Origin of the sequence: Ancylobacter sp. SL191 (assembly GCF_026625645.1) — a bacterium.
GTDB lineage: Bacteria > Pseudomonadota > Alphaproteobacteria > Rhizobiales > Xanthobacteraceae > Ancylobacter.
Window position 1 is genome coordinate 4,332,380 of record NZ_CP113056.1, and the last position, 56,398, is coordinate 4,388,777.

The 56,398-nt window shown below is 69.0% G+C and carries 53 protein-coding genes (2 of these 53 cut by a window edge); 21 read left to right on the forward strand and 32 right to left on the reverse strand.

All coding sequences use genetic code 11. The features are described from left to right. The 3 genes in view from OU996_RS19800 to OU996_RS19810 are tightly spaced (at most 15 nt apart) and all read right to left on the reverse strand, a layout consistent with a single transcriptional unit that may run on beyond the window. Positions 1–478 carry the 5' portion of an FAD-binding oxidoreductase gene (locus OU996_RS19800; protein WP_267583299.1) on the reverse strand. 941 nt of this gene lie to the left of the window's left edge, so the window shows 478 of its 1,419 coding nt (coding positions 1–478); its start codon is at positions 476–478; the stop codon falls past the left edge of the window. Positions 479–493: 15 nt separating this feature from the next. Beyond that, positions 494–907 (reverse strand): type II toxin-antitoxin system VapC family toxin, encoded by a 414-nt coding sequence (locus OU996_RS19805; protein ID WP_267583300.1) that lies wholly within the window; start codon positions 905–907, stop codon positions 494–496. Beyond that, positions 904–1,146, reverse strand: a complete 243-nt coding sequence (locus OU996_RS19810; RefSeq protein ID WP_267583301.1) for a type II toxin-antitoxin system Phd/YefM family antitoxin — start codon at positions 1,144–1,146, stop codon at positions 904–906. Before OU996_RS19810 ends, OU996_RS19805 begins: the two co-directional genes overlap by 4 nt. 109 nt (positions 1,147–1,255) lie before the next feature. On the opposite strand from OU996_RS19810, the gene OU996_RS19815 reads away from it, so the two are divergent. Both OU996_RS19815 and OU996_RS19820 read left to right on the forward strand, forming a co-directional pair. Continuing rightward, entirely contained in the window at positions 1,256–1,660 is a 405-nt protein-coding gene (locus OU996_RS19815) for a VOC family protein (protein ID WP_267583302.1), read from the forward strand. An 84-nt stretch (positions 1,661–1,744) separates the two neighbouring features. Continuing rightward, positions 1,745–3,565: an ABC-F family ATP-binding cassette domain-containing protein gene (locus OU996_RS19820; protein ID WP_267583303.1), complete on the forward strand. Its 1,821-nt coding sequence runs from the start codon at positions 1,745–1,747 to the stop codon at positions 3,563–3,565. A gap of 172 nt (positions 3,566–3,737) precedes the next feature. On the opposite strand, the gene mqo is transcribed toward OU996_RS19820, so the two are convergent. After that, the gene (gene mqo, locus OU996_RS19825) at positions 3,738–5,447 is read right to left on the reverse strand and encodes a malate dehydrogenase (quinone) (protein ID WP_267585771.1); all 1,710 of its coding nucleotides are present in this window, start codon (positions 5,445–5,447) and stop codon (positions 3,738–3,740) included. Positions 5,448–5,733: 286 nt separating this feature from the next. Between mqo and OU996_RS19830 the strand changes: the two genes are divergently transcribed. The 6 genes from OU996_RS19830 (at position 5,734) to OU996_RS19855 (ending at position 10,778) form a co-directional block, all read left to right on the forward strand. After that, on the forward strand, positions 5,734–6,552 hold the full coding sequence (locus tag OU996_RS19830; RefSeq protein WP_267583304.1) for a TrmH family RNA methyltransferase: 819 nt from the start codon (positions 5,734–5,736) through the stop codon (positions 6,550–6,552). Positions 6,553–6,793: 241 nt separating this feature from the next. Further along, on the forward strand, positions 6,794–7,429 hold the full coding sequence (locus OU996_RS19835; protein ID WP_267583305.1) for an aspartate kinase: 636 nt from the start codon (positions 6,794–6,796) through the stop codon (positions 7,427–7,429). After that, the gene (locus OU996_RS19840; RefSeq protein ID WP_267583306.1) at positions 7,426–7,992 is read left to right on the forward strand and encodes a flavoprotein; all 567 of its coding nucleotides are present in this window, start codon (positions 7,426–7,428) and stop codon (positions 7,990–7,992) included. Before OU996_RS19835 ends, OU996_RS19840 begins: the two co-directional genes overlap by 4 nt. After that, complete coding sequence (locus OU996_RS19845; protein WP_267583307.1) at positions 7,985–9,490, forward strand: DUF6513 domain-containing protein; 1,506 nt, start codon at positions 7,985–7,987, stop codon at positions 9,488–9,490. Before OU996_RS19840 ends, OU996_RS19845 begins: the two co-directional genes overlap by 8 nt. After that, positions 9,487–10,065, forward strand: coding sequence for a DUF447 domain-containing protein (locus OU996_RS19850; protein WP_267583308.1), 579 nt, complete (start codon positions 9,487–9,489; stop codon positions 10,063–10,065). Before OU996_RS19845 ends, OU996_RS19850 begins: the two co-directional genes overlap by 4 nt. Continuing rightward, complete coding sequence (locus OU996_RS19855) at positions 10,062–10,778, forward strand: (5-formylfuran-3-yl)methyl phosphate synthase (RefSeq protein WP_267583309.1); 717 nt, start codon at positions 10,062–10,064, stop codon at positions 10,776–10,778. The genes OU996_RS19850 and OU996_RS19855 overlap by 4 nt, the downstream gene beginning before the upstream one ends. A 20-nt stretch (positions 10,779–10,798) precedes the next feature. On the opposite strand, the gene OU996_RS19860 is transcribed toward OU996_RS19855, so the two are convergent. Then, entirely contained in the window at positions 10,799–13,783 is a 2,985-nt protein-coding gene (locus OU996_RS19860; protein ID WP_267583310.1) for an autotransporter domain-containing protein, read from the reverse strand. Between the two features lie 456 nt (positions 13,784–14,239). Between OU996_RS19860 and mgtE the strand changes: the two genes are divergently transcribed. Next, positions 14,240–15,643: a magnesium transporter gene (mgtE, locus tag OU996_RS19865; protein ID WP_267583311.1), complete on the forward strand. Its 1,404-nt coding sequence runs from the start codon at positions 14,240–14,242 to the stop codon at positions 15,641–15,643. Positions 15,644–15,730: 87 nt separating this feature from the next. Here the strand turns inward: mgtE and OU996_RS19870 are convergent, their stop codons facing one another. The 5 genes from OU996_RS19870 to OU996_RS19890 form a co-directional block, all read right to left on the reverse strand. After that, positions 15,731–16,528 carry a formylmethanofuran dehydrogenase subunit C gene (locus OU996_RS19870; RefSeq protein WP_267583312.1) on the reverse strand — a complete coding sequence of 266 codons (798 nt, stop codon included), beginning with the start codon at positions 16,526–16,528 and terminating at the stop codon, positions 15,731–15,733. Further along, on the reverse strand, positions 16,525–17,451 hold the full coding sequence (gene fhcD, locus OU996_RS19875; RefSeq protein WP_267583313.1) for a formylmethanofuran--tetrahydromethanopterin N-formyltransferase: 927 nt from the start codon (positions 17,449–17,451) through the stop codon (positions 16,525–16,527). The genes OU996_RS19870 and fhcD overlap by 4 nt, the downstream gene beginning before the upstream one ends. Positions 17,452–17,677: 226 nt before the next feature. Further along, positions 17,678–19,345, reverse strand: coding sequence for a formylmethanofuran dehydrogenase subunit A (locus OU996_RS19880; protein ID WP_267583314.1), 1,668 nt, complete (start codon positions 19,343–19,345; stop codon positions 17,678–17,680). Then, positions 19,346–20,578, reverse strand: coding sequence for a formylmethanofuran dehydrogenase (locus OU996_RS19885; protein WP_267583315.1), 1,233 nt, complete (start codon positions 20,576–20,578; stop codon positions 19,346–19,348). It lies immediately after the preceding gene. A 17-nt stretch (positions 20,579–20,595) separates the two neighbouring features. Continuing rightward, on the reverse strand, positions 20,596–20,976 hold the full coding sequence (locus tag OU996_RS19890) for a 4a-hydroxytetrahydrobiopterin dehydratase (RefSeq protein ID WP_267583316.1): 381 nt from the start codon (positions 20,974–20,976) through the stop codon (positions 20,596–20,598). Between the two features lie 191 nt (positions 20,977–21,167). Here OU996_RS19890 and OU996_RS19895 point away from each other — a divergent pair, with 191 nt between their 5' ends. The 6 genes from OU996_RS19895 to OU996_RS19920 all read left to right on the forward strand — a co-directional run bounded on the left by OU996_RS19895 (position 21,168) and on the right by OU996_RS19920 (position 27,032). Then, positions 21,168–22,208, forward strand: a complete 1,041-nt coding sequence (locus tag OU996_RS19895; protein WP_267583317.1) for a beta-ribofuranosylaminobenzene 5'-phosphate synthase family protein — start codon at positions 21,168–21,170, stop codon at positions 22,206–22,208. An 84-nt stretch (positions 22,209–22,292) separates the two neighbouring features. After that, entirely contained in the window at positions 22,293–23,189 is an 897-nt protein-coding gene (locus tag OU996_RS19900) for an NAD(P)-dependent methylenetetrahydromethanopterin dehydrogenase (protein ID WP_267583318.1), read from the forward strand. Next, the gene (locus OU996_RS19905) at positions 23,155–24,318 is read left to right on the forward strand and encodes an ATP-grasp domain-containing protein (protein ID WP_267583319.1); all 1,164 of its coding nucleotides are present in this window, start codon (positions 23,155–23,157) and stop codon (positions 24,316–24,318) included. Before OU996_RS19900 ends, OU996_RS19905 begins: the two co-directional genes overlap by 35 nt. A 7-nt stretch (positions 24,319–24,325) precedes the next feature. Beyond that, the gene (gene mch, locus OU996_RS19910) at positions 24,326–25,294 is read left to right on the forward strand and encodes a methenyltetrahydromethanopterin cyclohydrolase (protein ID WP_267583320.1); all 969 of its coding nucleotides are present in this window, start codon (positions 24,326–24,328) and stop codon (positions 25,292–25,294) included. After that, positions 25,291–26,211, forward strand: a complete 921-nt coding sequence (locus tag OU996_RS19915; protein ID WP_267583321.1) for a RimK family alpha-L-glutamate ligase — start codon at positions 25,291–25,293, stop codon at positions 26,209–26,211. Before mch ends, OU996_RS19915 begins: the two co-directional genes overlap by 4 nt. Next, positions 26,211–27,032, forward strand: coding sequence for a triphosphoribosyl-dephospho-CoA synthase (locus tag OU996_RS19920; RefSeq protein WP_267583322.1), 822 nt, complete (start codon positions 26,211–26,213; stop codon positions 27,030–27,032). Before OU996_RS19915 ends, OU996_RS19920 begins: the two co-directional genes overlap by 1 nt. Here the strand turns inward: OU996_RS19920 and OU996_RS19925 are convergent. Continuing rightward, on the reverse strand, positions 27,022–27,720 hold the full coding sequence (locus OU996_RS19925) for a HisA/HisF-related TIM barrel protein (protein ID WP_267583323.1): 699 nt from the start codon (positions 27,718–27,720) through the stop codon (positions 27,022–27,024). The genes OU996_RS19920 and OU996_RS19925 overlap by 11 nt on opposite strands. Before the next feature lie 44 nt (positions 27,721–27,764). Between OU996_RS19925 and OU996_RS19930 the strand changes: the two genes are divergently transcribed. From OU996_RS19930 to folB, 3 genes are read left to right on the forward strand one after another with little or no spacing between them, the layout of a single operon-like run. Next, entirely contained in the window at positions 27,765–28,727 is a 963-nt protein-coding gene (locus OU996_RS19930; RefSeq protein ID WP_267583324.1) for an ATP-grasp domain-containing protein, read from the forward strand. Continuing rightward, positions 28,724–29,764 (forward strand): hydantoinase/oxoprolinase family protein, encoded by a 1,041-nt coding sequence (locus OU996_RS19935; protein WP_267583325.1) that lies wholly within the window; start codon positions 28,724–28,726, stop codon positions 29,762–29,764. Before OU996_RS19930 ends, OU996_RS19935 begins: the two co-directional genes overlap by 4 nt. 15 nt (positions 29,765–29,779) lie before the next feature. Further along, positions 29,780–30,142: a dihydroneopterin aldolase gene (gene folB, locus OU996_RS19940; RefSeq protein ID WP_267583326.1), complete on the forward strand. Its 363-nt coding sequence runs from the start codon at positions 29,780–29,782 to the stop codon at positions 30,140–30,142. A gap of 3 nt (positions 30,143–30,145) precedes the next feature. Here folB and OU996_RS19945 read toward each other — a convergent pair whose 3' ends face one another. After that, positions 30,146–31,399, reverse strand: a complete 1,254-nt coding sequence (locus OU996_RS19945; protein ID WP_267583327.1) for an acyltransferase family protein — start codon at positions 31,397–31,399, stop codon at positions 30,146–30,148. A 168-nt stretch (positions 31,400–31,567) separates the two neighbouring features. Between OU996_RS19945 and pepN the strand changes: the two genes are divergently transcribed. Further along, complete coding sequence (gene pepN, locus OU996_RS19950) at positions 31,568–34,216, forward strand: aminopeptidase N (protein WP_267583328.1); 2,649 nt, start codon at positions 31,568–31,570, stop codon at positions 34,214–34,216. Positions 34,217–34,266: 50 nt separating this feature from the next. Here the strand turns inward: pepN and fae are convergent, their stop codons facing one another. Continuing rightward, positions 34,267–34,806, reverse strand: coding sequence for a formaldehyde-activating enzyme (gene fae / locus OU996_RS19955; RefSeq protein ID WP_267583329.1), 540 nt, complete (start codon positions 34,804–34,806; stop codon positions 34,267–34,269). A 246-nt stretch (positions 34,807–35,052) separates the two neighbouring features. Here fae and OU996_RS19960 point away from each other — a divergent pair, with 246 nt between their 5' ends. Together OU996_RS19960 and OU996_RS19965 are read left to right on the forward strand one after the other, a co-directional pair. Next, entirely contained in the window at positions 35,053–37,386 is a 2,334-nt protein-coding gene (locus OU996_RS19960; RefSeq protein WP_267583330.1) for a PAS domain-containing sensor histidine kinase, read from the forward strand. 9 nt (positions 37,387–37,395) lie between these two features. Continuing rightward, positions 37,396–38,517, forward strand: a complete 1,122-nt coding sequence (locus OU996_RS19965) for an NAD(P)/FAD-dependent oxidoreductase (protein WP_267583331.1) — start codon at positions 37,396–37,398, stop codon at positions 38,515–38,517. A 3-nt stretch (positions 38,518–38,520) separates the two neighbouring features. Here OU996_RS19965 and OU996_RS19970 read toward each other — a convergent pair whose 3' ends face one another. The 19 genes from OU996_RS19970 to OU996_RS20060 all read right to left on the reverse strand — a co-directional run. Next, the gene (locus OU996_RS19970; RefSeq protein WP_267583332.1) at positions 38,521–41,553 is read right to left on the reverse strand and encodes a bifunctional [glutamine synthetase] adenylyltransferase/[glutamine synthetase]-adenylyl-L-tyrosine phosphorylase; all 3,033 of its coding nucleotides are present in this window, start codon (positions 41,551–41,553) and stop codon (positions 38,521–38,523) included. A gap of 97 nt (positions 41,554–41,650) precedes the next feature. After that, entirely contained in the window at positions 41,651–43,054 is a 1,404-nt protein-coding gene (locus OU996_RS19975) for a sensor histidine kinase (RefSeq protein ID WP_267583333.1), read from the reverse strand. Further along, positions 43,038–43,718, reverse strand: coding sequence for a response regulator transcription factor (locus OU996_RS19980; RefSeq protein WP_267583334.1), 681 nt, complete (start codon positions 43,716–43,718; stop codon positions 43,038–43,040). The genes OU996_RS19975 and OU996_RS19980 overlap by 17 nt, the downstream gene beginning before the upstream one ends. Positions 43,719–43,969: 251 nt before the next feature. Next, on the reverse strand, positions 43,970–45,514 hold the full coding sequence (locus tag OU996_RS19985; protein ID WP_267583335.1) for a Do family serine endopeptidase: 1,545 nt from the start codon (positions 45,512–45,514) through the stop codon (positions 43,970–43,972). Between the two features lie 93 nt (positions 45,515–45,607). After that, complete coding sequence (locus tag OU996_RS19990) at positions 45,608–46,102, reverse strand: cytochrome c-type biogenesis protein (protein WP_267583336.1); 495 nt, start codon at positions 46,100–46,102, stop codon at positions 45,608–45,610. A gap of 5 nt (positions 46,103–46,107) precedes the next feature. Beyond that, entirely contained in the window at positions 46,108–46,299 is a 192-nt protein-coding gene (locus OU996_RS19995) for a DUF2283 domain-containing protein (RefSeq protein ID WP_267583337.1), read from the reverse strand. Further along, positions 46,296–46,547, reverse strand: a complete 252-nt coding sequence (locus OU996_RS20000; RefSeq protein WP_267583338.1) for a DUF4258 domain-containing protein — start codon at positions 46,545–46,547, stop codon at positions 46,296–46,298. Before OU996_RS20000 ends, OU996_RS19995 begins: the two co-directional genes overlap by 4 nt. 3 nt (positions 46,548–46,550) lie before the next feature. Next, complete coding sequence (locus OU996_RS20005; protein WP_267583339.1) at positions 46,551–48,551, reverse strand: heme lyase CcmF/NrfE family subunit; 2,001 nt, start codon at positions 48,549–48,551, stop codon at positions 46,551–46,553. Continuing rightward, positions 48,548–48,994 (reverse strand): cytochrome c maturation protein CcmE, encoded by a 447-nt coding sequence (gene ccmE, locus OU996_RS20010; protein ID WP_213756804.1) that lies wholly within the window; start codon positions 48,992–48,994, stop codon positions 48,548–48,550. The genes OU996_RS20005 and ccmE overlap by 4 nt, the downstream gene beginning before the upstream one ends. 4 nt (positions 48,995–48,998) lie before the next feature. Then, on the reverse strand, positions 48,999–50,129 hold the full coding sequence (gene ccmI / locus OU996_RS20015; protein ID WP_267583340.1) for a c-type cytochrome biogenesis protein CcmI: 1,131 nt from the start codon (positions 50,127–50,129) through the stop codon (positions 48,999–49,001). 166 nt (positions 50,130–50,295) lie between these two features. After that, the gene (locus tag OU996_RS20020) at positions 50,296–50,763 is read right to left on the reverse strand and encodes a glycine zipper domain-containing protein (protein WP_267583341.1); all 468 of its coding nucleotides are present in this window, start codon (positions 50,761–50,763) and stop codon (positions 50,296–50,298) included. A gap of 104 nt (positions 50,764–50,867) precedes the next feature. After that, positions 50,868–52,253 (reverse strand): sensor histidine kinase, encoded by a 1,386-nt coding sequence (locus tag OU996_RS20025; RefSeq protein ID WP_267585773.1) that lies wholly within the window; start codon positions 52,251–52,253, stop codon positions 50,868–50,870. Continuing rightward, positions 52,253–52,924, reverse strand: coding sequence for a response regulator transcription factor (locus tag OU996_RS20030; RefSeq protein ID WP_267583342.1), 672 nt, complete (start codon positions 52,922–52,924; stop codon positions 52,253–52,255). Before OU996_RS20030 ends, OU996_RS20025 begins: the two co-directional genes overlap by 1 nt. Before the next feature lie 389 nt (positions 52,925–53,313). Beyond that, positions 53,314–53,562 carry a hypothetical protein gene (locus OU996_RS20035; protein ID WP_267583343.1) on the reverse strand — a complete coding sequence of 83 codons (249 nt, stop codon included), beginning with the start codon at positions 53,560–53,562 and terminating at the stop codon, positions 53,314–53,316. Further along, positions 53,559–54,344, reverse strand: a complete 786-nt coding sequence (locus tag OU996_RS20040) for a glycoside hydrolase family 108 protein (protein WP_267583344.1) — start codon at positions 54,342–54,344, stop codon at positions 53,559–53,561. Before OU996_RS20040 ends, OU996_RS20035 begins: the two co-directional genes overlap by 4 nt. 23 nt (positions 54,345–54,367) lie before the next feature. Continuing rightward, positions 54,368–55,279, reverse strand: coding sequence for an arabinofuranosidase catalytic domain-containing protein (locus OU996_RS20045; RefSeq protein ID WP_267583345.1), 912 nt, complete (start codon positions 55,277–55,279; stop codon positions 54,368–54,370). A gap of 1 nt (position 55,280) precedes the next feature. Then, positions 55,281–55,586: a spike base protein, RCAP_Rcc01079 family gene (locus tag OU996_RS20050; protein WP_267583346.1), complete on the reverse strand. Its 306-nt coding sequence runs from the start codon at positions 55,584–55,586 to the stop codon at positions 55,281–55,283. Positions 55,587–55,603: 17 nt separating this feature from the next. Next, positions 55,604–56,296 (reverse strand): DUF2793 domain-containing protein, encoded by a 693-nt coding sequence (locus tag OU996_RS20055; protein ID WP_267583347.1) that lies wholly within the window; start codon positions 56,294–56,296, stop codon positions 55,604–55,606. A gap of 12 nt (positions 56,297–56,308) precedes the next feature. Continuing rightward, on the reverse strand, positions 56,309–56,398 hold the 3' end of the coding sequence (locus OU996_RS20060) for a baseplate multidomain protein megatron (protein WP_267583348.1). It continues 3,819 nt past the right edge of the window; 90 of the gene's 3,909 nt are visible here — the last part of the coding sequence; its start codon lies beyond the right edge, outside the window; its stop codon occupies positions 56,309–56,311.

Consider the following 56,398-nt stretch of genomic DNA (forward strand, 5'->3'; position numbering starts at 1 on the left):
CATTGCCATAGCGCAGCACCGCGGTGCCGCCGGCATTGGAGGACAGGTTGCCGCCGATGCGGCAGGAGCCTTGCGAGGCGATGTGCAGGGGAAACAGGCAACCCACCTCCTCCGCCGCCTTGTGGACCGTGTCGAGAATGCAGCCGGCCTCCACCGTCATGGTCATGTCGACGGGATCGACCGCGCGCACGCGGTCAAGCCGCGCCAGCGAGACCAGCACCTCGCCAAACGGCATCTGCCCGCCCACCAGCCCGGTATTGCCGCCCTGCGGCACGATCGGCACCCCCGCCTGCGCGCAGGCTTCCACCACGAAGGCGACCTCCTCGGTCGAGCCCGGCCGGAGCACCGCCGGCGCCTGCCCGTGATAGAGCCCCCGCTCCTCGCGCAGATACGACGCCATGTCGGACGGATCGGTCAGCACATGAGCGGCGCCGATGCGCTGGGCGAGGGCGGCGAGAAGGGCGGCATCAGCGGGCATGGGAAATCCTGAAGGCTAGCGGGCGGCATCGAGGACGGCGACGTGGCCGGCCGCACCATAATCGAGAATCGCCCGGTCGGCAGTCAGCAGCGGCACGCGCAGATGCCGGGCCGTGGCGATGATGAGGCGGTCCGCCGGGTCGGGATGCAGCGCCTCGGGCAAGCGGACGCTGTCCACCGCGATGGCCGGTTCCAGCGGCGCGAGCCGGAGGGCCGGCAGAGCGAGCACCGCGTCGAGCCACGCGCCCACATCCTCGGTCAGCGCCAGCCGCCCCTTCTGGACCAGCAGGGCGATCTCCCAGGGAGTGATGGCGGCGATATGGACCGCGCCCGCCGCGCTCGCACGGTCGAGGGCGGCCCGCGCCATGGGGCCAAGGCGCGCATCATCCTCCAGCGCCCAGACCAGCACATGAGTGTCGAGCAGGATCACGTGGTCGCGGCCCAATCCTCAGCCCGCGTGGCGGGCGCGAAGGGATCGACATAGCGCGCCACCCGTCCACGCCGCGCGCCGATCAGCCCGGCGGGCGCCGCCTCGGGGATGGGGCTGAGCATCGCCACCGGCTTGCCATGCCGGGTGATGGTGAGACTCTCTCCGCTCGCGCCGATCTCGTCGATCAGCCGCAGGCACTCCGCCTTGAATTGCGTCGCGGCAACTTTGCGCGTGGTCATGGCGCGCCTCCTTTTCTGTACAGATTATATGTACACTCACGATCGTCGCGCAATGTTTACGCCGTGCGGCGGGTGGGACAGGATGCGCGTCCCAAATTGGACCCTGCCCATGTCGCTCATCCTCTACACCACGCTCGGCGTCGCTGATCTCAACCGCGCCACCGCCTTTTACGACGCGGTGCTGGCTCCGCTCGGCCATGTCCGCCGCGCTGACGCGAGCGAGGGTTGGGAAGGCTATGGGCCGGATTATGATGATGGCGTGAGCCTGTGGCTCTGCACGCCCTTCAACGGCGCCGCGCCGAGCGTCGGCAATGGCACCATGGTCGCCTTCCGCGCGCCCGATGCGGCGGCGGTCGACGCATTTCACGCGGCGGCGCTGGCGCAGGGCGGCACGGATGAGGGCGCCCCGGGCGTGCGCCCGCATTACGGGCCGCATTTCTACGTCGCCTATGTGCGCGATCCCGACGGCAACAAGCTCGCCTGCGTGTTCCACCGCTACGAGCTGAAGGGCTGACGCGGGACGCACCAACCGTTCTGTGACGCCCACAAGACGAGGCTGCCCCTTGCCCCGGCGCGGCTTTCCCCCTATCCCCGCGCCATGGCTCCTCCTCTTCTTCTGCTTCAGGACACGCGGCTCACCTTTGGCGGCACGCCGCTGCTCGATGGCGCCGAACTCTCCGTCTCCGCCGGCGAGCGCGTCGGCCTTGTCGGGCGCAACGGCTCGGGCAAGTCGACGCTGCTCAAGATCGCCGCCGGCCTCGTGCAGGCCGATGGCGGCAACCGCTTCGCCCAGCCCGGCGCGACCATTCGCTATCTGCCGCAGGAGCCAGACCTTTCCGGCTTCAAGACCACGCTCGCCTACGTCGAGGCCGGCATGGGGCCGGGCGACCAGGAATACCGCGCGCAGTACCTCTTGAACGAGCTTGGCCTCACCGGCGAGGAGAACCCGGCCAACCTCTCCGGCGGCGAAGCGCGCCGCGCCGCGCTCGCCCGCGTGCTGGCGCCCGAGCCGGACATCCTGCTGCTCGACGAGCCGACCAACCATCTCGACCTGCCGGCCATCGAATGGCTGGAATCCGAGCTGTCCTCGCTACGCTCGGCGCTGGTACTCATCAGCCATGACCGCCGCTTCCTGCAGGATCTGACCCGCGCCACCGTCTGGCTCGACCGCGGCACGACGCGGCGCATGGAGCGCGGCTTCGCCTTCTTTGAGGAATGGCGCGACCAGGTGCTGGAAGAAGAAGAGCGCGACCAGCAGAAGCTCGCCCGCAAGATCGTCGCGGAAGAGCACTGGATGCGCTACGGCGTCACCGCCCGGCGCAAGCGCAATGTGCGGCGCGTCGGCGAGCTGGCCGATCTGCGCGCCAAGTTCCGCGACCATCGCGGCGCGGTCGGCACCATCACCATGGCCGCCACCGAGGCGGAGGTCTCCGGCAAGCTGGTGATGGAAGCCGAGCACATCTCCAAGGCATATGGCGATCGCGTCATCGTGCGCGACCTGTCCATCCGCATCCAGCGCGGCGACCGCATCGGCATTGTCGGGCCGAACGGCGCGGGCAAGACCACGCTGCTCAAGATGCTCACCGGCGAACTGGCCCCCGACAGCGGCAAGGCCAAGATGGGCACCAATATCGAGATGGCGACGCTCGACCAGCGCCGCGCCGCGCTCGATCCCAACCGCTCGGTGCGCGAGACGCTCACCGACGGGCGGGGCGACCAGGTGTTCGTCGGCGGCAATCCGCGCCATGTCATCGGCTATATGAAGGACTTCCTGTTCACGCCGGAGCAGGCGGGCACCGCCGTGTCGCGCCTCTCCGGCGGCGAGCGTGGGCGGCTGCTGCTCGCCTGCGCGCTGGCGCAGGCCTCCAACCTCATGGTGCTGGACGAGCCGACCAACGATCTCGACCTCGAGACGCTCGACCTGCTCGAAGAGATGATCGACGACTATGCCGGCACGGTGCTGCTGGTCAGCCATGACCGCGACTTCCTCGACCGCACCGTCACCGCCACCATCGCCTATGAGGGCGACGGCAATTGGGAAGTCTATGCCGGCGGCTATTCCGACATGGTGGCGCAGCGCGGCCATGGCGTGAAGGCGCGCGCGGCGGCGCAGGCGGCCGCGACGAGCCCCGCCAAATCCTCCGCCAGCGCGCCGGCCAGCGCCGCTTCCAGCGGCAGCAAGCGCAAGCTCTCCTTCAAGGAGAAGCACGCGCTGGAGCAGCTGCCCAAGCGCATCGCCCAGCTCGAATCCGACATCAAGCGGCTAAACAACACGCTGGCGACGGCGAATTTCTACACGCGCGACCCGGCCGGCTTCCAGAAGGCCACCGCCGAGCTCACCCGGACCCAGGCGGAACTCGCCAAGGCCGAGGAGGAGTGGCTGAATCTGGAAATGCTGCGCGAGGAAGTCGGCGGCTGAGGCGGCGAGCGGCGCGCCTGCCCAGCAAGACGCCCCCCGTTCCCCGGACGAGCTGCACGGCGCGCAGCGATGATCCGGGGCCAGGAGAGACTCGTCAGCCAAAGACTCTTGCGCTGGATCCCGGCGCGCCTTCCGCTGAAGCGTCAGGCGTCCGGGACACGGGTAAGTCCGCTCAGGGCGCCATGTCCGGCACGGGCTTGACCACGCCGGTCGGGGCGGAGGTGCCGCCGAAGGACGACACGTCGAGCGCGGGGGCGGCGCTGGCGAGCTGGAGCTTTTCGCCGGTGAAGGCCCAGGCCTGCTGCACCATCGCCGGGTTGTCGTTCAGCTTGGTGCCATAGCTCGGCACGATCTGGCGGATCTTGCCCTGCCATTCGGGCGTGGCGACCTTGGCCTTGAACACTTTTTCCAGCACGCCCAGCATGATCGGCGCCGCCGTCGAGGCGCCAGGCGAGGCGCCGAGCAGCGCGGCGATGGAGCCGTCCTTGGCCGCGACGATCTCGGTGCCAAGCTTCAGCGTGCCGCCGCCATCCTTGTCGCGCTTGATGATCTGCACGCGCTGGCCGGCCTGCCACAGGCGCCAGTCCTCGGCCTTGGCCTGCGGGAAATATTCGCGCAGCGCCGCCAGCCGGTCGGCGTCGGAAAGCATGAGCTGGCCGGCGAGATACTTCACCAGCGCGAACTGCTCGGTGCCGACATCAAGCATCGGCCAGATGTTCTCCAGCGTCACCGAGGCCGGCAGGTCGAGATAGGAGCCGTCCTTGAGGAACTTGGTGGAGAAGGTCGCGAAGGGCCCGAACAGCAGTACCTGCTTGCCGTCGAGATAGCGCGTGTCGAGATGCGGCACCGACATGGGCGGCGCGCCGACCGAGGCCTTGCCATAGGCCTTGGCGAGGTGGCGCAGCGCCGTATCCGGGTTGTCATTGACGAGGAAGGAGCCGCCGACGGGGAAGCCGGCAAAGTCCTCGCCCTCGGGGATGCCGGACTTCTGCAGGAGGTGCAGCGCGCCGCCGCCGCCGCCGATGAACACCATATTGGCGTCCACCGTGCGCGTCTCGCCGGTGCCGGTATAGCCATAGGTCACGCGCCAGCTGCCATCGGCGTTGCGGGCGATGTCGGCGACCTCGCTGGACAGCTCCAGATCGAAATTCGGCTGGGTGCGCAGATAGCTCACATATTGCCGGGTGACCTCACCCCAATCGACGTCGGTGCCGAGCGGCGACCAGGTGGCGGCGATGGTCTGGGAGGGGTCGCGGCCCTCCATCATCAGCGGCACCCATTCGGCGATCTTGGCGCGGTCGGTGGAGAATTCCATGCCGGCGAAAAGCGGGCTCGCCTTCAGCGCCTCATGGCGCTTGCGCAGGAATTCGATGTTCTCGTCACCCCAGACGAAGCTCATATGCGGGGTGGAATTGATGAAGGAGCGCGGGTTGCGCAGCACGCCGCGCTCGACCTGCCGGGCGAGGAACTGGCGGGTGACCTGGAAGGCCTCGTTGATCTCGACCGCCTTGTCGATATGGACCTGGCCCTTGTCGTCTTCCGGCGTGTAATTCAGCTCGGCCAGCGCGGAATGGCCGGTGCCGGCATTGTTCCAGCCATTGGAGCTTTCCAGCGCCACGCCGTCGAGCCGCTCGATCATGGCGAGCTTCCAGTCCGGCTCCAGCTCGTTGAGCCACACGCCGAGCGTCGCGCTCATGATGCCGCCGCCGATCAGCAGCACATCGACCTTGCGCGCGCCCGCCTGCGCCAGCGCCGCGCCGATGCCGCCCGAGAGGCCGGCCGCCGCCACGCCGCCGACCGCGCCGCCGAGCACCTGACGGCGGTTCACCGACGGTCCCGCGACGGGGGCGGAGGGGGTCCGGAGAGTGTCCTTGCTACGCATCACCATGGCTTTTTCCTGTTCCAGAGCGGTCCCCGACGCCGGCTCGTTATCGGGCGCTCTGCGGCAAAACAACCCGGCCATCCGTAGAAGTACGGGCGCGCGAACGAAAGCGACCCGAAAGCGACCCGCGCTTTCGGGAGCCGCGCGCTTGCTGACAATCCATTGTTTTAACTTATATTTTATCAGAGCGGCGCGGGGCGGCTGGCGCGGTTGCGCTTTCGCTTCTTGTCCGCGCGGTGCATAGGTGCCCCGCGACAAGCGCCGGTCTGGCGGCTATGAAGCGGCCATGGCTCTGCTCATTTCCCTCACCGCGCCGGACGACCCGCGCATCGACGCCTATCGCGTCATCAAGGAACGCGATCTCGTCGGGCGCGGCGGCCGCTTCATCGTCGAGGGGCGCACCGTGCTCGACGTGGCGCTCTCCCCGCGCAACCGGTTCAAACTGGAATCGCTGCTGCTGGCGGAGAGCCGGCTGGAGGCGCTCGCTCCGCTGCTGGCGCAGGCGCCGGAGGGGCTGCCGATCTACACGGCGAGCCAGGCGATCCTTGACGGCATCACCGGCTTTCACATTCATCGCGGCCTGCTCGGCATCGGCCTGCGCGGGAGCGAACCCAGCATGGCGGAGCTGGTGGCCTCGCTGCCGGAGACGGCGCTGGTGGTCGTGCCGCTCGGCATCACCAACCATGACAATGTCGGCGGCATCATGCGCAACGCCGCCGCCTTCGGGGCGGATGCGGCGCTGTTCGATTTCGCCTCCTGCGACCCGCTCTACCGCAAGGCGATCCGCGTCTCGGTCGGCGGTAGCCTCATGGTGCCCTTCGCCCGCGAGGGATCGGCCGAGGCGCTCCTCGATCTCCTCGCCGCTCACGATTTCACCCTGCTGGCCCTCAGCCCGGCCGGGAAATACGAGATCGGCGCCCTGCCCCGCCCGCGCCGGGCCGCGCTGCTGCTGGGCGCGGAGGGGCCGGGATTGCCCGCTCCTATCCTCGCGCGCACCCGCACCGTGCGCATCGACATGGCCGGGAACTTCGATTCCCTCAATGTCGCGACCACCAGCGGTATCGCGCTCCATGCCATGCGCCGGACGCAGATAAACGCGGCGTGATCAGCCGAATCAAGCCTCGACAAGGCCCCGGAGTCGGCTCATGCTTTGGCTTGACTATCAGACGGGCCGCCGTCTGAATGACCGTCGACTTCATCAAGGCTCGGGCTCACCCCCGAGCCTTTTTTTCATTGCCGCCGGGCCTGCGGCGCCGTTTCCATTGATCGCGCCGCGCCTTGAGCTAGGTTGCCGCAAACGGCGTCGCCCGACCTCCCCTTGGCGGCGCCCTTTCAGGAACCGTCCCATGCCCGGATCGCGCGCGCCCCGCCCGTCCGATGCTGCTGCCTCCCGCGCTGCCGCGCCGCATATCGTCAAGCTTGGCGGCAGCCTGCTCGCCGCCCCCTCCCTGCCAGCGCTGCTCGCCACGCTCGCCCGGCGCGGCGCGCCGCTCGTGCTGGTCGCCGGTGGCGGGCCGCTGGCCGATACGGTGCGTGATCTCCAGCCGCGGCTTGGCCTGTCGGATGCCGTCTGCCACCGCATGGCGATCCTCGCCATGGAGCAGACGGCGCTGGCCCTGGCGGACCTCTCGGGTCTTCCCACCGCCGCCGATCCCGCCGGCATTGCCCGCCTGCACGCCAGCGGGCACGCCGCGCTGTGGTTGCCGGCGGCGATGACCCTTGAGGCTTCCGACCTGCCGGAAAGCTGGGACATCACCTCCGACAGTATCGCCGCCTGGCTCGCCGCGCGCCTCAAGGCGGGGCGGCTGACGCTGGTGAAGTCCGCCCCCGCCGCCGCGCGCACCGGCCCCGCCGACTGGGCGACCGCCGGGCTGGTCGATCCGCTGTTTCCGCGCTACGCCACCGCCTTTGGCGGGCCGGTCGAGCTTCTCACTCTGGAGGCGGCCGGGGCCGCCCTCACCGACGGGAGTCTGGCCGCATGAGCGCCGACAAGGGCACCTATCCGCGCTGGGCCTGGGCGCTCACCGGCTCCGGGCATTTCTTCACCGAGTCGATCGCGCTCATCCAGTCGCTGGACGCCGTGGACCTGTTCGTCTCGCGCGCGGCGGACGAGGTGCTGCGCATGTACAAGCAGGATCTGCCCAAACACACCCGCATCTTCCGCGAGACCACGGCCAGCTCGGCCCCGGTCGGGCGCTTCTATGAGCAGCTCTATCATACGCTGGTGGTCTCGCCCGCCTCGTCCAACACGGTGGCGAAAGCGGTGTACGGCATCTCCGACACGCTGGTGACCAACTGCTTCGCGCAGGCCGGCAAGTGCCGCGTTCATGCGATCGTCTTCGCCTGCGATACCGCGCCGGAAATGATCACCATGGCGCCGGGCGGCGAATACCCGGTCTATCCGCGCCGCATCGACCTGGAAAACACCGCGCGGCTCAAGGAATTCGACGACACGACGGTGGTGGAATCCCTCGCCGATCTCGACGCCGCCATCAGCGCCCGGCGCCGTCTGCTGGCGGAACGGACCGCCCCGGCCGATGGCTGACGCCCCCGAAACGCCGCGCCGCCCGGAAAAAATCGCCCTCGTCACCGGCTCGCTGGCCGAGCCGCGCCTCACCCGCATCGCCGGCGAGATCGCCGACCCGACGCTGGAGCCGGTCGTGGTCAATGTAGGCGTCAAGGTCGCCGCGCTGATGACGGCGGAGATCGTCGAGCGCCGGCTGAAGCTGCCGGAAGGCACCGACCGCGTGCTGATGCCCGGCCGCTTCCGGGGCGATCTTGAACGGCTGGAGCGGTTCTTCGGCGTGCCCTTCGCGCGCGGGCCGGACGAGGTGGCGGACCTGCCGGACTATTTCGGCCAGAAGCGCCGCGCCGCAGACCTCACCCGGCAGGATGTCACCATCTTCGCCGAGATCGTCGACGCCACCGTGATGAGCGTTGATGGCATCGTCGCCCGCGCCCGCGCCCTGCGGGCGGAAGGGGCGGATGTCATCGACCTCGGCTGCCTGCCGGACACCGCCTTTCCCCATCTGGAAGAGGCCATCGCCGCGCTCCACGCCGAGGGGCTGAAGGTCAGCGTCGATTCCTTCGATCTGACCGAGCTCGCCCGCGCCACCCGCGCCGGGGCGGATTTCCTGCTCAGCCTCAACGAGACCAATCTGCACATCGCCAAAGAAGGCCCGGCGGTGCCGGTGCTGGTGCCGGCCAAACAGGGCGATCTCGATTCGCTCATCCGTGCCGTGGAGACCTGCCTCGCCAGCGGCCAGCCCTTCTATGCCGACCCGATCCTCGATCCCGTTCATTACGGCTTCACCGCCTCGATCCTGCGCTATGCCGAGCTGCGCCGGCGCTTCCCGGACATTCCCGTTCTCATGGGCATCGGCAATGTCACCGAGCTGACGGATGCCGACACTACCGGCATCAACGCCATTCTCATGGGGCTGATCTCGGAAATGCGGCTCAACGCGGTGCTGGCGGTGCAGGTCAGCCCGCATTGCCGCACGGCGGTGCGCGAGTTCGACCGGGCGCGGCGCGAATACTACGCCGCCCGCGAAGCCGGCGCGCTGCCGCAAGGTTTCGGCGGCGGGCTGATGGCGCTGCGTGACCGCAAGCCCTATGCCGCCAGCCCCGCGGAGATCGACGGCCTCGCGCGCGAGGTGCGCGACCGCAATTTCCGCATTGATGTCAGCGAGGACGGCATCCACATCTATAACCGCGACGGCCACCACGTGGCGCCCGATCCCTTCGCGCTGTTCCCGCACCTCAAGGTGGAGGAGGATGGCGCGCATGCCTTCTATCTCGGGGTGGAAACCGCGCGGGCGGAGATCGCCTACAAGCTCGGCAAGCGTTACGCGCAGGATGAAGGGCTGAAATGGGGTGTCGCGGCTGTAATCGAAGAAAGCCCCGAGCAAGCACACCGTTTGACATTCAAGGAAACCGGCACGACGCTGCAGGCCAAGAAGGAAGTAAATAAGCACGCAAAGGCCGAGGAGGCGCCCGCCAGCGCGACCGAGGCCGAAGCCGGAAAGGCGACCGAGACGTGATCCGTGAGGCCATTGTCACCACCCGCTCGGCGAGCGGCGAACCGCATCTGGCGCCGATGGGCGCCACGGTGATCGAGGGCGGCTATCTGCTGCAGCCCTTCCGTCCGTCCCGCACGCTGGAAAACCTCGCCAGCACCAGCATCGCCGTGGTGAACTTCACCGACGATGTGCGCATCTTCGCCGGCAGCATCGTCGGCAAGCGCATGTCGGTCGATGTGTGCAAGGCGACCTATCTCGACTGCCCGCGCCTCGCCGAGGCGCTGTCGCATGACGAGATCACGGTGGAGCGGATGGAGGACCACCCGGAGCGGCCGAAATTCTTCTGCCGCACCCATCACAGCGAGGCGCATCGCCGCTTCGAGGGACTGAACCGCGCCAAGGCCGCGGTGCTGGAAGCCGCGGTTCTGGTGAGCCGCCTGCGCCTGCTCAGCCCGGAGAAGGTCGACGAGGAGATGGCCTATCTCGCCATCGCCATCGAGAAGACCGCCGGGCCGGACGAGCGCGACGCCTGGAGCTGGCTGGTCGAGGCCATCGCCGAGCACCGACAGGCTCGCGTGCTGCCGAGCCGCCTATGAGCACCCGTGCGCCGGGACTGCTCGCCAGCGTCGCTGACCTCAGCGAGATGGACCAGGCCGCGCGCGGCGGGGCCGATATCGTCGATCTCAAGCAGCCGGCCTATGGGGCGCTCGGCGCGTGGAGTCCGGCATCGCTGGCGGCGGCGGTCATGCTGTGGAACGGCTGGGGCGAGCGGCGCCCGGCGCTCTCCGCCACCGCCGGCGACCAGCCGATGGTGCCGGCCATTCTGCGGAGCGCGGCGGAAAGCATCGCCGCCAGCGGCGTGCCCTGGGTCAAGGTCGGGCTGTTCGCCTCCGAACATATGGGCGCCTGCATCGACGCACTGGCCCCGCTCGCCACGCGCTGCCGGCTGATCGGCGTGCTGTTCGCCGATCAGGATCCCGATTTCGACGTGCTGCCGCGCCTCGGCGCGGCGGGCTTTGCCGGCGCCATGATCGATACCGCCGACAAGCATGCCGGGCCGCTCACCCGCCATCTCGACCTGCTGACCCTCAGCCAGTTCACCAGCGAGGCGCGGGCGCAGGGGCTGATGACCGGCCTTGCCGGCTCGCTGACGCTGGACGACATCCCCGCGCTCGCCGGCGCCGGAGCGGATTATCTCGGCTTTCGCGGCGCGCTCTGCACCGGCGGGCGCACCGGCCGGCTCGACCCCACCCGCCTCGCCCAGGCCCGCGAGCGCCTGACCACCGCCGCCGGCACGCTGCGGGACTAGGCGTTCTCAGAACCTCATGCTCAGAACCGCACGCTCAGCCGCGCATTGACGCCGTTCTCGCTGACCCCGTCGCCATACTGGCCGGTATAGGCGATGCCGAGCGTCGCGGTGGCGCTGATCAGCATGTCGAGCCCGGCCTCGATCACCGCCGCGTCTTCCGCGATCGGCGCGCCGGTGACGGTGAAGGCGTCGGAGCCGGCAAAGGCCTGCGTCACCGTCGGGTCGATGTCGCCGAAGGCGTGGCGCCAGCCCAGCGCGCCGCGCAGCGTCGCCGCCGTCGAGCCGAAGGCGATCTCCTTGGCGAGGCGCAGGCCCAGCGTGGTGAAGGTCGTGTCCATGGTCTGGGAATCGCCCGTCAAGGCCGCCGCGCCGCCCTCTTCCGTGTAGCCGTCCTGATGCAGGCTGACATAAGAGAGGTTGGCGAAGGGCTCGAAGGCGATGCCGGCGGCGTCGATGCGGTAGCCGAGTTCGCCGAAGGCCTGCACCGTGCCGGCGTCGTAATCCGCAGACAGGCTGTCGGAATAGCCGGTGAAGGCGACCGAGCGGTTGGTCGAGATGTCCTGCCACGTATAGGCAAGGCCGGTGCGCAGCGCGAGCGGACCCCAGGCGTTGCCGCCATAGACGCCGATGTGCCAGTTGTCGCTCGAGCCGGACGAGTTGCGGCCCGAGATCGAGAAGTCGGTGTAGCTGTAGCCACCGGCGACGCCGAGCCGCCAGCCGTCACCGACCAGCGTATCCGCGCCGATCAGGAAGCCGCCGGTGGAATCGGAGACGCCGGCGGCGTTGGAATTGCCGTCCATCTCTCCCCAATTGCCGAAGGCGGTCGACCACAGCGCGAAGCGCTCCACCGGCGCCAGAGCGGGCGCCGCTTTCATCGGCATGCTCATATCGGCGGCGACCTTCACGGGCGAGGGCGCCGCATAGGCCAGCGCGCCGCTAGAGGTCTCGACCACATTGACCACCGTGCCAGCCGACGCCCCGACGCCGCCCTGCGCCGCCCGCAGCCGGTCATTCAGCGCGCCGCGAATGAGCGAGGACTGTTCCATGAACAGGCTCTGGGTCGAGGCATGCACCTCGCCGGAGAGCTGGTCATAGGCCCATTGCGCCTCGCTGGCCGAGGTGAGGAACAGGAGCGAATTGTACAGCGCCAGCGAGGCCCCCGTCTGCGGCAGCGTGCCCAGCGCCGCCGAGGTGGCGATCTGGTTCGGGGTCACCGCGACGCTGGTGAAAGTCTCCTGCGGGATGCTGAGCACGACGGAAAGCGCCACCGCCGTGGAATCCTCCTCCACATTCAGGAAGATCGAGGATGACGTCACCTGGCTGAAGGAGCCGGTGACGCCGCCCGCCGCTTCCAGAATGGTGTAGGTGACGCCCGAGGCGTAGCTCACCAGCGGGTCGAGCGCGACGAGGTTCAGCGTTGCGCCATTGACGGTGATGCGCCCGGTCGTGCTGATGCCGTCGCTATTGCCGGCATTGTCGAGCTCCACCGTGTAGATCGAGCCAGGTTCAAAGGTGATGTCGCCATTGATGGTGAGCGTGCCGATGGAGTTGCCCGGCGCCAGCGCGCCGCCGGCCAGCACCGTGACCGCGCCCGTGGTGCCGCTGCCGCCGAGCGTGCCGCCCTCCGCGACGGTGATGGTGCCGCCGAGCGTGCCGTTCACCGACAGAAGGCCCTCACTCACCGTAGTGAGGCCGGTGAAGTCGGAATTGTCGCCGGTGAGTTCCAACTCGCCGGCCCCGGCCTTCACCAGCGTGCCGGTGCCGGAGATCGCGTAGCCGAAGCTGACCTCGTCCGCCCGGTTGAAGGCCAGCGTCGCCCCGCTCGCCACCAAGATGTCGGTGGCCAGACTCCCCGAGGTGCCGCCATCGCCGATCTGCAGCGTGCCAGCGGTGACGCTGGCGCCGCCGGTGAAGGTGCTGGCGCCGGTGAGGATCAGCGTGCCCGTGCCCGCCTGCACCAGTGCGCCCGTGCCGGAGATGACGCCGGCATAGGTCACCTCATCCGAGCGGTTGAAGGCCAGCGTGCCATTATCGGTGATGTCGCCAAGCACCGAGCCGCTGGTGCCGCCATTGCCGAGCTGCAGCGTCGCGCCGTCATTGATCGTCGTGCCGCCGGTGTAGAGCTGGTCGAGCGCGAACAGGATCGTCCCGTTGCCCTCCCCGGGATCGGCCGAGTTGGTGATGATGACGCTGCCGGGGGTAGTTGCGTCCGCGTCGTACAGGACGGCGGGGATCTCGAGCGAGCCTTCGCCCGCTATCGCATTGCCGTTGATGGCGTAATCAAAAGTGAACCCCTGAGCGATGGGCTGTTCGCTGAGGATGACAAGGGCGGTCTCCTTGCCGGTGATGACGACATCGCTGAACCGAACCGCGAAGCTCGTGCTGACAGCCCCCAACGACTCGGCGCTAGGCGCGGCCAGAACCCCCGATATCGTCGAGGTTATCTCTGCGCCGTCCGCGGTCGTTCCGTACAGGGTGGTGCTGAATTTCACCGAGTTGTCGGTCGTCGTGATCTTCAAGACGCCGATCTTGTCCACCTCGTAGGTGGCGAACCCCGCGACACCATCGACAAGAGAGGGGAGCACGAAGCTGTAGGCGAGAGGCGATACGCCGGTGTGACTCGTATCCTCAGCAATCTGGTTGCCGGGGATTATAGCACCGAACCAGCTCAGCTGCCCCGTGAGCGTCGTCGACGTCGGCAGAGTGAAGGTCTGATCCTTGAAGATGGCATAGTCGTTCAGCGTGGTGAAGCCGCCCTGTGAAACCGAATTCACCGCGACGGCGCCGCGCGTCACCGCGCCGAACGACACGACCGACGCCTCGGCGTGGACCCTTTCTGGGAGCAGAAGGGCGCTCGCCATCAGGCTGAGCGCGGCTAGCTCGCCCAGCCGGCGCGCCGATGTGGACCGCAGGGCCGATGCGCGGTGCCGCGCCACGATCCGGGACGGGAGCGAGGGCATTGCCGCGCGCAGCGGTGCCCGCCCGTTCAGAACCAAATGCATCATGCGCATGTGCCCCCCAGCACCTACGTTTCGCGAGAACAACAGCTATGAGCGAGGTGTGTGCGGCATTCGCGCTGCGGCTCCGGGACACGGAAGCTGACACCGGGAGGTATTATAAGGCACCTTCGCCGCCATAACGACTCACTCGCGATGACATCGTGTTTCTTGCCGAGAAAAAAATCGGCGGGTTGCACGCGCGCCACAGCCCCTGCGCGCCCTCCTCGCGGCGCTCAGCGGCTCCGCCGCACCCGCCCGCGCTTGACTTCCCGCCCACGCGGGTCCATCTGCCCCGCGCCGCCCGTCACGGCGGCGCAATCGGAACCCCTTACCCATGCCCAGCGACAGTCCCAGTCGATTGTCCGGCCGCCGGCGGCCGGCGCTCTGAGCCGACCGCGGCCCTGAGGGGCATCGGCTCTCTGCGTCCGCCTCCGGTGACCGGACGTCGGAAAGAGAGCCAAGATGGACGATACCCGTACCCCGGCGGATGACCGCCGCGACGATGCCCGCCGCGATGATGAGTTCGTGGACGCCGCCGCCCTCGCTGCCGAGCTCGCCGAGGAGCACCCCGCCGACATCGCCGAGGCGCTGGACGAGGAAGAACGTCACACCGCCTCCGCCGTGCTGGCGAGCCTGCCGCGCGAGAAACAGGTCGAGATCCTCGACCTGCCGGATTTCGACCTCTCCAGCGAGCTGATCGAGGCGCTGCCGGTCGAGGAGGCGGTGCGCCTGCTCACCGACATGTCTGCCGACCGCGCCGCCGACCTCTTCCGCTGGATGGAGGAGCCGGGGCGCTCGCATCTGTTCGCCCATCTGCCCGCCGAGACGCAGGCCGAGCTGACCCGGCTGCTCGCCTATCCCGAGCACAGCGCCGGCGGGCTGATGACCACCGAATTCGTCACCGTGCCGGCCGACTGGACGGTGGGGCGCACGCTGGCCCATCTGCGCGAGATCGAGCGCACGCGCGAAACCATCTACGCCATCTATGTGCTCGATCCCGACAGCCAGGCCTTGCTCAAGGCGGTGACGCTGCGCCGCCTCATCACCGGCGCGCCGGACGACCCGATCCTCTCGGTCGCCCCGCGCCATGACCCGATCACCACCTCCCCGCTGACCGATCGCGAGGAAGTGGCCAAGCTGATCTCGAAATACGATCTGCTCGCCGTGCCGGTGGTGGACGACAACGACCATGTGCTGGGGATCGTCACCGTCGACGACATGATCGACGCGATCATCGAGGAGAACACCGAGGACGTGCAGAAATTCGGCGGCATGGAGGCGCTGGACGAGCCCTATATGGAGATGGGGTTCCTGGCGATGCTGAAGAAGCGTGCCGGCTGGCTCTCCATCCTGTTCCTCGGCGAGATGCTGACCGCCAACGCCATGCAGCATTTCGAGGACGAGCTGGAGCGCGCCATCGTGCTCACGCTGTTCATCCCGCTCATCATGAGCTCGGGCGGCAATTCCGGCTCGCAGGCGACCTCGCTGATCATCCGCGCGCTGGCGCTGGGGGAGATCAAGGTGAAGGACTGGTGGCGCGTCGCCCTGCGCGAGCTGCCCTCCGGCCTCGTGCTCGGCGCGATCCTCGCCACGCTCGGCATGACCCGCATCGCCATCTGGCAGCTCGCGGGCTTCCATGATTATGGCGAGCACTGGGTGCTGGTGGCGGCGACGGTCGGCGCGGCGCTGGTGGCGATCGTCACCTTCGGCTCGCTGACCGGTTCGATGCTGCCCTTCGTCCTGCGCCGCCTCGGCTTCGACCCGGCAAGCGCCTCCGCGCCCTTCGTGGCGACCTTCGTCGATGTGACCGGGCTGGTGATCTACTTCACCGTCGCCCTGGTCATCCTGCACGGAACGTTGCTCTAGAAAGAACAACGTCGAGCCGGGATCGTCAGCCGTCTTGGCACGCGATCCCGGATCGGCCTTCGGGCCGTCCGGGATGACGATAGGCGGCTAGACCACCAGGACCTCGCCCTGCCCGCCCATCAGCGTGTCGCCGACGAGGCGGCGCGCCTGGGTGACATCCTTGAGCACGCCCGCAAGGTCCGGCACGCGCCGGGCCAGCAGGCGCAGCGCGACGAGGTCGTGCGTGCCGGTGTCGGCAAAGCCGGCCGGCAGGTCCGGCAGCGCGCCCACCAGCAGCGTGCCGCGCTTCATACCGCGCCCGGCGCGCGCGCCGACCGATCCGGCGACGCTGACCGTGCCGGCGATCATGCCGGTGGCCAGCCCCTCGCCGGCATCGCCGCCGATGAGGATCAGCCCGCCGCGCTGACGGGCCCCCGCGCGCGGCCCCACGGAGCCGGCGATCTTCAACACGCCGTCCGACATGCCACGCCGCGAGCCGGAGGAGGCGCTGCCGGCATAAGCCCCGGCATTGCCGGCCAGCTCGATCCGCCCGCCGGACATTTCCGCGCCGAGAAAGTCCCCGGCCTCGCCGGAGATACGCAGCATGCCGCCGGACATGCCGAAACCGGCCCAGGCGCCGACGCGGCCGTCGACGATCAGTTCGCCCCCGCTCATGCCGGCGCCGACGCCGTCGAGGCGCTCATCGCCGATCTCGATCAGCAGCACGCCCTCGGGCGCACCCTCGATGAAGAACAGCTCGCCCATCGGCACGGCCTTCGCGCCATAGGGGATCGAATGGTGCTCCAGCTCGCGCAGCGAGGTGGCGCAGGCCAGCGCCGGCGTCAGCCCCGACAGGTCCACCCGCACCTCGAAGGCCGCGCGCGGCTTCAATGATACGCCGCTCATGCCACGCCTCCCGCGCTGCCCGCTCCCGCGCTCATGATCTCGCGCAGCTTGAAGTGGAACGGCCCGAGATTGCCGCCATAATTGCCGGCGTCGACCGCCAGCACGCCGCCCTCGGCGCCGACCGCGCAGACCGCCTCGATGCCGACGCGCGTCGCTTCCGCCACCGCCTCGAAGCTCACCCCGTCAATGACGATCTCCATCACCGAGCCGACCTCCGGGGGAAGCTGGCTCGGCACGGCGCCGCGCAGCGTCGGGCAATAGGCATCGTTGGTCGAGGCGAACATGCCCTTATATTTCGAGCCGACCTTGGAGCCCGAGCGCACCACCCCGCCCGGGAAGGGCAGGATGATGCCGGGCACCGTCCCCATCGCCGCCACCGCCTGCTCGGCGGCGTGCAGCGCCTGCCCGCGCGAGCGGGCGAGGATGAGGAAATTGCCGCCGCCGACGCCTTCCACGGAGCCCGTATCCTCGTCGCAGACGAACTCGCCCTCCATCACCGGCACGCGCCAGAAGCGCTTGCCCGCAAGCTTCTTGGAGATCTGGTGGCCGTCGCCGAAATAGCGGATCGTCTTGGCCAGCGGCACGCGCTTGCCGCCCTCGACGCCGGCATAGCAGGCGGTCGTCGGGCAGGTCAGCACGCACTGGCCGAGGCGCAGCGGCACGACCTTCTTCAGCGAGCCGAAATCCATCGCGAAGATGAGGAGCGCCACGCCCGGCCGCCCGTCCGGCGTCTCCTCGGGCGCCAGCACGCGCTCGATCCCGGCCTCGCAGCCGCAGCCGATGACCGAGGTGGCAAAGCCGGTGGTGACTCGCCCGGCCGTCAGAGCCCAGTCCGGCGTGTCGGCGGTGACGATGAGCCGCGTGCCCACCATCGGAAAGGCCTCCGCGAAGGTATCGCGGATCTCGACGCCATTGAGGATCATCGCGCGCCCTCCCGAAAAGCTCCCTCTCCCCGACGGGGAGAGGTGAAGAGGGGCTGCGTGTCTCCAGCCAGGATCATCGCTCCGTACACCGTCATCCCCGGACTTGATCCGGGGATCCACGTCTTGGCCGCCGCGGGGCGCACCGGAGAAAGGCGTGGATGGCCGGGCCAAGCCCGGCCATGACGGCCAGCAGGCTGCGAGGATTGCACCAAACGGATCGGTTTCATCACCCCTCCCCCCGCTCGCAGGTGAGGATGGTCGGGCCCGCACCGCCCCGCAGCTCGCCGTCGCTGATGCGGAAATGCTGCGCTTTCAGCCCGACCGACTCGTCGAACCAGCGCTTCATGTCGGTCTCGATGGCGCGGTCGAAGGTGGGGCGGGCGACATGGGTGGTGCCTTGCGCGAGTTCCACCACCACGCCGTCCTTCACGATCAGCCGGCCATTCTTGAACACCATGCGGGTGGTCGAGAACATCGCCTCGCGGTCGCTGTCCTCGCGATGGACGGCGATGTCGGCCACCGCGCCGGGGCCGAGATGGCCCTTGTCGGTGAGGCCGAGAATGCGCGCGGGGGCGGCGCGGGTGAGGATGGCGATCTCCTCCAGCGAATATTCCCGCGTGATCTCGGCCAGCATCGTGTGCTTCTGCGCCGCCTTGTTCAGCGTCGCCAGCTGGGCGTTGCGGAAATCGCAGTCCATCAGCAGGCGGATCAGATGCGGGTAGGTGGTGAACGGCCCGCCATTGGGGTGATCGGTGGTGAGGAAGATCCGCCAGGGGTCTTCCACCAGAAGGAACAGCTCCAGCCCGATCGCCCATTGCAGCGCGTTGACGAAGGACTTGTCCTTGTACTCGAACGGCACCACGCCGCAGGCGGCGTCCAGCTCGATGTCCATGCCGATGGACTTGTTCGGTGAGGCAATCGCGCGGTTGCGGTATTGCGACATGTAGTCGGCCGAGGCCGTCACCGTCTGGCCGAACATCACCTGCCCGACATCGACCGAGATGTTCGGGTTGGCGTTGACCAGCTCGGCGATGCGCGCCGCCGAGGAGGAAAAGCGCTTGTCGCCCTCCGTGCCATAGGAATGGAACTGGAGATGGGTCAGGTGCAGCCGCCGCCCCTCCGCCGCGCGGATGGTGGCGAGCGTCGTCTCGTCATTGCCGGGCACGCCGAGATTGCAGCCATGCAGATGGATCGGGTGCGGCAGGCCGAGCTCGGTGACGGCGCGGATCAGCGTCGTCAGCACCTTGCGCGGCGTGACGCCATAATGCGGGTTCGCCTCGTCCAGCTCCATCTTGCGGGCGTTGAACTTGAAGGCGTTGATGCCGCCGGGATTGACGATCTTGATGGCGAAGGCCTGCGTCGCCTCGATCATCCAGCCGACATAGGCGTTGACGGTTTCCTGATGCGCGCCGGCGGCGAGCAGGCGCAGGAAGAAATCGTCATTGCCGAGCACCAGATAGGCGCCGGTGTCGAGATTGGGGATATCAGCCATTTCCAGATGCGCGCCGCGCGCATTGGCGCCGACCATGGCCGGCTCGAACACCGTGGTGTAGCCCAGCTCCGCGTAGCGGCAGCCGGTGGCATGGGCGGTGGGGGCCGCCCGTCCGCCGCCGCAGCCGCAGAAATTGCCGGGCATTTCGGGGAAGGCCTTGCGGTCTTCCTGCATCAGCAGGCGGGCAAGGTTCATCTTGCCGCCGGCAATGTGGCTGTGCAGGTCGATGCCGCCCGCCATCACCACGTCGCCGGCGAGGTCGTATTCGGCATCCGCCTTCTGATCGGTGGCGGCAATGATGCGGCCGTCCTCGATCTCGATATCGCGCACGGCTCCGCTGGCGACGCCGTTCTCGCCATTGGCCGGGTCGAGCACACGCCCGCCCTTCAGCCTCAGTCTCATCTACCCCTCCGCTAGGCGACGCACAGCCTCGGCAACGCTGGGGAGCGTCGCGACGCGCAAGGCGCCGAGCGGCAGGCTTACGATGGAATCCATGCGGAACACGGTGCCGGCATGGTCGATGCCGGGGGTGCCCACAGGGATGACAACATCAGGTTCTGTCTGAAAAATCGTATCGGGATGGGCAAGGGCGATCACCTTGCCGGAAAAATCGGGCGGCGGCTCCGGCCGGAAGGCGGAGACCCAGAGCAGCACGTCGGCATCCCGAAGGGCGGCCTCGGTCGAATAGAGCGTGCCGTCATGGGTGCTGCCCTGCCCGCGCACCAGCGTGCGCAGCGGGTAGCCGAGCCGCCACAGCAGGAGCTGGTTCACGCCCATGATGTTGTCGACGCCGCCCAGCGGGAACACGCCGGCGCGGGTGGTCACATTCAGCGCGTCGACCAGCGCGGTGGCGCGCTCGGCAACAAGGTCGCCATCATCGAGCGCCGCCGCGTTCCACGTCACCACGGCGTATTTCGACGCGCGCAGCGCCTCGGCGAGGCTCGCCAGCTCGGCGAGCGGCAGGCCCCCGCTGGCGGCCACCGGCGGGGTGCGCCCGGAGACCAGAAGGGCGAGCGCCTCCAGCACCTCGACCGCGTCGCCGGACAGTTCGGAAATCGTGATGCCGGCGAGCTGCCGGCGGGCCTTCTCCGACGGAGTACCACCGAGGAACACCACCCGCCGCTCGCCGGTCGCGAAGAGCGGGGTGGCCGGGTAGAACTTCTCGAACAGCCGGCTCCAGTTCGCGGTCGGGTCGTCGCCCACCACGACCAGCAGGTCGCAATGGTTGCGGACCTCGGCGAGCGTGGTGGAGAGCCAGCCGGTGCGCTGGGCGGCGGCGTAGTTGCGGAACAGGCCCGGCGAGGCGTGATGGTCGAGCACCCCGCCGAAGCGGATGGCGAGATCGACCAGCGCGCCGGCGCCCGCCATGTCGGTGCCGAAGCCGGCGATCACCGGGGCGGTGGCGCCGGCGAGAATGCGGTGCGCCTCTTTGTACACATCGGCCTGACTGGTCACCTCACCGGCCACACGCGCCACCGGTTCAGCGGTATCCAGACGCCGGAACAGCCGGGCCGCTTCGGGGCAGACCGGGGCCTTGGCGCGGACGGCGCGGCCCTCCACTTCGAGGGTCAGATCATCGCAGCCGAGCCCGCAAAAGCCGCAGGCCACATTCTCGAACGTCTGCACCTGCGCCATGGTAACTACCTGATCTGTCAATCGTATTTGATGTAGGAGAAGCGCTGGTCGCCGCGCGGCGTGCCTTCCAGCGCGCTGCCGGGCTCGAGGGCGGGCTGCCAGGAGACCACCTCCTCGATCTTCTTGGCGAGCTGGAAATCGCGCTCGGTGATGCCCTTGGCATCGTGCGACATCAGCCGTACCTCCACCCAGGCATAGGACGCCGTGATATCCGGATGGTGCCAAGCCGCCTCCGCCAGATGGCCGACAGCGTTGATGACCATCAGCGTCCCCTTCCAGCTGGAGGTGCGATAGGTACGCCGGATCCACCCGTCCTGGAGCTTCCAGTGCGGCAGATCGATCGCGAGGCGATCCTCTACCTCTTTGGAGGTAAAGGTCTTTTTGGGATCAACGGCCATTTACTGGCGTCCTCCTGGCAGGTCCGCCCGTTCTGTCGCGGGCAGCTTTTAACGATTCGGTAGCACGTGGCGGGGGCGCCCGGCAAACCCCAACTCGCGGACAATTGTCGCCAGATCGGCAGCAAATCCGCGCGGCCGGCGTTCAACAGGGTCACAGTGGCGCTTGTCCTGCGTGCCACGGGAGCCTTACGATGCAGCACGAGGAAACGCCGGTGAACAAAACAACACGCCAATCGCCGACGGCGCGCCAGGAGGACGGTCTGAACGTGGTGCGCATCACCGCGCCCGGACGTCTGCACCTTGGCTTCATCGACCTCGCCGGCACCCTCGGCCGCCGCTTCGGCAGCCTCGGCATCACCCTCGACCGCCCCTCGACCATCGTGCGGATGCGCAAAAGCGACGCGCTGACCGCTTCCGGCCCCGATGCGGGACGCGCTTTGGCGGCAGCGGAGAGGGCGGCGCAGCGTTTTCAGATCGACAAAGCCGTTGAAATCACGGTGGAATCGGCGTTGCCGCCGCATTCAGGCCTCGGCTCGGGCACCCAGCTTGGCATCGCCGTGGCGACCGGTCTGTGCCTGCTGAACGACCTGACGCTCTCCCCCCGCGAGATCGGCGCGGCTTTGGGTCGCGGGGCCCGCTCGGCCATCGGCATCGGCGCCTTCACCGAGGGCGGGGTGATCCTGGACGGCGGCAAGAAGCGCGGCTCCGACGCGCCGCCGCCCATCCTCTCGCGCCTGCCCTTCCCCGATCACTGGCGCATTCTGCTGGTATATGACAACGCCCATCAGGGGCTTAGCGGCGCCGCCGAAGTCTCGGCGATGGACAATCTCCCGCCCTTCGCCGACACGCTGGCGAGCCATATGGCGCGCCTTGCCGTGATGGTGGCGCTGCCGGCGCTGGCGGAAGCGGATGTGGATTACTTCGCCGCCGCGATCGGCGAAATGCAACGACTCCTCGGCGACCACTATGCGGACGCCCAAGGTGGCCGCTATACAAGCACGGCCGTCGCCGAGGTGATGGACTGGCTGGAGACGCGCGGCTTGCGCGGGCTCGGCCAGAGTTCCTGGGGCCCCACCGGTTTTGCCATTCTCGGCAGCCCGGAAGAGGCGGACCAGGTGATCAGCGAGGCCCGCGCGCTTTTCGGCGACCGGCCCGCTCTGGCTTTCGACTGTGTACGCGGCAGCAACGCCGGCGCACGGATCGAATGGCTTGCCTGCGTCGAGCAGTGCTAGCGACGGCTTTGGCTTAGGGCCCGCGTCGCTCCTTCCCCATCATCAGAGGCCGCAAGGCCCGTTTTTGCCTAGGGATCGAAACCAATGGCGGACATCGCCCCGATTCTCCACATCGTCTCCCCACTGCGTCACGTCTCGCCTTTCGACGTGAACATGGCCGTCGACGCCGGCTACACGACCATCCTGCCCTATTCGGGCGTCACCCTCGACGAGATGGGTGACCTGACGCAGGACATGATGTTCTCGCGCGCGCCTCAGGCGGCGCCGCGCACCGGCCTGTTTATCGGCGGCAAGGATGCGAGCCTCGCCCTCGACATGGCGGCCAAGGCGAAGAGCGTGCTGTTTCCGCCCTTCGAGATTTCCGTGTTCGTCGACCCGGCCGGCTCCTTCACCACCGCCGCCGCCATGGTGGCCGAAGTCGAGCGCAAGCTGCGCCCGACGCATCCCGATGGCGTCAAGGGCCTGAAGGTTCAGGTCTATGGCGCGACCGGCGTGGTCGGCGGCATTGCCGGAGTCATCGCCGCGCAGGCTGGCGCCCACGTCACCTTCGTCAGCCACCGCGATGTCGAGGCGGTGGCGGTGAAGGCGCGCGACTTCAAGCGCCGCTTCGATGTCGACATCGCCAGCGCCAGCGCCGCCAGCGAGGATGAGAAGCGCGCTTTGGTGCCGGAAGCCCATGTCGTGCTCGCCTGCGGCAAGGCGGGCGTCGAAATCCTGTCGGCCGACGCCCTCGCCTCCGCTCGCAATCTCATCGCCGCCGCCGATGTGAACGCCGTGCCGCCTGCTGGTATCGCGGGGATCGACGCCCATGCGGATGGCAAGGTGCTGGCGAACGGCACGCTTGGCATCGGCGCGCTCACCATCGGGCACCTGAAGTACCGCGTGCAGCATGAATTGCTGAAGCGGATGAAGGTCACGACGGAAGCCCTCACCTTCGGTTTCGAGGATGCCTTTGCGCTCGCACGCTCCCTCGCCGCCTGAGACGGACGCCGACATCGCGGTTGTCGCGCTCAGCGGGCGGGCGCTCGCCGCCTCCGCGCGCCGGGCGGGACTGCGCCCTCTCGTCTTCGACCTGTTCGGGGACGAGGACACGCGTGCGCTCGCCGCGACATATGTGCGGCTGCGCTCGGCTAGCGGGCTGAGCTTCGATGCGGACGATCTCATCGCGCAGCTCGGCGCGCATGTGCCGGGGGGCGTGCCCGTCGTGCTCGGCAGCGGCTTCGAGGATCGACCGGAATTGGTAGAGACGCTGGCGACGCACTTCCCAGTGCTCGCCAATGGCCGGCGCACGCTGACCTGGCTCAAGACGCCGGAGGCCTTTGCCGGCCTGCTCGCCGATCTTCACGTGCCGCACCCGCGCGTGTTCGCGCAAACGGCACCCGCCGGTGTACGCACGGTTGAAAAGCAGGCGGGGGGCGCGGGCGGCGGGCATGTGCGTTTTGCGGACACCGCCGGGGGAGCCGGTCGCTACCTGCAGGAGTTCGTGGCGGGCCATGCCGCCTCGGCGCTGTTTCTGGGCAATGGCCGGCAGGCGCGGCTGATCGGTTTTTCCGAGCAATGGTGCGCACCCGCTGCCGGCGCGCCCTTCCGCTATGGCGGCGCGGCGGGGCCGATCCGCCTCGCGACGCTCCTCGAAGCCGAGGTCAGCCATGCGCTCGACGCCATAACCGGCGCCAGCGGGCTGGTCGGACTGGCCAGTGCCGATCTCATCGTCGACGGCGGACGCTGGTGGCTCATCGAGATCAACCCGCGCCCCGGCGCAACGCTCGACCTTTTCGACCGCGCGCCGCTGCCCCCGCTGCTGCGCCTTCACATCGAGGCCTGTGCCGGGCGCCTTCCAGAGCTGGCAATCGCTGATACTGAGACGTTCGGTGGCGCCCGGGCCGCCGCCATCCACTATGCCGATCGGCCGGTCGAGACCGGCACCGATCCTCTCCCCGACTGGACCGCCGATCGACCGGCGCCCGGCACCCCAATCGGCCCCGGCGAACCGGTCTGCACCGTGTTCGCCGGCGGCTCCACCGTCTCGGAAGCCCGTGCCGTACTCGCCGGGCGCCTCGATCACATCTGGCATGGGCTGAACGCAGCCAGCCGCCAAGCTGCGGAGTAACACTCTGATGGATACCCTTTCCCGCCCCTCGCGCCCGAGCGTCTCCGCCCTCGCCGCGCCGCTCGTCGATGCGTTGGTCGCGCGCGCCGAAACCTTGCGCCTTTCCGTCACCCACAGCGCCAAGGGCGCGCGGATCGTCGATGCGGGCATTGTGGCACGCGGCGGCATCGAGGCGGGCCGGCTGATCGCCGAGATCTGCCTCGGCGGCCTCGGTAGCGTCGAGATCGTTCCCGCCCCGCGCTTTGCCCGCTGGGGCACGCTGGTCAGCGTGCGTTCGCCCGATCCGGTGATGGGCTGCCTCGCCAGCCAATATGCCGGCTGGAGCCTTGCCGAGGGCGACTTCTTCGCGCTGGGCTCCGGTCCCGGCCGGGCGCTCCATGCCAAGGAGAAGCTGTTTGAGGAACTCGGCTACCGCGACAGCGCCGCCAGTGCCACGCTGGTGCTGGAGGTCGACCAGTTCCCGCCCGAACCGCTGATCGACCGCATCGCCCTCGACTGCGGCGTGGCGGTGGACCGGCTGACCCTCATCCTCACGCCTACGCGCAGCCTCGCCGGCACGGTGCAGATCGTCGCGCGGGTGATGGAAGTGGCGCTGCACAAGGCGCACGCATTGCATTTCCCGCTGGACCGCATCATCGACGGGCTGGCCAGCGCGCCGCTGCCGCCGCCCGCGCCGGATTTCGTCGCCGCCATGGGCCGCACCAACGACGCCACCCTCTATGGCGGCGATGTGCATCTCTTCGTCGATGGTCCCGAAGAGGAAGCCGCGGTGCTGGCCTCCGGCCTGCCAAGCGCCAGTTCTCGCGACTATGGCCGACCGTTCGGGGAGATCTTCGCGGCCTATAATGGCGATTTCTACGCCATGGACCCGATGCTGTTCAGCCCCGCGCGCGTCACCGTCACGGCGCTCGAAACCGGCCGCAGCTTCAGCCACGGCGCGTATAATGAAGCGGTACTCGACCGCTCCTTCGCATGAGCGCGCCGCGCAGCGACCGCGTCGTCATCTTCACCGAGGATGCCGACTGGCACACCCGCACGCTGAAGGCGGCGCTGGAGCGCGAGGGGCTCGGCGTCAGCGTGCTCTCGCTCAATGATTGCGGTTTCGCCATCGGCGAGACCACCCATGGGCTGGTGCTGCCCGGCTTCGGCGACAAGCTGCCCGCCGCCGCCTTTGTGCGGCTCATCGCCAAGGGCTCGACCGAACAGATCACCGCGCGGCTCGGCCTGCTGCACGCGTTGCGCGAACTCGGCGTTCTCGTCATGAACGATGCGCGGGCGGTCGAACGCTGCGTCGACAAGAGCATGACCAGCTTCCTCATCGCCCGCGCTGGCCTGCCGACACCGCGCACTTTCGTCGGTGAGGATCGCACCGCGATGCAGGCGCTGGTAGACGAGGCGCCGGGCGATCTGGTGCTGAAGCCGCTCTTCGGAGCGCAGGGCAAGGGCATACGGCGCGTGCCGGCACGGACCGAACTGCCGGAGCCCGAGAAGGTCGGCGGCGTCTATTATCTTCAGGACTTCGTCGCGCAGCCGGCGCGGACCGATTTCTGCGACTGGCGGGTCTTCGTCATCGGCGACAACGTCGCCGCCGCCATGATCCGCCGCTCGCCGCGCTGGATCACCAACATCCACCAAGGCGGGGTGGGCGAGCCAGCCCCCTTCCACGAACAGGCGTTCGATTTCGCCATACGCGCCACCGCCGCCGTCGGGGCGGACTATGCCGGGGTGGACCTGATCGAGGATGCGGAGGGCCGTTTCCAGGTGCTGGAGGTAAACTCCATGCCAGCCTGGAAGGGGTTGCAGAAGGCAACCGAGGTCGACGTCGTCGCCGCCCTCGCCGCGCATGTGGCGCGCAGCATCGCGCAGCGTGCCGACACCCGGATCGACGCCTGATGCCGCCCGACGCCATCGCCCTGGCTTTTCAGCATGCCTGCGCGGCCGAGCTTGCCGCGCTGAAAGCGGGCAATGTTCATCGCTTCAGCCCCGGTCACGGCATGGAAGTGGGTCATTTCGAGCGTGCGGCCGATGCCGCAGCGCCGTTCATCGCCGCTGCCGGCGAACGGATGGGGGCGCGGATCGAGGGGGCGGTGGCGGCCTCGCTGGCGGCCACCGGGCTCAACACCAATCTCGGCATCGTCCTGCTGTGCGCGCCGCTTGCCGTGGCGGCCGAACGGGGCGGCCCGCTGCGCGACCGCCTTCACGCGGCGCTGGCCGAGCTTGATGCGTCCGACGCGCAGGCGACCTTTCGAGCCATCGCGCAGGCCAATCCCGGCGGGCTCGGCCGGCATGAATCGCATGATGTCGCGGCACCCCCGCGCATCGGCCTGATCCAGGCCATGACGCTGGCGGCAGGGCGCGACCGTATCGCCCGGCAATATGTCAGCGGCTTTACCGATGTGTTCGAGCGCGGCCTGCCACGCCTCGACAGTCTGGCCCATGCCGAGCCCGAAGCTCGCGCGGAGGCGGTGCATCTCGGCTTTCTCGCCGCCTTCCCGGACAGCCATATCGCCCGCAAATTCGGCCCGGAGGTCGCGGAGGCGGTGCGCCGGGAAGCGGCGGAGGTCGCCTTGGTGGTGGACTTCACCGCACCGGCGGCCGAGCGGCATCCGCCGCTGCTCGCCTTCGACCAGGCGTTGAAGCAGCGCGGCCTCAACCCGGGCACGACTGCCGATCTGACGGTCGCCACCCTGTTCGCGGCGGCGCTCAGCCCATGAAGCGGGCAATGGCATCGGGTGAAAGTCGCCCGTCATGAAGCGCGCTCGCCAGCAGCACGCCTGCCGCGCCGGCGTCGGCCAGGCGCGCGAGATCATCGAGATCACGTACCCCGCCGGCCGCATAGACGCGCCGGTTGCCGGCGCGGCGGATGATGTCACCCAGCCGCTCCAGATCCGGCCCCTCGCCGGCGCCGACGCGCGCGAGCGTCATGACGATCACCGCCTCCGGCCACAGCGCCGCGTCTTCATGGAGCAGCGCCGGCCCGCGCGGTCCTTCCGGGCCGTAATCGAGCGAGAAGATCGCCCCGCCGACCGCCAGCGCCGCGCTCCCGGTGGCGAAATCGACCATCGCCTCGCTGCCAACCACCGGCCGACCGGGCCCCTGCGCGGCGCGGCGCGCGACCGCCGGAGGCGCGGCCTCGCCCGCGTCGACCCACATGTCCACATCCGGATGGCTCTCCATCAGCCCGCGCATCGTCGCGTCATGCCCCTGCTTACCGGCAATGGCGTCGAGATCGGCGATGTAGAGCGTGCGGAACGGCGCAAGAGCGAGGAGCGACGCGGCGACCTCCGCTGGTTCGGCGCTCGCGCAAAGCGGGGTGGCGATCGGCCGGTACTGGGCGCGCATGCCGCGCCGGGCATGCACGACCACACCTCCCATCAGGTCGAGGACAGGTATAAGTTCCAAGGTGCGATCCTTCCGGGACGTGTCTATCCGGGCTTGAACGTCTGATGCGGGTCTTCGTCTGCGAAACAGTCTCCGGCGGCGACTATGCCGGCGTCGATCTTCCCGAAACGCTGATAGCCGAAGGCGCGATGATGCGCGACGCGCTCATCGCCGATCTCGTGGATCTGCCGGGGGTCCATGTCCTCACCACGCACGACGCCCGCCTGCCCGCCCCGCCGCGCGGGGAGAGCCGAGCCATAAGCGCCCAGGACGACACCCGCGCCATCTGGAGCGACCTGGCGGCGCGTGCCGATTGCTGCTGGCCGATCGCGCCGGAATGCGAGGGCATCTTGCACACCCTCGTGGAACAGTTGGAGGCCCGCAACGGCCGGGTGATCGCCTGCGATGTCGAGACGTTGCAGATCTGCAGCTCCAAGCTGCGGACCGCCACCCATCTTGCCGCCGCAGGAATCGCGGTCGTGCCGAGCTGGTCGCCCAGCACCGTACCGCCGGGCCTTTCCGGACCGCTGGTCATCAAACCGGATGATGGCGCCGGCGCCATGGACGTGCACGTGTTCCGCCGGCTGCCTCCCGGCCCCTATCCCGCCGGGGTGGTGATCCAGCCCTTCATCGTCGGTGCGGCAGCGAGCCTGACCCTGCTTTGCCAGTCGGGGCGAACCCAGGTGCTCACCGCCAACCGCCAGCATGTGGTCGAATTCGATGGCCAACTGATCTTAAAGGGCCTGACGGTCGGCGCTTTTCCGGTCGATGACAGCCTGCGGGCACTGGCGGATGCCATTGGCGCCGCCCTGCCCGGCCTGCACGGGATGCTCGGCATCGACTATATCGCGACGCAGGCCGGGCCCGTCGTCCTCGAGATCAATCCACGGCTGACCACCTCCTATGTCGGCCTTCGACGCGCACTCGGCATCAACCCGCTGGCCTTCGTCGCCGAGCTCGTGCAGGACGGGGCGGTGCCGGACATGAGACGTCTTCCCCCCACACTCCCAGTCGAGATCAGCCTTTGACCCGTATTGCCCGCCTTGGTTGGGATGTTGGCGGCGCCCATGTGAAGCTTGCCGCCTTCGGATTCGAGGGAGGCCTGAAGGCCGTGCGCATCGTGCCCTGCCCGGTGTGGAAGGGCGCCGATCATCTGCGTGAGGCAATCCGCAGCCTGCGCGCCGAATTCGCCGCGGACGTGCCTTCCGCCGTGACCATGACGGCCGAGGTCGCCGATCTATGGCCGGACCGGCGCAGCGGCGTCATCGGCACGGCGGCGATCCTTATGGAGGAGCTCGGCGGCGCCCCGCTGGCCCTGTTCGCGGGACCGGAAGGCTTCGTGCCGGCGGAGCAGGCGGTCGCCCATGCCGACAGCATCGGCTCGGCCAACTGGTACGCCACCGCCGCCGTTCTGGCGCATCTGCTGCCGGGCGGCCTGCTCATCGATATCGGCTCCACCACCGCCGACATCATCCCCTTTTCCTCCGGCCGGGTGACCGCGCGCGGCTTCACCGATGCCGAGCGCCTCGCCAGCAATGAGCTGATCTATACCGGCGCGGCGCGCACGCCCGTCATGGCGCTCGCCGCCGAAGCCCCCTTGGGCGGGCGCTGGCTGCCGCTCATGGCCGAGCATTACGCGACCACGGCAGATATCTACCGCCTCACCGGCGACCTACCGGAAGGGGCGGACCTGCATCCCAGCGCCGATGGCGGGCCGAAGACCGAGGACGCCAGCGCGCGCCGTCTGCTGCGCATGGTCGGGCAGGATCTCGCCCCCGGCAGCCTCGCATCGGCGAAGGCGCTGGCGCGGCATCTATCGGAGGCGCAGGTGCATCGGCTCAGCCGTGCCATCGATTGCGTCGCCTCGGCGCAGGAGAACGGCACTGAGCTGATCGTCGGCGCCGGCGTCGGACGTTTTCTGGCCGCCCGCCTCGCCGAACGGCGGGATGTGACCTATCTCGACCTTGCCAATGTGCTCACCGACGACGAGAGCCTCGCCGCCGCCGCCGCGGATTGCGCGCCCGCCGTCGCCGTCGGCCTCCTCGCCGCCGCCCTCACCGCCTGAAGCTCAGGAACACCCATGTCCGACCGCATCTTCCTCCGGGGCATCGAACTGCACGCTCATCATGGGCTGCATGAGGAGGAGGCGCGGCTCGGCCAGCGCTTCATCGTCGACATCGATTGGTGGCTCGACGCGGCGCCCGCCGCAATTGCCGACGATTACGGAGCGACGGTCGGCTATGAGAAGGTCTTCGCGCTGGTGCACGAGGTGTCCTCGGGTCATCGCTTCCACATTCTGGAGGCGCTGGCACAGGCGATCTGCCAGACGGTGCTGGAGCGGTACCCGGCGGTGACAAAAGTGCGGGTCGAGTTGCACAAGCCCTCGGCCCCCATCGCCGGCATCTTCCGCGACGCCGGCGTGGAGATTACCCGGGCCCGCTGAGCGTCAGCGGCGGCGCTGGGCGCGCACGGGGACGGTCACGCCGACCACCGAGCGAGAGGGGAACGGGGCATAGCTGCGCCCGCGCGTCTCGTAATTGCGGGCGACGCGGGCGAAACGGTCACGCCACGGCTCCTCGATCCGCGCATAGGTGAACGACGCCAGCGCGATCACCAGCGCGACGAAGCCCGCGAGCAGCACCGTGGTGAGCAGCGGATTGCCGAGATCGTACAGCGTCTTGGCGTGGCCGAGCACATCCACCTGCTGGCGCACCGCGACACCCGCCACGTCGCCATAAAGCCAGATGCCATAGGCGAGCAGGATCAGCAGCGGCATGTGGATCAGGTAGATCGAGTAGGACCAGCCGCCGAGCGCGCGCAGCGGGCGGGTGCGCAGCGCCGCCGAGACCAGGCCGCCCTCGCGGGCGAAGACGAGGATCGCCGCGCCGAAGGCGACGGGGGCAAGAACGCTCCACGGCCGCACCTCGTCCGGTCCGATGCCGACCAAGGCGATGAACAGGCCCGCGAGCACGACCGCCGTCACCTCCCAGAGCGTCGCCATCGGCAAGGCCCGGTGGCGCAGCCGCTGGTGGAGATGATAGGTCAGCACCCCACCGAAGAAGCCGGCGATGCAGCGGATGAAGCCGTAGTCCGCAGTGGAGTTCATATAGGTCGGTGCCGCCAGCAGGATGGCCCCCATCGCCAGCAGCATGACGGCGATCGCCGCCGGCACAAGCCGCGGGGCTCCCGCCAGCAGGGTGACCGCCGCGAACAGGGCGTAAGTGTAGAACTCCGCCCCGATGCTCCAGGCCGGGCCGTTCCAGGCTACGCCGTGAAAGCCCATGGAGTTGAGCAGCGCCACGTTCAGCAGCAGCGCCCGCAGGGAGTAGTTGCCGGTGCCGGCTTCGATCATCAGATTGTCGGGATGCCGGCCGTAGAGATTGATGGCCATGACCGCCAGCATGAAGGCGAACAGCACCGCCAGATGCAGCGGCCAGAGCCGGCCGACACGCCGCAGCAGGAACCCGCCGACATGGCGCCCGCTGCGCAGGCGGTCGCGATAAGCGTGGCAGACCACGAAGCCCGACAGCACGAAGAAGAAATCGACGAACAGATACGCGTTGGAGATCACGCTCCAATGCAAATAATCCAGTCGGATAATGTAAATGAAATGGTAGATGATGACCATGACGGCACAGATACCGCGCCAGGAATCGAGAGCTTCGAACCGTTCGTTCGTCGCCGTCATCTTCATGCTCATGTGTCCTCTGCAGGCGCAGTCGTCACCGCACCGGGCCCCCACCCAGCGATCCATTAACCGGGAGGGTTGGATCAGGTTCCCTGATGCATGAAAGGCGACGGCGCGCGGGGGCTTTCAGATCGCGGCGCAAGGCTCTACTTGTTGGGCACCCCTGTACGGAGCCTTCCCATGTTGCGTGATGCCGAGCCTCAGCCTGTCCGCCTCAGCGACTACCGGCCGCCGGACTGGCTCGTGGATACCGTGCATCTCGATGTGCGCCTGCACCCCACCGCCACGCGGGTGATTGCACGCCTTGCAATGCGTCCCAACCCGGAGGGGCGCGCCGGCTCACCCATCGTGCTCGACGGCGACGGGCTGGTGCTGAAGGCGGTCGCACTGGATGGCGAGCCACTGGCCGGCACGTCCTATGCCGCAAGCCCCGAGTCTCTCACCATTCTGGTCCCGCCGCAGCAGCCGCTCGAACTGACCATCGAGACGCTGATCGACCCCTCCGCCAATACCAAGCTGATGGGCCTCTACCGCTCGAGCGGCACCTACTGCACGCAATGCGAGGCGGAGGGCTTCCGCCGCATCACCTATTTCCCGGACAGGCCCGACGTTCTCGCCGTCTACACCACACGCATCGAGGCGGAGCGCGACGAAGCATCCGTGCTGCTCGGCAATGGCAACCGGGTGGAAGCCGGCGACATCGAGGGCACGAGCCGCCATTATGCCGTCTGGCATGATCCCTGGCCGAAGCCCTGCTACCTCTTCGCCCTGGTGGGTGGAAATCTGGAGCGCATCGGCGATCATTTCACCACGGCCACCGGCAAGCAGGTCGAACTCGGCATCTATGTCGAGCCGGGCAAGACGGGCCGAGCCGGCTACGCCATGGACGCGCTCAAGCGCTCCATGCGCTGGGACGAGGAGGTCTTTGGCTGCGAGTACGACCTCGACGTGTTCAACATCGTCGCCGTGGCCGACTTCAACATGGGGGCGATGGAGAACAAGGGTCTCAACGTCTTCAACGACAAATACGTGCTGGCGACGCCGGAGACGGCGACCGACGCGGACTATGCCAATATCGAGGCGATCATCGCCCACGAATATTTCCACAATTGGACCGGCAACCGCATCACCTGCCGGGACTGGTTCCAGCTCTGTCTCAAGGAAGGGCTGACCGTCTTCCGCGATCAGGAGTTTTCCTCCGACATGCGCTCGCGGCCAGTGAAGCGCATCGCCGATGTGCGCCTGCTGAAAGCCCACCAATTCGCCGAGGATGCCGGCCCGCTGGCCCATCCGGTGCGGCCGAACACCTATCGCGAGATCAACAACTTCTACACGGCGACGGTCTATGAGAAGGGCGCCGAGGTCGTGCGGATGCTCAAGACCGTGCTGGGCGTGGAGGGCTTCCGGGCCGGCATGGACCTCTATTTCGACCGCCATGACGGCGACGCGGCGACGGTGGAGCAATTCCTTGCCTGCTTCGCCGACGCCAATGGTGTCGATCTCGCGCAGTTCGCGCTGTGGTACGCGCAGTCCGGCACGCCGGAACTTCGGGTGGAATCCTACTGGAACGAGGCGGCGCGCACGCTGCGGCTCGATGTCGAGCAGCGCCTGCGGGCGACATCGGGCCAGCCGAGCAAGCAGCCCATGGTGATCCCGCTGACGCTCGGCCTCGTCGGCCGTGACGGCACTGACCTCCCACTCAACCTTGATGACGGCTCCAATGCCGAGCGCGGCGTGCTGCTGGTCACGGCTCCCAAGCAGACCTTCGTGTTCCGCGATCTGCCGCACCGGCCGGTGCCCTCGCTCAATCGCGGCTTCGCGGCGCCCGTCAAGCTGAGCTCGAACCTGACGACGGACGACCTCGTCTTCCTCGCCGGTCACGACAGCGATCCGTTCAACCGCTTCGACGCGGTGCAGAGCCTCGCGCTGACCCATCTCGTCACGGCGACGCGGGCGCTGCGGGATGGCGAGCCGGCCCCCTCGGCGGTGCCGTTGGTCGCGGCGCTCTCGGCCACGCTGGCAGACGACGCGCTCGACCCGGCTTTCGTCGCCCAGACGCTGGCCCTGCCGTCGGAGACCGATGTCGCTCGCGAGATCGGCCGGGACGTCGACCCCGACGCCATCCACCAGACCCGCCAATGGCTGCGCCGCTCGCTCGGCGAGGCTCTGCGCAGCTCCCTGGAAGCCGCGTATGCGCGCGTCTCGCCCACAGGTGACTATTCACCCGATGCGGCCTCGGCAGGCCGGCGCGCCCTGCGCAACACCGCGCTAGACCTGCTCGCCGCCGCCGGCGGGCCGGCTGACATCGCGCGGGCCTTGGCGCATTTCGAGACCGCCGACAACATGACGGACCGCCTCGCGGCGCTCACCGTGCTCGCCCACAACGCGCCGGACGAGCGAGAGGCGGTCCTCGCCGCCTTCTATGAGCGCTACCGCGACGACCCGCTGGTCATCGACAAATGGTTCGCGCTGCAGGCGCAGATTGCCGAAGTGGGCACACTGGCGCGGGTGCGCGAACTCAGCGCCCACCCGGCCTTCGCCATGACCAACCCGAACCGGGTGCGCTCGCTCATCGGCTCTTTCGCGAGCGCCAACCCGACGCAGTTCAACCGACCGGATGGCGCCGGCTATGAGTTCGTGGTGGAAACGGTGCTCAGCCTCGACAGCCGTAACCCGCAGGTCGCGGCGCGGCTGCTCGCCGCCTTCAAGAGCTGGCGAGCGCTCGAAGCCGTCCGCGCCGGTCGCGCGCAGAGTGCGCTGCGCCGCGTCTCCGACACGCCGGGCCTGTCGCCGGATGTGTCGGACATCGCCTCCCGCGCGCTCGACTGAGCGCGGGGCGCCGATCGGTGGCCCGACCTCTACGCGGCCGGGCCGGCCGCTCAGTACTCGACCACGCCGTCGAGGGCGTAGTGCTTGACCGTCTTGCGGTTGGCGATGAGTTCGTCCACCGTCGGCTTGCCGGTCATGGCGCGCTCCAGCGCGATCTTCATCGCCTCGTAATTGGTGCGGTAGAGATCGGCCTTGTCGAGGTTGGCGTCCTCGGCGCAGCGCGGGTCCAGCCACACCATCACGATCATGCACAGCTCGTCGGCCTGGTCCTTCGGCAGGATGCCCTCGGCCAGCGCGTCGACGATGGCATCGCCGATGGCGCCCTGCACCACGCCGCCGAGCAGGTCGACATATTCCAGCGTGTGGATGGTCGCCTTGGTGGTCATCATCGTCGCCGGGCGCACCTGCTGGTTCAGGTCGCGGACCACGAACATGCGGGTGTGACCCTGCACCTGACCCATCATCGACGCGAAGGCGTGGCCGGCCGGGCCGCGCACCGAACCGATCAGCACCTCGGGCATGGCGTCGGTGTACTGACCATCCGCCGCGAGCACCGTCGCCTCGCCGGTGCGGAACCAAATTTCACTCATTTTTCTCTCCAGGGTGCGCGTGCCGCTGGAGAGCGCATAGCATCAGGGCTTTAGCTCCGTCCATGCGCCTCGCCGACATTACCGCTGCACCGCTGCGACCACCCAGAGATTGCCGATTCCTTAACTTGACTCCCCGGGACTCTGGACAGGGAGGGGGCGATTCGATTCAAATCGGGGTGATTCGGAGAGATGCGGCACATCCCTCCTTCATCGGATCGGGCACTGGGACTTCGGGGGAGACCAGCGATGGCGCGCGCCAACGCTGCAGGCGCATCCGTGCGCGCGCAGGCCATGCAAGGCCTCGCGCGCTCGGTGGCGAAACCTGCATATCAGCGGCTGGTCGACGCCGAACCTTTCATGCGCAAGGCGGTGCCGGCGCTGATCGTGGCGTTTATCGCCATCGTCGCCATAGCCGCGATCATCCAGATCCGCTCCTACCGGGCGGACGCGCTGGCCAATGCCAAAGACGAGCTCGCCCTCTTCTCCGCCGCCGTCTCCAGCGACATCGACCGGCGCAGCGCCGCCGGCACGGCAGTCGAGGCCGTGCTCGCGGCGGCCCTCCCCGCCCGTGCGGTCGACGACCGGCGCCGCTATGGCCTTGTCGATGCCGGCGGCAAGGTCATCGTCACCCATGACGCGGACGGCGCCGGGACCAGCGCCAGCGGCACCGCCGACGCGATCCGCCACCTCATCAGCAATGTGCAGGCCCTCGCCATCTTTGCCGAAGATGCCGGGGTGCTCGAAGTGGCGCTGCCCGACGGTACACCCGCGCTGGCGACCGTCCACAATCTCCATGCTTTGCCGCTGCAACTCGTGGCGCTCCAGCCGATCGGCAGCGCGCTCGCGACCTGGCAGTCCGACACCATCCTCACCGTCACCCTGCTCAGCACCACCGGTGCGGTGCTGATGATCCTCGGCTTCGCCTTTCACTGGCAGGCGACGCGAGCGCGCGAGGCGGACGGGATTTACGACACGGTGCGCGCGCGCATCGACACCGCACTCTCGCGCGGTCGCTGCGGCCTGTGGGACTGGGACATGGGCCGCGGGCGCATGTTCTGGTCGAGCTCCATGTTCGAGATGCTCGGCCATGAACCGCGCGACGAGCTCGTCTCCTTTGGCGAGGTCGCCGCGCTGGTGCATCCCGACGACACGAACCTCTACGATGTCGCCAAGGAAATCGCCGACAAGCCGGGCCGCACCATCGAGCGTGTCTTCCGCATGAAGCACGCGGACGGGCATTGGGTGTGGCTTCGGGCGCGGGCGGAAGTGGTGGCGCAGGAGAATGGCGAGCCGCCGCATCTCGTCGGCATCGCCGTCGATGTGACCGAGGAACGCCGCCTCGCCGAGCGCACGGCCACCGCCGATATGCGGCTGCGCGACGCCATCGAGAGCATCTCGGAATCCTTCGTGCTGTGGGACAGCGCCAACCGGCTGGTGCTGTGCAACTCCAAGTTCCAGTCGCTGCACGGCTTCGGCGACACCAATGTCGCGCCCGGTACACCCTTCGAGACCATCGCCGCCATCGCCCGCCAGCCCGTGGTGCGCATTCCGCTGCGCACCGAGGACCGGCCGGAGGAAGGCGCCCGCGCTTTCGAGGCGCAGCTTGAGGGCGGGCGCTGGCTGAAGGTGGCCGAGCGGCGCACCAAGGATGGCGGCTTCGTCTCGGTCGGCACCGACATCACCGCGCTCAAACGTCACGAAGAACGACTGATGGAGAGCGAAAAGCGCCTGATGGCGCTGGTCGCCGATCTCAGGAAATCGCAGCAGACGCTGGAAATGCAGGCCCTCCAGCTCGCCGAACTCGCGCAGAACTACGCCGACGAGAAGACCAAGGCGGAGGACGCCAATCGCGCCAAGTCCGAATTCCTCGCCAATATGAGCCATGAGCTGCGCACGCCGCTCAACGCCATCATCGGCTTCTCGGAGCTGATGGAAAGTGGCCTGTTCGGGCCGCTCGGCAGCGACAAGTACAACGAGTATTGCCGCGACATCCGCGATTCCGGCCGCTATCTGCTCGACGTCATCAACGACATTCTCGACATGTCCCGCATCGAGGCGGGCCGGGTGCAGCTCAACCTGCAGCCGACCAATCTCGAGGAGATTGTCACCGACGCCATCCGCGTCATGTCGGTGCGAGCGGATGAGAAGCATCTTTCCATCGTCAGCGAGGCGGACGAGGCCGTCACCATCGAGGCGGACCGCCGGGCGCTGAAGCAGATCACGCTCAACCTGATCTCGAACGCCATCAAGTTCACGCCGGAGCATGGGCGCATCACCATTCGCACCCGCGCCTCAAACCGCGCGGCGCTGCTGGTGATCGAGGATTCCGGCATCGGCATCCCCAAAAGCGCGCTGGCCAAGATCGGCAAGCCGTTCGAGCAGGTGGAGAGCCAGTTCACCAAGACCTACAAGGGCTCGGGCCTCGGGCTCGCCATCGCCAAGTCGCTGGTGGAGCTGCATGGCGGCACGATGCGCCTGCGCTCCTCCGAAGGGGTCGGCACGACAGTGGTGATCCGCCTGCCGTTGCAGGGCCGCCCGGCGCTGCATTATCGTAATGCGCCGGCGCGGCCTGCGCGCTAAACACCGCTTATGAGCGACGATCCGAGCTTCATTGATTGCGTGGTGGCGGGGGCCGGCGTGGTCGGCCTCGCCATCGCCCGCGCGCTCGCCCGCGCCGGGCGCGAGGTTCTGGTGCTGGAGGCGACGGGCCTCGTCGGCTCGGAGACCTCGGCCCGCAACAGCGAGGTCATCCATGCCGGCCTCTACTACCCCGCCGGCACGCTTAAGGCACGGCTGTGCGTTGCCGGGCGCGAGGCGCTCTATGCCTATTGCGCCGAGCGGGCCATTCCCCACCGCAATTGCGGCAAGCTGATCATCGCCACCACCGAGGCGGAGACGGCCAAGCTCGCCGCCATCGACGCCCATGCCCGCGCCTGCGGCGTCACCAGTCTCGAACCGCTCACCGGAACGGAGGCGCGGGCGCTGGAGCCGGCGCTGAACGCGGTCGCCGCCCTATTCTCACCAGCGACCGGCATCATCGACAGCCATGGTCTGATGCTCGCCCTCCGCGGCGATCTGGAAGACGCCGGGGGCATGATCGCCTTCAATGCGCCGATCCTTGGCGGCGAGGTGACCACGGACGGCATCGTCCTGCGCGTCGGCGGCGAGGAACCGATGGCGCTGCGCTGCCGCAGCTTCATCAACGCCGCCGGCCATGGGGCCGTGCCGATCGCGCGCGCCATCGAGGGCATTCCCCCGAAGGCGATCCCGACGGCCTATTTCTGCAAGGGCAGCTACTTCACGCTTTCGGGCAAGGCTCCCTTCGCGCGCCTCATCTACCCCGTGCCGGAACAGGCGGGGCTCGGCGTCCACCTCACCCTCGATCTCGGCGGTCAGGCCCGCTTCGGGCCGGACACGGAGTGGATCGCGGCGATGGACTATGACGTGAATCCGGCGCGTGGCGCGGTGTTCTACGACGCCATCCGCCGCTACTGGCCGGCCCTGCCGGACGGGGCGCTGAACCCCGCCTATGCCGGCATCCGCCCGAAGATCACGCCGCCCGGCGCGCCGGCTGCCGATTTCCGTATCGACGGCCCGGAAGAGCATGGCGTGGCGGGGCTCGTGCAGCTCTTCGGCATCGAGTCCCCCGGCCTCACCGCCAGCCTCGCCATTGGCGATCTGGTGGCGGAAAAGCTCGCCGCCACCGGGTGAGCGTCAGGCCCGGCGCCGCTGCCTGAGCGCCGGCTCGGACAGGATACGCTCGAACGCCTCGCGCACCGCGTCCTGCGCCTCGAACAAATGCGCTTCCAAGGTCGAGAAATCCGGCAGCGTACCAGCTCGCGCCAGCAGCCGGCGCAAGGCGGGGCTCGCCTCTTCGGGCTTGAAGGCGCCGGCAATGCAAAGGCGCAGCACCTGCGTGAGATCGTGCATAAGCTTGCCGGTGTCGGCGAGCAGCTGTCCGTCCTGCGGCGCGATGAGCCCGGCCTGCGCAGCCTGGGTGATGACCTTCAGCGTCGACGTCTCGACGATGGCGGGATGCGCCCGCCCATGGGCGAGGACGAGATACTGGGCGATGAACTCGATATCGACCAGACCGCCCCTGGCGTATTTCAGATCCCAGCGAGCCTCGTCGCCCTTCTCGTCGGCGATGGCGCTGCGCATGTCGCGAATATCCTCGGCGAGCCGGACGGGATCGCGCTCGCGGCGCAGCACCTCGGTGATCGCCGCCTCCACACGCGTACGGAAGGCCGGGGATGCCGAGACCACGCGGGCGCGGGTGAGCGCCATGTGCTCCCAGGTCCATGCCTCCTCCGCCTGATAGACCTCGAAGCGCGGCAGGCTGGTCGCCACCGGGCCGGAGCGCCCGGAGGGACGCAGCCGCAGATCCACCTCATAGAGCTGGCCGGCATTGGTCGGGGTGGTCAGGGCGCTGACGAGGCGCTGGGTGAGACGGGCAAAGTACTGCGCGCCATAGAGCGGCTTCGGCCCGTCGCTCTCAGGGTGCTCGGCGTCGAAATCATAGAGCACGATGAGGTCGAGATCGGAGCCCGCCGTCATCTCCCGCCCGCCCAGCTTGCCCATGGCGAGCACCGCCATCTCCGCCCCGGCGAGCCGCCCATAGGCCTCGCGGAAGCGCACCGCCACCGCCGCCTCCAGCGCGCGGATCAGCACATCGGCCAGCCGCGCGAAGGCCTCGCCGGCGCGGGCAGCAGGCAGCGTGCCGGAGAGGATGCGCACGCCGATCAGCACATGCTGCTCCTGCCGGAAGCGGCGGGCGCGGTCGAGCAGGTCTTCCTCGTTCTCGGCAAATTCCAGCTCGCGGTCGAGCCGCCCGGTCAACGCCGCCTCGTCCGGCAGCGGGCCGAAGAAACTGGGGTCGAGCAGAGCGTCGATCAGCGAGGGCCGGTGCGCCAGCATCTCGCCAAGGCGCGGCGCGGTGCCGAGAATGGTGGCGAGCAGGCGCACGAGGTCGGGATTGTGAACCAGCGCCGGCATCAGCCGCAGCGCGGTCGGCATCTCCTGGAAAAAGCGATCGGCGGCGATCAGCGCGGCATCGGGCGCCCCGCCGCGTGCCAGCGCATCGAGCAGCAGCGGCACGATGGCGGCGAGCTCGGCGCGGACGTGCTTCGGCCGCAGCGCCCGGTACTCGCCGCCCATCCAGCCGCGCACCAGTGCGCTCGCCGCGAGCGGCTCGGCATAGCCGAGCTTGTGCAGCGTCGCCAGCGTCTCGCGATCGTCCTTTTCGGGGGGAAAGTCGAGCCGCCCCTCCACCGCCGCGCGCGGCGGGGCGTCCTCGAACAGGCGGGCATAATGATCCTGCACGCAGGTGAGGCGCTCGGTCAGCGCGCGGGCGAAGATAAGGAGCTTGGCGTAGCCCATGAAGCGGGCGAAGTCGGCCAGCGCCTCCTCGTCCTCCGGCAGGGAATGGGTCTGCGCGTCCGCCACCATCTGCAGCCGGTGTTCGACCCGGCGCAGGAAATGATAGGCCTCGTCCAGCTCGGCGCGCGCTTCCTCACCGATCCAGCCGGTCCTGGCGAGGCGGGCCAGAGCTTCCAGCGTGCGCGGGGTGCGCAGATCCGGGTCGCGGCCACCGGCGATGAGCTGCTGGGTCTGGGCGAAGAACTCGATCTCGCGAATGCCGCCGCGCCCCAGCTTGACGTTGTGCCCTTCCACCGCAATGGCGCCATGGCCGCGAAAGGCATGGATGTCCTGCTTCATGGCGTGGACATCGGCCACCGCCGCCCAGTCGAGCGAGCGGCGCCAGACGAAGGGCGAGAGCTGCCGGAGGAAGGCCTCGCCCAGTGCGATGTCGCCGGCGATGGGCCGCGCCTTGATGTATGCGGCCCGCTCCCAGGTCGCGCCCTCGCGTTCGTAATAATCGAGCGCCGCCTCCACCGAGACGGCGACTGGCGTGGAGGCCGGATCGGGGCGCAAGCGCAGATCGACGCGGGCGACGTAGCCGTCGGCCGTGCGCTCCTGGATGAGGCGCACGAGACGCTGGGTGAGCCGGACGAAGAAGGGCGCCGCCTCGACACGCTCGGCCAGCGGCGCCGCCTCGGGGTCGTAAAGCACGATCAGGTCGACATCGCTGGAATAGTTGAGCTCGCCCGCCCCGTGCTTGCCCATGGCGAGCAGCGTGTAGCCGCAGCCAGCTGCCTCGCCACGGCGCAGCTTGCCTTCTGCATGGGCCTCGCGCAGCAGGAAATCCGTGGCGGCGGCAATGGCCGCGTCCGCCGTGGCGGTGAGCTCGGCCGTCACCGCCGTGAGGTCGAGCACATCGCCGATGTCAGCGAGCGCGATAGTCAGCGCGCTCTGCGCCCGCAGGCGCCGCAACGCCGTTGCCACCCCTGAATCCTCCGTGCTCGCCGCCACCGCCGCCTGCATCGCGGCGCGGCCCTCGGCGAGGGCTTGCATCGGGTCGCTCTCAAGGATGGCGACAAGGCGCGCCGGGTCGAGCCGGATCAGTTCCGTCAGGAAGGGCGAATGGCCGACGACACGGGCCAGAACGCCGCGTGCGCCGGGATACGCGGCCAGCAGGGCGTCCAGACGGTCACGGATGGCGGGATCGGCGGCGTCGAACAGCGCGCGCAGCGCGGCCGGCGGTTTGGCGGGAATACGGGAACCCTTTTCCAGCCGCAGCCGCGCGGCGAGGCTGCCATGGACCGACGCCCTCACGCTTGCCGCCAGCGCGTCCGCCGCCCGAACATTCCCTTGCTCCGGCGTCCTGCTGGCGTGTTTCTCCGCCATGTCGTGTTCGGCCTCCCACCCTGTCAAATGACTGTAGCGGGATTTGGTTGCCGAATCCTGAGGCATTCCGCTCCGGCACGAGCGGAGACCGCCCGCGTCAGACCGCCCCCTCATCCGCATCGAGCGGCAGCTCGATAATCACCGCGAGGCCCGGATTGTTGCTCTCAAGCACGATCGTGCCGCCATGCAGGCGCACCACCGCCGCCACCAGCGAGAGGCCGAGACCGAAGCCCGGGCGCGTCCGGCTCGCTTCCAGCCGGACGAAACGTTCCAGCACGCGGGCGCGGTCCGCCTCGGCGATGCCGGGCCCCTGATCGCTCACCACCAGCCGCGCCTTGCTCTCCAGCCGCCGGGCCTCGATGCGGATCTGCCGGCGCTCGCCGGGCACCTCCGGCGTGCTGTACTTGATCGCGTTATCGATCAGGTTGGAGAGCGCCTGCGCCACCAGTTCGCGCACAGCCTGCACCGGAAGGGGGCCTTGCGCCTCGACCACGAGGTCGAGCCCGTTCTCGTCCGCCACCGGCTCATAGAGCTCGGCGACGCCCTCGACCATGGCGGCGAGGTCCGCGCGAACCATGGAGGCGCTGGCTTGGCCAGCCTCGGCGCGGGCGATCATCAGCAGGGCGTCGAAGGTACGGATCAGCCCGTCGGATTCGTCGATGGTCTGCTCGGTGGCGGCGCGCCACTCGCCATCGCTCCGCGCCGTGCGCAGCGCGTCCTCGGCCCGGTTGCGCAAGCGGGTAAGGGGTGTCTTAAGGTCATGGGCGATGTTGTCGGAGACCTCTTTCAGCCCCGCCATCAGCGCCTCAATGCGCTCCAGCATGGCGTTGAGGCTGAGGGCCAGCCGGTCGAACTCGTCGCCCGTGCCATCCACCTCCAGCCGGCGCGAGAGATTACCGGCCATGATGACCTCGGAGGTCGCGGTCATCCGGTCGATGCGCTTCAGCACGCGCCGCGTGACGAACAGGCCACCGGCGATGCCCATGAGCACGAGGAGCCCGAGCCCCCACAGCGCCGGCCCGATGATGATCTTGCGCAGTTCCTCGCGCTCGACCACGTCGCGACCGATGAGCAGACGGAATTCGCCGGGGAGGAAGATGACATTCACCAGCGCGCGGCTGGGCGGGGCAGACTGCTCGTCGGAACCGACATAGTCGATCTCGCGCCACCCCTCCTTGTCGAGGAAGTTCAGCGGCAGGTTCAGCACATTGCCGGCGAGCGGCTCGCCATTGAAGCTGGTGACCAAGAGGAGGCCGGCATCGGGGGCGCGCGAGCGGCGGTTGACCACCTGCACGAGCCGGCTGACGCCACCGCGCTCGAACTGTCCCTGCATGAAGCGGATGTCGCTCTCGATCGCTTCCACCGCCTGGCGGGTGACGAGGCGCTGCGTGTGCCAGCCGAGATAGGCGATGACCGAGCCGGCGAAGACCGCAAAGACGAGGATATAGGCCGCGATCAGTTTGAAGGCGGTGGAACGGATCAGCCTAGCGAGCGACGTCACGGACGATATATCCCGCGCCGCGCACCGTATGGAGCAGCGGCGGATCGAAGCCCTTGTCGATCTTCGAGCGCAGGCGCGAGACGTGAACGTCGATCACGTTGGTCTGCGGGTCGAAATGATAGTCCCACACATTCTCCAGCAGCATGGTGCGCGTCACCACCTGCCCGGCATGGCGCATGAGATATTCAAGCAGGCGGAACTCGCGGGGTTGCAGCACGATTTCCTGCCCGCCGCGGGTGACGCGATGCGCCAGCCGGTCGAGTTCGAGATCGGCGACGCGGTACACCGTGTCCGTCGCCTGCGGCCCTCCGCGACGGGCGAGCGCCTCGACGCGGGCGAGCAACTCGGAGAAGGCATAGGGCTTCGGCAGATAATCGTCGCCGCCGGCGCGCAGGCCGGTCACGCGGTCATCGACCTGCCCAAGGGCGGAAAGAATGAGCGCCGGCGTCTTGTCGCCGCGCCCGCGCAGCTCCGAGATCAGCGAGAGCCCGTCGCGGCGCGGAAGCATACGGTCGACGATCAGCACGTCGTAGCCCCCGTCCAGCGCCAGGGCGAGTCCTTCCTCGCCATCACCGGCAATGTCCACCACATGGCCGGCCTCGCGGAACGCCTTGCGCAGATAGTCGGCGGCATCGCGATCATCTTCCACGACGAGCAGGCGCATGGCGTCTTCGGCACTCTTCCTGATATCCGCCGGATCGAGCGTTAGGGGCTCGCGGCCCGCAGCGGAATCGGCGCGGTGGGAACTCATCTCCATGTACGTCATTTCGGCCCTCGCGCCTATCGCGGTGCCACATCAGCGACCGCCGGGGAGCTTGAAACGAGGACGCGGGAAGCCCTTTCGGACTCCCCGCGCCACCGGACCGGTCGCAGCCCAAGGGGGGCGACGGAACAGACTGCGTCCGGAACCGACGGTCAGCCGCGCTGGTCGCCCAGCGAGATCGCGACGAAGCGGGTGCCCTGATCGGACTTCACGCGCATCAGCACGGCCTTACGGTTGTCCTTCTTGGCGGCGGCGAGGCCGTCGCGCACGTCACGCGGGCTCATCACCGGCTTGCCGCCGACGTCGAGGATGACATCGCCAGCCTTCAGGCCACGCTCGGCCGCCGGGCCGTTCGGGTCGACTTCGGTGATGACCACGCCCTGGTCGCCGGCGCCGGCGACACCCTTGGCCGGGGCGAGGCTGAGGCCGAGACGCGGCACGTCGCGGCCGCCTTCCTCCTGCTGGCCACCCTTGGCAGCGTCGTTCGAGGCGACGTCGGTGGGGAGCTGCTCCAGCGTGACCGGCACGTTGATGGTCTTGCCGTCGCGCAGCACGCTGAGGTTGATCGTCGTGCCGGGCTTCTTGCGGGCGACCTCGCGGGACATTTCGCGGGAGTCCTTGATGATCTCGCCGTCAATGGCGGTCACCACGTCACCGGGCTTGAGGCCAGCCTTCTCGCCGGGAGTGCCGGGCTGCACCTGGGCAACAAGCGCACCCTGCGCATCCTTGAGCTCCAGCGCCTCGGCGACCTCGTCGCTCACCGGCTGGATCTGCACGCCGACATAACCGCGCGCGACCTGGCCACCGGCCTTCAGCGCGTCCACCACCTGCAGCACGGTCTCCGAGGGGATGGCGAAGGCGATGCCGACATTGCCGCCCGAGGGCGAGACGATGGCGGTGTTCACGCCGATCACGTCGCCGTCGAGGCTGAAGGTCGGGCCACCGGAATTGCCGCGGTTGATCGGGGCGTCGATCTGGATGAAGTCGTCATAGGGGCCCGAGCCGATGTCGCGGCCACGCGCCGAGACGATGCCCGCGGTGACGGTGCCGCCGAGGCCGAACGGGTTGCCGACCGCGACCACCCAGTCACCCACGCGCGGCGCCTTGCCGGCGAGCTTCACCCAGGGGAAGTCGGACTTGCCGTCGACCTTCAGCAGCGCCACGTCGGTGCGCGGATCGGTGCCCACCACCTTGGCGGTGTAGGTCTTGCCGTCGGTGAGGGTCACGTCGACCTCGGAGGCACCATCGACCACGTGATTGTTGGTCACGACATAGCCATCGGCCGAGATGAAGAAGCCGGAGCCCTGACCGACGACGCGGCCATGGCCGGGACCACCGCGACGCGGGCCCATTTCCGGACCGTTCGGGCCGAGGCCGAAGCGGCGCATGAAGCGCTCGATCTGCGGGGGAACGTTCTGGTTGCCCTCCTCATTCATGGCGACCTCGTCGTCGCCATCCTTCTTCACCTTCACGCTGACGACGGCGGGCGAAACCTTCTCGACAATGTCGGCGAAGGAGAAGGTGCCGGCCGGCTGGTTGGTGGAGATCTGGGCGTTGGCCGGCGTCACGCTCTCCGGCAGCAGGAGGCCGCCAACGGCGCCGCCGGCAAGGGCGAGGGTGAACACGCCAGCGAGCAGGCGGGTGCGGCTGCGGCGCAGGGTGGAAGTGGTGGGCTGCGAAGGCGCGGTGCGCGACATGAAGCGTTCCTCGTTCAACGTCTGTCCCCCCGGCTCGGGAGGCGTTGAAGGAGAAGCTAAGGGCCGTCGCCTTAACGCAGGCTGGCGGGGCGATTAAACTTTTGTAAGGTCAGCGCTTGCGGGATCGGGCTCGCCGAGCGCGGTGCGCAGCCGCGCTTCTTCCTCCGGCGAGAGCGGCGCCGCGGGTTCCGTGCTCGCGCGGCGGCGGCGATAGGCGATGACGGCGCCAGCCGCGCCGATCAGCAGCACCGCGAAGGGCGCCGCCCAGAGCAGCAGATTGGCGCCATGGAAGGTCGGGCGCAGCAGCACGAACTCGCCATAGCGGGCGACGAGAAAATCCAGCACCTGCTGGTTGCTGTCGCCCGCCTCGATACGCTCGCGCACGAGCAGGCGCAGATCCTTGGCGAGCGGGGCATCGGAATCGTCGATGGACTGGTTCTGGCAGACGAGGCAGCGCAGCTCCTTGGAAAGCTCGCGCGCCCGCGCCTCCTGCGCCGCATCGGGCAGGATCTCGTCCGGCTGCACGGCCAGCGCCGGCCCGGACAAAAGGGCGAGGGAAAGGCTCAGAGCGAGCAAGCTGCGCCGCATCGCCCTCACTCCGCCGCCTCCGTCAACACTTCCGGCGAGAGCTTCTCACGCGCCTGCAGCAGCTCCAGCGCGAGGATATGCCCGGCCTCGTCATAGTCGAGGATGACTCCGGGCGAGACCTCTTCGCTTTCGACGACATCCCCCGTGCTGAAACGCACATAGAGCGCGTTCGCCTCCGGATCATATTTGAGCTTCATGGCCGCCGCGCTCCGCGATCAAAAAAAGCGGTGACGGCGAAAAGTGCATCGCCGTCATCGCGATAGACTACACGCAAAATTCTGTCGCCGCGCTCCTGTATGGCCCGGAAGGCGCGACGGAGTTCCGGGTCTGCAAGATCGGGTTCAACCCACTCAGGCTCCGACAGGGTGCGTTCCACCCACTCAGCCGCTATGCCCCGTTCCTCCATCACGTCGAGGATATGGGCGCTGAAGCGAAGCCGTGCCACACCTCACTCCGCCGCCACCGGCGACGCCGGGGCTGGGACGGCTTTCGGCTTCTTGGCGGGCTTGGGGGCGCCGACCCGCAGGCGGCGGTCGGAGAGCGAGAGCACGCCACCCAGCGCCATCACCACCGAGCCGAGCCAGATCAGCGTCACCAGCGGCTTCCAATAGGCGCGCACGCCGACGCCGCCGCCGGGCAGTTCATCGCCAAGGCTCACATAGAGCTGGCTGAACCAGAAGGTGCGGATGCCCGCTTCCGTCGTCGGCATGTTGCGGGCGAGGAAGATGCGCTTGGAGGATTCGATGGTGCCGATCTCGACCCCGCCGCGGCGGATGGTGAAGATGCCGGCGAGGTCGCGGTAATTCGGCCCGTTGCGCGGCTCGAGCCGCGCGAGGGTCAGCTCATAGCCACCGACCTCGAAGCTGCCGCCGAGCTTCACGCCGGTGATGCGCTCGGCGTTCCAGCTGGTTTCCGCGATGATGCCGAACAGGCAGACACCGACGCCGGCATGGGCGATGGCCGCGCCCCAGGTGGCGCGCGGCAGGCCGCGCAGGCGGGCGAGCGACGTCGCCGCCGGCACGCGGCCGACCGCGCCGCGCTCGGCGATGTCCACCACCGCGCCGATGACGATGAAGGCCGCGAGGCCCATGCCAAGGGGCGCCAGCGCCGGTCCGCCGCCCTGCATGTAAAGCGCAAGGCCGGCGATGAGGATGGCGGCGCCGAAAGCCACCATCAGCCGCTGCGCCGCCCCGGCGAGATCGCCGCGCTTCCAGGCGAGCAGCGGCCCGAACGGCATGGCGAACACAACGGGCAGCATCAGTGCGCCGACCGTCAGGTTGAAATAGGGCGGGCCGACCGTGATCTTGGCGCCGTTCCAGGATTCCAGCGCCAGCGGGTAGAGCGTGCCGACCAGCACGGCGGCGGCGGCGGCGGTGAGCAGCAGATTGTTCAGCACCAGCGCGCCCTCGCGCGAAATCGGCGCGAAGATGCCGCCCTGCCGCAGCATCGGTGCGCGCAGCGCATAGAGCGCGAGCGAGCCGCCGATGAAGAAGATCAGGATGCAGAGGATGAACACGCCGCGCGAGGGATCAGTGGCGAAGGCGTGCACCGAGGTCAGCACGCCCGAGCGCACCAGGAAGGTGCCGAGCAGCGACAGCGAGAAGGCGAGGATGGCCAGAAGGATGGTCCACACCTTCAGCGCGTCGCGCTTTTCCATCACCACGGCGGAATGGATCAGCGCGGTGCCGGCGAACCACGGCATCAGCGAGGCGTTCTCGACCGGATCCCAGAACCACCAGCCGCCCCAGCCGAGCTCGTAATAGGCCCAGTAGGAGCCCATGGCGATGCCGACGGTGAGGAAGGCCCAGGCGGCGAGCGCCCAGGGCCGGACCCAGCGCGCCCAGGCGGCGTCGATCCGCCCGTCAAGCAGCGCGGCGACGGCGAAGGCGAAGGTGACGGAGAAGCCGACATAGCCGAGATAGAGCAGCGGCGGGTGAATGGCGAGGCCGATATCCTGCAGGATCGGGTTCAGATCCTGCCCTTCCGCCGGCGGCGGCACCACCCGCGCGAACGGGTTGGAGGTGAGCAGGATGAACAGCAGGAAGGCGACGCCGATCGAACCCTGCACGCCCAGCACATTGGCCTTCAGGCTCGCGGGAAGGTTGGAGCCGAACAGCGCCACCAGCGCGCCGAAGATCGCCAGCACCAGCACCCAGAGGAGCATCGAGCCCTCATGGTTTCCCCACACGCCGGTAACCTTGTAGAGCATGGGTTTGAGCGAGTGCGAATTCTCGACCACGTTCAGCACCGAGAAATCGGACTGCACATAGGCCGCCGTCAGCACCGCGAAGCTCAGCGCGACAAAGCCGAAGAACCCGATGGCGAGCGCCGGGCCGGTGCGCATCAGCGCCGCGTCCCCGACCCGCGCGCCCCAGATCGGGAGCACCGTCTGCAGGATCGCCAGCGCCAGCGCCAGCACCAGCGCGTATTGGCCGATTTCCGGGTTCATTGCGTCGCCTCGCCTTCCTTCCAGACGCCCTGTTTCTTCAGCGCGTCGGCGACTTCCTTGGGCATGTATTTCTCGTCATGCTTGGCGAGCACGGTGTCGGCGCGGAAGCTGCCGTCACCCTCCATGACGCCCTCGGCGATGACGCCCTGCCCCTCGCGGAACAAGTCCGGCAGGATGCCGGCATAGGCCACCGCGATGTCGGCGCCGCCATCGGTGACGACGAAGCGCACATGGGCGTTGTCCTGCCGCACCACGCTCCCGTCCTTCACCAGCCCGCCAAGGCGCAGCCGCGTGCCCGGCGCGGTGCGCTCGGCGGCGATCTCGCTCGGGGCGCGGAAGAACACGATGGTGTCGTTCAGCGCGAACAGCACCAGCCCGGCGGCGATGCCGAGCACGCCGAGCGCGGCGGAGATGAGAACGAGGCGGCGCCCTTTGCGGGTCATGGTGTCAGCTCCCGAGGCCGAGTTCGCGGGCGAGCGTGTCGATGCGGCCGAGCGCGCCGTCGTCGCGCGCGAAATGGGTGCGGGCGTCGGTGGCGGCGGCCTTGGCCTTGTCGGCCTCGCCCAGCACCGTCCAGGCCCGCATCAGGCGCAGCCAGCCGTCGAGATCATCGCCGTTCTGCGCCAGCCGCGCGGAGAGGCGGTCGACCATGCCGCGCACCATCTGCTGGCGCTGCTCGGGCGTGAGTTCGGCAGCGGCGGCAACCTGCGCCTGGTCCGGCCCCGGCGCGGTGCTCGCCGGCATGGGCGCGCCGACGCGGGCGAGCGCTTGCTGGATAAGGCCCATCCACGGCGCGTCCGCCGGGCTCTCGGTGGCCAGCTTCGACCAGATCGCAGCGGCCTGCTGCGGCCGGCCATCCTGCTCGGCGGCGAGACCGGTGAAATAGAGCGCCTTGGGATCGGCGGGATCAGCCGCCAGCGCCGCCTCAAACGCTGCCCTCGCCTCGGCGGTGACGACGCCGCCGGCCTGCGCGGTCAGCGCCTCGCCGAGCCCGGTCTGGCGCTGCGGGCTGGAGCCGAGCAGGCGGATCGCGTTGGCCCAGGCGCGCGCCGCGTCATCCAGCCGGCCGATGCGGGCATAGATCGGCGCGATGATCTCATAGCCGCGCCCGTCCTGCGGGTTGGCCTCCAGATGCGCCTCGACCTTGCGGATGAGGATGGCGATGTCGGATTGCTCGGGCTTGGCCTCCAGCCGCGCCGCCAGAGGCTGCGGGCCGTAGCCGGGCGAGCCCAGCGCGATGTAGAGCGAGCCAGCCAGAAGCGGTATGCCGACAAGGGCGATGACGGCGGTCACGCGCCGCCGCCGGTCCGAACTGCCGGCCGCCGGATCGCTCGCCACCTCGGCGCTGGCGCGCAGGATGCGGCGGGCGACCTCGGTGCGCGCCGCCTCGCCCTCCGCCGCGCCGATGAGCCCCGCGGCGCGGTCACGCTCGATCTCGGCGAGCTGGTCGCGGTAGACGGCAAGGTCCGCCTGCGCGGCGCTCGCCGCGTCATCGGCCGCGCGCCCGGTGCGCAACGGCCAGAGCACCGCCAGTATGGCGGCGGCGGTCATCAGGAGAAGGGCGATCCACAGCGACATTAGGCTTCCTCTAATGCGCTGAGGTAACTGACGCGCGGCGTTCCGCCAATAAGTATCACCCTCAGTCGGATCGCCGCAGGCTCACAGAGGCGCGAGTCCGCGGCGTTCCGTCACGCGAGCGTGATGGCGGCGGGGCTCAGCCCGCGACCGGCGCCGAATGCCGGCATCAGCCGGCGACGGGCGTCCATGTGCCGTCCGGGTTGCGGCAGGCGGTGCCGCGCGCGGTCTGCGGCTGGCCGTTGATGTAGATGGTGTGGGTGTATTCGCGGCAGCGCGGCGAGCCGCCCCGCGCATAGGCCGGGCCGGGGACGATGGTGCCATAGGCGCCGTCATCGCCGCGCCAGCTCACCGGCGCGCCGGGCTGGCCATATTCCAGCGCCTGGATCTCGGCCTGCTGGGCGCGCTGACGGTCCTGATCATCCAGCGCGCTGCCGATGGCGCCGCCGATGAGACCGCCGGCCAGAGCGCCGATGGCGGCGCCCGCCACGTTGCGTCCGGCAATGGCGCCAATCACGCCGCCGGTCACCGCGCCCAATGTGGCGCCGCCGACCATGTTCGGGTTCTCCTGCGTGGCCGTGCAGCCCGCAAGGGTGGCGCCGATGAGGCCAAGGGCGACGAGTTGAGTAGCGCGCATGAGCAGTCCTTCCAGAAACCTGACGCAAAGCAGCCGACCGGCCGGCAGATGGCGTCAGGAATAGGGCGAAACCACGGCCCGGTCACCCGTACTTGCGAACCGTTTCAAGCGGAGGGCAGCCGCACCCGGCAGCGCAATCCGCCGAGCGTCGCGCGCTCCAGCGTCAGCCCGCCGCCATAGAGCGCGGCAAGCTCGGTGACGATGGAAAGCCCCAGCCCCGAGCCCGGCTTGGTCTCGTCGAGCCGGCGCCCGCGCTGGAGCGCCTGCGCCTGCTGCGCCTCGGTAAGCCCCGGCCCGTCATCCTCGATGACGATCTCGAAGAAGTCGCGCTGCCCGCCGCTGCCGGGCAAAGCGGCGACCGACACCTCCACGCGGCGCTCGGCCCATTTGCAGCCATTGTCGATGAGGTTGCCGAGGATCTCCTCCAGATCCTGCCGTTCGCCGCGAAAGCGCAGCGCCGGCAGGGGGGCGGTCTCCACCTCGATTCCGCGCCCGCGATAAACCTTGGCGAGCGTGCCGGCGAGCTTCTCGACGATGGGCCCGACCTCCTCCACCGAGGTCACGACCGAAGCACGCGCGGCCATGCGGGCGCGCTCCAGATGATGCGCCACCTGTCCCTTCATGATCTCCGCCTGCTCGCCCACCTTGGCGGCGAGGCCGTCGCCCGGCGCGAGCGCGGCAGCGCGGCTGGCTTCGTTCTGCAGCACGCTGATCGGCGTCTTCAGCGCATGAGCGAGATTGCCGACATGGGTGCGGGCGCGCTCGACAATCTCCCGATTGGTCTCGATCAGCGCGTTCACCTCCGCCGCCAGCGGGGCGATCTCAATGGGATAATCGCCCTCGATCCGGTCCGCCTTGCCGGCGCGCACGGCGGACAGCGCGGCGAGCATCCGCTTGAGCGGGCGCAGGCCGAACAGCACCTGAAAGGCCAGCGTCAGCAGGAAGGCGCCGCCCAGCACGGCGAGGGTGACGGCGAGCGAGCGGTTGAAGCCCTCCACCTCATCCTCGATCTCGCCGGCATCCGCCGCCACCGCCACGGCATAGCGCCCGTCATCGCCGAGATCGACGATGCGCTCGACGACGCGCAAATTCTGGTGGGAGGGGCCGGGCGCATAGGCCTCGCGCAGGCCGGACAGCTCGGCCTTGCCCTCGCTCTCCACCAAAAGCGGCAGCTTGCCCTCGGGCAGCGAGCGCGAGGTCTTCACCTGCTGCGCGGCGCCGTCGAGCCGGGTGATCTGCCAGTACCAGCCGGAGATGGGGAAGTTGAACAGCGGATCGCCCAGCGTCGTCGGCTCGGGCATGTCGCCCGCCGGCGCGTTGGCGACATCGGCAACGATGGTCTTGAGGTAGACGTCGAGCCGCTGGTCGAAGGCGCGCTCCACCGCCGCGCGGTAGAGCGAGGAGAGCGTGATGCCGGTCAGCACCAGCACCGCCACCATCACCACCGTCGCGGAGAGGAAGAGGCGAAGCGCGATGGAGCGGGCGCGGATCAACGCGGGGCTTCCGGCGGCACCAGCAGGTAGCCGAGCCCGCGCACGGTCTGGATGACGTCGACATCCAGCTTCTTGCGCAGGCGGCCGACAAAAACCTCGATCGTGTTGGAATCGCGGTCGAAATCCTGATCGTAGAGATGCTCGACCAGCTCGGTGCGCGAGACCACGCGGCCCGCATGGTGCAGCAGATAGGCCAGCAGGCGATGCTCATGCGAGGTGAGCTTCACCGGGTTGCCGTTGACGGTGACGCGGCCCGAGCGCGTGTCGAGCATCACCGGCCCGCAGGTCAATTCGCTCGCCGCATGGCCGGCGGAACGGCGCAACAGCGCGCGGATGCGCGCCAGCACCTCCTCCATGTGGAAGGGCTTGGCGACATAGTCATCGGCGCCGGCATCGAAGCCCTGCACCTTGTCGCTCCAGCGGTCGCGCGCGGTAAGGATCAGCACCGGCATCTTCTTGCCGGCCCGCCGCCAGGATTCGAGCACGGAGAGCCCGTCCATCTTTGGCAAGCCGATATCGAGCACCACCGCGTCATAGGGCTCGGTCTCGCCGAGATAATGGCCTTCCTCACCGTCAAAAGCCCGGTCGACGGCATAGCCGGCATCGACCAGCGCCTCATGCATCTGGCGGTTGAGATCGGGATCGTCCTCGACTACGAGCAGGCGCACGGCTTTTCCTCGGCACACCGCGCAGGGTTCGCGCGGCGGCCGGAGAATGCCACCACAAAAGGGCGATGTCAGGTCGGCACGGTGGCGCGCCGCGCGCCCTCCAGCCCTGAGCCGTCATGGCCGGGCTTGGCCCGGCCATCCACGACTTGGATAGGCGAGAAAGACGTGGATCCCCGGATCAAGCCCGGGGAAGACGTGTGACAGGGGGGAGCCTCGTTCTGCTCACGCTGCAGGCGTTCGGGAAACCGCCATCCGATCAACCAGCGCCACCCATCCCGCGCCAGCCGCACAGCGCGCGGCCGACGGCGTTGTGCGCCTTCACCTGCCGGATCGTCGGATCGGTGTCGGCGTCGGCCCAGCTGATCGGCCGGAAGGCGCCGCACGCGCCTCTACTCGCGGCGGAAGGCGTCAGGCTCGCGCAGCCGGCGAGGATCGGCAAGGCGCTCATCAGCATCAGCCCGCGCGCGGTTCGCCCGCGCGATCGTCTCGACAACATCGCGTTCTCCTTCAGCCAGACACGCCGCCCGCCCCTCATGGCGTCCCTTGAGATAAAGCCCGCCGCCCGCAAGCACGGCGAGCAGCACGAGACCCGCCAGCCGCCCGGCGGGCGAGGCGAGCAGCGTGAGAATCAGGCTCATGCGCCCTCCCCGGCGCGCAGCCGGGCGAGCGCCGCCTTCAGCGTCAGCGCGACACCCGCCACCATCAGCGCGGCGAACAGCCATTTCAGCGGCCCGCCATAGGCGGCGAGCGGGGCGAGACGGTCCGCCTGCTCGGCCACCACGGCGCCGAGGCCGCCGACACCGGCGATCAGGCTTCCCGCTCCTTCCGGCGTGCGCGACAGGCGGGTATCCATCGGCCGCGCGCGCCCACTCGCCGGCCCCTCGGGTGCGGCGGCAGAGACGCCCTCGACCATCGCCATCGCCGCCGCCCGGACCTCGGCGACACGGCGGGTCCAGCCGGCGCCAAAGGTGCGGAAGGTCTTGAGGCTGCGCAGCATGGCGAGGCGCCGCTCGCACACGGCGTCGATCAGGCCGGCAAGGTCGCGCCCCTCCAGCGCCGCCAGCGTCGCCTCGCCGATCTGCCCGTCGGCCGCGACGCCCAGCGCGCGCTGGAGCCATTTCGCCGCCTGTGCCGGGCCGGAATTCACCCCGGCGTCGAACAGGCAATAATCCAGCCCGGCGGGCAGGTCGTCGGCCCGCAGCGCGTCCCAGTACTGCGCGCGGTAGATGGCGGCTATCTCGGCCTGCGCGATGCGCCGGACCGGACGGAGCGCGAGGCCGTTGCGGCGGCGCCAGCCATCATAGACCCGCTGGGTCACGCCTTTCATCGTCGCCCCGCCGGGATCGGCGGGATGGTCGGCATAGCCGCCTTCATGCACGAGGACGCGCGCCAGCGCCCCGTCGAAGCTCGACGCGGTCATGGTGTCTCTCCGCTGTGAAAGGGTCAGGGCAGAAGCTGCGCCAGCGCCGCATCGAGCGTGGCGATATCGAGCGCGCTCTGCGCGATCACCGCCGCGCTGATCCCGCCGGCGAACGGCTCGGCGCCAATGTGGTTCGCGCCGATGGACACCAGCGCCGACTGCGCGGTGGCGGCGCTGGCGCCGGCGGCCTGAAAGGCACCGCTGGCGGTCGCGCCGTTCACCGCGATGTCCACCTGGCCGGCGCCATAGCGCAGCCGGGCGATGAGTCGCGTCCACGCGCCGGTCGCGACAGTGGCGGTGTTCGACACGCGGGCGAAGGTGTCGGTGTCGAGCCGCCGACCGCCCGCCGCCACGCGGTAGCTCTCGCTGGCGAAGAAGCTGAGATTGACGCGGGTGACGCTGGTCGCCACCCCCGTGGGCGCGAAAAGAACCTGCTGGTTGGCGCCGGCCGCGTTCGCCCCGCTGCGCATCCCCACCACCGCGAGGGTCAGGGCGGCTTGCGACGCCGAGAAGGCGAGGCTGTCCGCAACCCCCAGCCAGTCATCCACGCCGTCGAAGGTCGCGACCAGCCGCCCGTTCGGACCGAGCTCGGGCGTGCCGGTGAGGACGAGGCGCGGCTGCGCGCCGGGCGTCGCCTGCCCGGCATGGCGGGCATTGCCGGTCTGGTCGTAGAGCGTGACCAGAAAGGCACTGGAACTCCCTGCCCAGGCGGTGAGGGCGGCAAGATCCAGCCAGCCATCGCCGCGCGGGTAGAAATCCGCCTGCGCGTTGTCCGAGCCGCGCCGCGCCCGCAGCAGCGGCCCGCGATAGGTCGAGAGCAGCCGCCGCAGCCCATGCGCGGCATAGGCCGCGAGGCCGTCGAGCGGCGCCCGGCGCGCGCCGGCGCGCCGCCGGCAGGCCGCAAGATCGAGAGACGGGCCGAGGCGCACCGCCATCTCAGTTCACCGCATGGATGTCGAGGCCGGCGGTGGTGCCGGTGGCGAGCACCCGGCGCACGAGGAATTCCAGCACGCTCGGCTGGCCCGGCGTCACCTGCAGGGTGAGCGGGGCATCATCCGCCTGATCGACCGGCAGGATGCGCAGCTGTGCGCTCGACAGGCTCGCCGGGGCGAAGACGCGGATACGGGCATAGCGTGGCAGGTCCACCGTGTCGCTCGGCGTCACGACAGCGCCCGCGCGGCCGAGGCCGGTCGGGCCGACGGCGCTGCCGCGCCAGGGATCCTTAGCGGAATCATAGGGCATGGGTGTCTCCCGAAGGGTCAGAGGACGAAGGCGAGGGTGAAAAGGGCGAGCCGCACGCGCCCGCCGGTGAAGGCGCCGCCCAGCGCGGTGAGGCGCAGCGGCGTGTCGGCATAGAAGGCCTGCGGGCCGATCACCCCGATATTGCTGCTGCCGGCGGCGATGCCGAGCGAGCCGCCGAACTTCGATGTCTCCCCGGATATTCCGACCTCATAGGCGCTGGCGCCGGTGATGGCGGTGACGGTGCGGCTCGCAACCGCCAGGCAGATGGTCCGGGCCGGGATGACAAGGGTGGTGGTGACCGAGGCCCCGCTCAGCACCGCCTCCACCTCGGCCGCGCGCAGGCTCACCGCGCCGCCGGACGGCGTGCCGGCGATCAGGTCCGCCCAGCCGGCGCCGGTATGGAGCAGCGTCAGGCGCTCGGCGGCGACATAGGCGCGCCAGCCGGCCTGGGGGGTGAGGAAACTCCAGCCATCGCTGCCATAAACCGCGATGGCGCCGTCCCGCCCCGCCCAGTCGCCGCCCGCCCCCGCCGCGACGAGATGACGGTCTCCCGCCACGGGCGCGGCGGGCGGGCTCACGCGGGTGCGGTCGAGCACGGCGAGCTGGGTCAGCGCGTCGAGTTTCTCCAGCGCCTCGTTGTGGGTGACATGCTTCTGCGCCTGCGCCGCCGCGAGCAGCGGCAGGGCGAGCAGCGGCGTGGTCTCGCTCATGATGGTTCCCGGTCAGATTGTGAGGGTCACGGTCAGCGGCTGCCCGGCGCCGATGGCGGCGGAGAGCTGGACGATGCGGACGGACAGCGTCACCTGCGGCGC

Coding starts and splice junctions, on each gene's coding strand:
- OU996_RS19810 (WP_267583301.1), bottom strand. CDS start 1,146: ATGACCACGCGCAAAGTTGCCGCGACGCAATTCAAGGCGGAGTGCCTG.
- OU996_RS19815 (WP_267583302.1), top strand. CDS start 1,256: ATGTCGCTCATCCTCTACACCACGCTCGGCGTCGCTGATCTCAACCGC.
- OU996_RS19820 (WP_267583303.1), top strand. CDS start 1,745: ATGGCTCCTCCTCTTCTTCTGCTTCAGGACACGCGGCTCACCTTTGGC.
- mqo (WP_267585771.1), bottom strand. CDS start 5,447: ATGCGTAGCAAGGACACTCTCCGGACCCCCTCCGCCCCCGTCGCGGGA.
- OU996_RS19830 (WP_267583304.1), top strand. CDS start 5,734: ATGGCTCTGCTCATTTCCCTCACCGCGCCGGACGACCCGCGCATCGAC.
- OU996_RS19835 (WP_267583305.1), top strand. CDS start 6,794: ATGCCCGGATCGCGCGCGCCCCGCCCGTCCGATGCTGCTGCCTCCCGC.
- OU996_RS19840 (WP_267583306.1), top strand. CDS start 7,426: ATGAGCGCCGACAAGGGCACCTATCCGCGCTGGGCCTGGGCGCTCACC.
- OU996_RS19845 (WP_267583307.1), top strand. CDS start 7,985: ATGGCTGACGCCCCCGAAACGCCGCGCCGCCCGGAAAAAATCGCCCTC.
- OU996_RS19855 (WP_267583309.1), top strand. CDS start 10,062: ATGAGCACCCGTGCGCCGGGACTGCTCGCCAGCGTCGCTGACCTCAGC.
- OU996_RS19860 (WP_267583310.1), bottom strand. CDS start 13,783: ATGATGCATTTGGTTCTGAACGGGCGGGCACCGCTGCGCGCGGCAATG.
- mgtE (WP_267583311.1), top strand. CDS start 14,240: ATGGACGATACCCGTACCCCGGCGGATGACCGCCGCGACGATGCCCGC.
- OU996_RS19870 (WP_267583312.1), bottom strand. CDS start 16,528: ATGAGCGGCGTATCATTGAAGCCGCGCGCGGCCTTCGAGGTGCGGGTG.
- fhcD (WP_267583313.1), bottom strand. CDS start 17,451: ATGATCCTCAATGGCGTCGAGATCCGCGATACCTTCGCGGAGGCCTTT.
- OU996_RS19880 (WP_267583314.1), bottom strand. CDS start 19,345: ATGAGACTGAGGCTGAAGGGCGGGCGTGTGCTCGACCCGGCCAATGGC.
- OU996_RS19885 (WP_267583315.1), bottom strand. CDS start 20,578: ATGGCGCAGGTGCAGACGTTCGAGAATGTGGCCTGCGGCTTTTGCGGG.
- OU996_RS19890 (WP_267583316.1), bottom strand. CDS start 20,976: ATGGCCGTTGATCCCAAAAAGACCTTTACCTCCAAAGAGGTAGAGGAT.
- OU996_RS19895 (WP_267583317.1), top strand. CDS start 21,168: ATGCAGCACGAGGAAACGCCGGTGAACAAAACAACACGCCAATCGCCG.
- OU996_RS19900 (WP_267583318.1), top strand. CDS start 22,293: ATGGCGGACATCGCCCCGATTCTCCACATCGTCTCCCCACTGCGTCAC.
- OU996_RS19905 (WP_267583319.1), top strand. CDS start 23,155: ATGCCTTTGCGCTCGCACGCTCCCTCGCCGCCTGAGACGGACGCCGAC.
- mch (WP_267583320.1), top strand. CDS start 24,326: ATGGATACCCTTTCCCGCCCCTCGCGCCCGAGCGTCTCCGCCCTCGCC.
- OU996_RS19915 (WP_267583321.1), top strand. CDS start 25,291: ATGAGCGCGCCGCGCAGCGACCGCGTCGTCATCTTCACCGAGGATGCC.
- OU996_RS19920 (WP_267583322.1), top strand. CDS start 26,211: ATGCCGCCCGACGCCATCGCCCTGGCTTTTCAGCATGCCTGCGCGGCC.
- OU996_RS19930 (WP_267583324.1), top strand. CDS start 27,765: ATGCGGGTCTTCGTCTGCGAAACAGTCTCCGGCGGCGACTATGCCGGC.
- folB (WP_267583326.1), top strand. CDS start 29,780: ATGTCCGACCGCATCTTCCTCCGGGGCATCGAACTGCACGCTCATCAT.
- OU996_RS19945 (WP_267583327.1), bottom strand. CDS start 31,399: ATGAGCATGAAGATGACGGCGACGAACGAACGGTTCGAAGCTCTCGAT.
- pepN (WP_267583328.1), top strand. CDS start 31,568: ATGTTGCGTGATGCCGAGCCTCAGCCTGTCCGCCTCAGCGACTACCGG.
- fae (WP_267583329.1), bottom strand. CDS start 34,806: ATGAGTGAAATTTGGTTCCGCACCGGCGAGGCGACGGTGCTCGCGGCG.
- OU996_RS19960 (WP_267583330.1), top strand. CDS start 35,053: ATGGCGCGCGCCAACGCTGCAGGCGCATCCGTGCGCGCGCAGGCCATG.
- OU996_RS19965 (WP_267583331.1), top strand. CDS start 37,396: ATGAGCGACGATCCGAGCTTCATTGATTGCGTGGTGGCGGGGGCCGGC.
- OU996_RS19970 (WP_267583332.1), bottom strand. CDS start 41,553: ATGGCGGAGAAACACGCCAGCAGGACGCCGGAGCAAGGGAATGTTCGG.
- OU996_RS19980 (WP_267583334.1), bottom strand. CDS start 43,718: ATGCGCCTGCTCGTCGTGGAAGATGATCGCGATGCCGCCGACTATCTG.
- OU996_RS19985 (WP_267583335.1), bottom strand. CDS start 45,514: ATGTCGCGCACCGCGCCTTCGCAGCCCACCACTTCCACCCTGCGCCGC.
- OU996_RS19990 (WP_267583336.1), bottom strand. CDS start 46,102: ATGCGGCGCAGCTTGCTCGCTCTGAGCCTTTCCCTCGCCCTTTTGTCC.
- OU996_RS19995 (WP_267583337.1), bottom strand. CDS start 46,299: ATGAAGCTCAAATATGATCCGGAGGCGAACGCGCTCTATGTGCGTTTC.
- OU996_RS20005 (WP_267583339.1), bottom strand. CDS start 48,551: ATGAACCCGGAAATCGGCCAATACGCGCTGGTGCTGGCGCTGGCGCTG.
- ccmE (WP_213756804.1), bottom strand. CDS start 48,994: ATGACCCGCAAAGGGCGCCGCCTCGTTCTCATCTCCGCCGCGCTCGGC.
- ccmI (WP_267583340.1), bottom strand. CDS start 50,129: ATGTCGCTGTGGATCGCCCTTCTCCTGATGACCGCCGCCGCCATACTG.
- OU996_RS20020 (WP_267583341.1), bottom strand. CDS start 50,763: ATGCGCGCTACTCAACTCGTCGCCCTTGGCCTCATCGGCGCCACCCTT.
- OU996_RS20035 (WP_267583343.1), bottom strand. CDS start 53,562: ATGAGCCTGATTCTCACGCTGCTCGCCTCGCCCGCCGGGCGGCTGGCG.
- OU996_RS20040 (WP_267583344.1), bottom strand. CDS start 54,344: ATGACCGCGTCGAGCTTCGACGGGGCGCTGGCGCGCGTCCTCGTGCAT.
- OU996_RS20045 (WP_267583345.1), bottom strand. CDS start 55,279: ATGGCGGTGCGCCTCGGCCCGTCTCTCGATCTTGCGGCCTGCCGGCGG.
- OU996_RS20050 (WP_267583346.1), bottom strand. CDS start 55,586: ATGCCCTATGATTCCGCTAAGGATCCCTGGCGCGGCAGCGCCGTCGGC.
- OU996_RS20055 (WP_267583347.1), bottom strand. CDS start 56,296: ATGAGCGAGACCACGCCGCTGCTCGCCCTGCCGCTGCTCGCGGCGGCG.